The organism is Actinomadura sp. NPDC000929, from assembly GCF_040492065.1.
Taxonomy (GTDB): Bacteria; Actinomycetota; Actinomycetes; order Streptosporangiales; family Streptosporangiaceae; genus Spirillospora; species Spirillospora verrucosospora.
The window spans coordinates 1-56,298 of sequence record NZ_JBEUPA010000039.1 but is presented as its reverse complement, the minus strand read 5'-3'; the positions used below and the strand labels follow the sequence as shown (position 1 = coordinate 56,298).

The 56,298-nt window shown below is 70.4% G+C and carries 50 protein-coding genes and 8 pseudogenes; 32 read left to right on the top strand and 26 right to left on the bottom strand.

What is annotated here, in order from left to right; all coding sequences use genetic code 11:
• A partial coding sequence (locus tag ABWI04_RS16975; protein WP_353832993.1) for a hypothetical protein occupies positions 1–185 on the top strand: 185 nt, incomplete at its 5' end.
• On the opposite strand, the gene ABWI04_RS16970 is transcribed toward ABWI04_RS16975, so the two are convergent.
• The gene (locus tag ABWI04_RS16970) at positions 166–417 is read right to left on the bottom strand and encodes a hypothetical protein (RefSeq protein WP_353832992.1); all 252 of its coding nucleotides are present in this window, start codon (positions 415–417) and stop codon (positions 166–168) included. The two genes, ABWI04_RS16975 and ABWI04_RS16970, sit on opposite strands and share 20 nt — an antisense overlap.
• Positions 418–490: 73 nt before the next feature.
• On the opposite strand from ABWI04_RS16970, the gene ABWI04_RS16965 reads away from it, so the two are divergent.
• Positions 491–616 carry a hypothetical protein gene (locus ABWI04_RS16965; RefSeq protein ID WP_353832991.1) on the top strand — a complete coding sequence of 42 codons (126 nt, stop codon included), beginning with the start codon at positions 491–493 and terminating at the stop codon, positions 614–616.
• A gap of 12 nt (positions 617–628) precedes the next feature.
• On the opposite strand, the gene ABWI04_RS16960 is transcribed toward ABWI04_RS16965, so the two are convergent.
• The gene (locus ABWI04_RS16960) at positions 629–1,327 is read right to left on the bottom strand and encodes a TetR/AcrR family transcriptional regulator (protein ID WP_353832990.1); all 699 of its coding nucleotides are present in this window, start codon (positions 1,325–1,327) and stop codon (positions 629–631) included.
• A 211-nt stretch (positions 1,328–1,538) separates the two neighbouring features.
• Here ABWI04_RS16960 and ABWI04_RS16955 point away from each other — a divergent pair, with 211 nt between their 5' ends.
• The 7 genes from ABWI04_RS16955 to ABWI04_RS16925 all read left to right on the top strand — a co-directional run bounded on the left by ABWI04_RS16955 (position 1,539) and on the right by ABWI04_RS16925 (position 9,475).
• Positions 1,539–2,915 carry an MFS transporter gene (locus ABWI04_RS16955; RefSeq protein ID WP_353832989.1) on the top strand — a complete coding sequence of 459 codons (1,377 nt, stop codon included), beginning with the start codon at positions 1,539–1,541 and terminating at the stop codon, positions 2,913–2,915.
• Between the two features lie 518 nt (positions 2,916–3,433).
• Entirely contained in the window at positions 3,434–4,999 is a 1,566-nt protein-coding gene (locus ABWI04_RS16950; protein ID WP_353832988.1) for an ABC transporter substrate-binding protein, read from the top strand.
• A complete protein-coding gene (locus ABWI04_RS16945) occupies positions 4,996–6,090 on the top strand; it encodes a hypothetical protein (RefSeq protein WP_353832987.1) in 1,095 nt (364 codons plus the stop codon). The genes ABWI04_RS16950 and ABWI04_RS16945 overlap by 4 nt, the downstream gene beginning before the upstream one ends.
• Complete coding sequence (locus ABWI04_RS16940; protein WP_353832986.1) at positions 6,039–6,188, top strand: hypothetical protein; 150 nt, start codon at positions 6,039–6,041, stop codon at positions 6,186–6,188. The genes ABWI04_RS16945 and ABWI04_RS16940 overlap by 52 nt, the downstream gene beginning before the upstream one ends.
• Before the next feature lies 1 nt (position 6,189).
• The gene (locus tag ABWI04_RS16935; protein ID WP_353832985.1) at positions 6,190–7,122 is read left to right on the top strand and encodes an ABC transporter permease; all 933 of its coding nucleotides are present in this window, start codon (positions 6,190–6,192) and stop codon (positions 7,120–7,122) included.
• Positions 7,119–7,925, top strand: a complete 807-nt coding sequence (locus ABWI04_RS16930) for an ABC transporter permease (RefSeq protein ID WP_353832984.1) — start codon at positions 7,119–7,121, stop codon at positions 7,923–7,925. Before ABWI04_RS16935 ends, ABWI04_RS16930 begins: the two co-directional genes overlap by 4 nt.
• On the top strand, positions 7,922–9,475 hold the full coding sequence (locus tag ABWI04_RS16925; protein ID WP_353832983.1) for an ATP-binding cassette domain-containing protein: 1,554 nt from the start codon (positions 7,922–7,924) through the stop codon (positions 9,473–9,475). The genes ABWI04_RS16930 and ABWI04_RS16925 overlap by 4 nt, the downstream gene beginning before the upstream one ends.
• 12 nt (positions 9,476–9,487) lie before the next feature.
• On the opposite strand, the gene ABWI04_RS16920 is transcribed toward ABWI04_RS16925, so the two are convergent.
• Both ABWI04_RS16920 and ABWI04_RS16915 read right to left on the bottom strand, forming a co-directional pair.
• A complete protein-coding gene (locus ABWI04_RS16920; RefSeq protein WP_353832982.1) occupies positions 9,488–10,330 on the bottom strand; it encodes an alpha/beta hydrolase in 843 nt (280 codons plus the stop codon).
• On the bottom strand, positions 10,314–11,198 hold the full coding sequence (locus tag ABWI04_RS16915) for an alpha/beta fold hydrolase (RefSeq protein ID WP_353832981.1): 885 nt from the start codon (positions 11,196–11,198) through the stop codon (positions 10,314–10,316). The genes ABWI04_RS16920 and ABWI04_RS16915 overlap by 17 nt, the downstream gene beginning before the upstream one ends.
• Positions 11,199–11,342: 144 nt before the next feature.
• Here ABWI04_RS16915 and ABWI04_RS16910 point away from each other — a divergent pair, with 144 nt between their 5' ends.
• Genes ABWI04_RS16910 through ABWI04_RS16895 form a run of 4 tightly spaced genes read left to right on the top strand, consistent with a single transcriptional unit; the run spans position 11,343 to position 15,803 of the window.
• Positions 11,343–12,518: a CaiB/BaiF CoA transferase family protein gene (locus ABWI04_RS16910; RefSeq protein WP_353832980.1), complete on the top strand. Its 1,176-nt coding sequence runs from the start codon at positions 11,343–11,345 to the stop codon at positions 12,516–12,518.
• Complete coding sequence (locus ABWI04_RS16905) at positions 12,515–13,537, top strand: NADPH:quinone oxidoreductase family protein (RefSeq protein ID WP_353832979.1); 1,023 nt, start codon at positions 12,515–12,517, stop codon at positions 13,535–13,537. Before ABWI04_RS16910 ends, ABWI04_RS16905 begins: the two co-directional genes overlap by 4 nt.
• Positions 13,534–14,922 carry an MFS transporter gene (locus ABWI04_RS16900; RefSeq protein ID WP_353832978.1) on the top strand — a complete coding sequence of 463 codons (1,389 nt, stop codon included), beginning with the start codon at positions 13,534–13,536 and terminating at the stop codon, positions 14,920–14,922. The genes ABWI04_RS16905 and ABWI04_RS16900 overlap by 4 nt, the downstream gene beginning before the upstream one ends.
• A gap of 44 nt (positions 14,923–14,966) precedes the next feature.
• Complete coding sequence (locus ABWI04_RS16895) at positions 14,967–15,803, top strand: IclR family transcriptional regulator (RefSeq protein WP_353832977.1); 837 nt, start codon at positions 14,967–14,969, stop codon at positions 15,801–15,803.
• On the opposite strand, the gene ABWI04_RS16890 is transcribed toward ABWI04_RS16895, so the two are convergent.
• The 7 genes from ABWI04_RS16890 to ABWI04_RS16860 form a co-directional block, all read right to left on the bottom strand.
• Positions 15,775–16,794, bottom strand: coding sequence for an amidohydrolase family protein (locus ABWI04_RS16890; RefSeq protein WP_353832976.1), 1,020 nt, complete (start codon positions 16,792–16,794; stop codon positions 15,775–15,777). The two genes, ABWI04_RS16895 and ABWI04_RS16890, sit on opposite strands and share 29 nt — an antisense overlap.
• Entirely contained in the window at positions 16,791–18,257 is a 1,467-nt protein-coding gene (locus tag ABWI04_RS16885) for a class I adenylate-forming enzyme family protein (RefSeq protein ID WP_353832975.1), read from the bottom strand. Before ABWI04_RS16885 ends, ABWI04_RS16890 begins: the two co-directional genes overlap by 4 nt.
• Positions 18,254–18,775, bottom strand: a complete 522-nt coding sequence (locus ABWI04_RS16880) for a 3-hydroxyanthranilate 3,4-dioxygenase (RefSeq protein WP_353832974.1) — start codon at positions 18,773–18,775, stop codon at positions 18,254–18,256. The genes ABWI04_RS16885 and ABWI04_RS16880 overlap by 4 nt, the downstream gene beginning before the upstream one ends.
• Before the next feature lie 21 nt (positions 18,776–18,796).
• On the bottom strand, positions 18,797–20,365 hold the full coding sequence (locus tag ABWI04_RS16875; protein ID WP_353832973.1) for an amidohydrolase: 1,569 nt from the start codon (positions 20,363–20,365) through the stop codon (positions 18,797–18,799).
• Complete coding sequence (locus tag ABWI04_RS16870; protein ID WP_353832972.1) at positions 20,362–20,778, bottom strand: RidA family protein; 417 nt, start codon at positions 20,776–20,778, stop codon at positions 20,362–20,364. Before ABWI04_RS16870 ends, ABWI04_RS16875 begins: the two co-directional genes overlap by 4 nt.
• Positions 20,779–20,828: 50 nt before the next feature.
• The gene (locus tag ABWI04_RS16865) at positions 20,829–22,259 is read right to left on the bottom strand and encodes an aldehyde dehydrogenase (RefSeq protein ID WP_353832971.1); all 1,431 of its coding nucleotides are present in this window, start codon (positions 22,257–22,259) and stop codon (positions 20,829–20,831) included.
• Between the two features lie 102 nt (positions 22,260–22,361).
• Complete coding sequence (locus tag ABWI04_RS16860; protein WP_353832970.1) at positions 22,362–23,135, bottom strand: enoyl-CoA hydratase/isomerase family protein; 774 nt, start codon at positions 23,133–23,135, stop codon at positions 22,362–22,364.
• A 155-nt stretch (positions 23,136–23,290) separates the two neighbouring features.
• On the opposite strand from ABWI04_RS16860, the gene ABWI04_RS16855 reads away from it, so the two are divergent.
• Entirely contained in the window at positions 23,291–24,055 is a 765-nt protein-coding gene (locus ABWI04_RS16855) for an SDR family NAD(P)-dependent oxidoreductase (RefSeq protein ID WP_353832969.1), read from the top strand.
• A gap of 50 nt (positions 24,056–24,105) precedes the next feature.
• Here the strand turns inward: ABWI04_RS16855 and ABWI04_RS16850 are convergent, their stop codons facing one another.
• Together ABWI04_RS16850 and ABWI04_RS16845 are read right to left on the bottom strand one after the other, a co-directional pair.
• On the bottom strand, positions 24,106–24,303 hold the full coding sequence (locus tag ABWI04_RS16850) for a tautomerase family protein (RefSeq protein WP_353832968.1): 198 nt from the start codon (positions 24,301–24,303) through the stop codon (positions 24,106–24,108).
• A gap of 27 nt (positions 24,304–24,330) precedes the next feature.
• Positions 24,331–26,010 (bottom strand): MFS transporter, encoded by a 1,680-nt coding sequence (locus ABWI04_RS16845; RefSeq protein ID WP_353832967.1) that lies wholly within the window; start codon positions 26,008–26,010, stop codon positions 24,331–24,333.
• Positions 26,011–26,271: 261 nt separating this feature from the next.
• On the opposite strand from ABWI04_RS16845, the gene ABWI04_RS16840 reads away from it, so the two are divergent.
• Positions 26,272–26,973: a 2-keto-4-pentenoate hydratase gene (locus ABWI04_RS16840; protein WP_353832966.1), complete on the top strand. Its 702-nt coding sequence runs from the start codon at positions 26,272–26,274 to the stop codon at positions 26,971–26,973.
• A gap of 82 nt (positions 26,974–27,055) precedes the next feature.
• Here ABWI04_RS16840 and ABWI04_RS16835 read toward each other — a convergent pair.
• Positions 27,056–27,220: pseudogene (locus ABWI04_RS16835) on the bottom strand (SDR family oxidoreductase); the annotation flags it as partial.
• Positions 27,221–27,617: 397 nt separating this feature from the next.
• On the opposite strand from ABWI04_RS16835, the gene ABWI04_RS16830 reads away from it, so the two are divergent.
• The 4 genes and pseudogenes from ABWI04_RS16830 to ABWI04_RS16815 form a co-directional block, all read left to right on the top strand.
• Positions 27,618–28,874 carry a sensor histidine kinase gene (locus ABWI04_RS16830; protein ID WP_353832965.1) on the top strand — a complete coding sequence of 419 codons (1,257 nt, stop codon included), beginning with the start codon at positions 27,618–27,620 and terminating at the stop codon, positions 28,872–28,874.
• Positions 28,862–29,512, top strand: coding sequence for a response regulator transcription factor (locus tag ABWI04_RS16825; RefSeq protein WP_345174174.1), 651 nt, complete (start codon positions 28,862–28,864; stop codon positions 29,510–29,512). The genes ABWI04_RS16830 and ABWI04_RS16825 overlap by 13 nt, the downstream gene beginning before the upstream one ends.
• Positions 29,513–29,993: 481 nt before the next feature.
• A pseudogene (locus tag ABWI04_RS42815) lies at positions 29,994–30,056 on the top strand (hypothetical protein); the annotation flags it as partial.
• Positions 30,057–30,165: 109 nt separating this feature from the next.
• Positions 30,166–30,294, top strand: a pseudogene (locus ABWI04_RS16815) (hypothetical protein); the annotation flags it as partial.
• Positions 30,295–30,405: 111 nt separating this feature from the next.
• Here the strand turns inward: ABWI04_RS16815 and ABWI04_RS16810 are convergent.
• Positions 30,406–31,590 (bottom strand): hypothetical protein, encoded by a 1,185-nt coding sequence (locus ABWI04_RS16810; protein WP_353832964.1) that lies wholly within the window; start codon positions 31,588–31,590, stop codon positions 30,406–30,408.
• Positions 31,591–31,775: 185 nt separating this feature from the next.
• Positions 31,776–33,131 (bottom strand): MFS transporter, encoded by a 1,356-nt coding sequence (locus ABWI04_RS16805; RefSeq protein WP_353832963.1) that lies wholly within the window; start codon positions 33,129–33,131, stop codon positions 31,776–31,778.
• A gap of 62 nt (positions 33,132–33,193) precedes the next feature.
• Here ABWI04_RS16805 and ABWI04_RS16800 point away from each other — a divergent pair, with 62 nt between their 5' ends.
• Positions 33,194–33,928: a helix-turn-helix transcriptional regulator gene (locus tag ABWI04_RS16800; protein WP_345174179.1), complete on the top strand. Its 735-nt coding sequence runs from the start codon at positions 33,194–33,196 to the stop codon at positions 33,926–33,928.
• On the opposite strand, the gene ABWI04_RS16795 is transcribed toward ABWI04_RS16800, so the two are convergent.
• From ABWI04_RS16795 to ABWI04_RS16780, 4 genes and pseudogenes are all read right to left on the bottom strand, one after another.
• A complete protein-coding gene (locus tag ABWI04_RS16795; RefSeq protein WP_353832962.1) occupies positions 33,918–34,028 on the bottom strand; it encodes an IS3 family transposase in 111 nt (36 codons plus the stop codon). The two genes, ABWI04_RS16800 and ABWI04_RS16795, sit on opposite strands and share 11 nt — an antisense overlap.
• The gene (locus tag ABWI04_RS16790) at positions 34,001–34,264 is read right to left on the bottom strand and encodes a hypothetical protein (RefSeq protein WP_353832961.1); all 264 of its coding nucleotides are present in this window, start codon (positions 34,262–34,264) and stop codon (positions 34,001–34,003) included. The genes ABWI04_RS16795 and ABWI04_RS16790 overlap by 28 nt, the downstream gene beginning before the upstream one ends.
• A 2-nt stretch (positions 34,265–34,266) precedes the next feature.
• Positions 34,267–34,539: a hypothetical protein gene (locus ABWI04_RS16785; RefSeq protein WP_353832960.1), complete on the bottom strand. Its 273-nt coding sequence runs from the start codon at positions 34,537–34,539 to the stop codon at positions 34,267–34,269.
• A gap of 708 nt (positions 34,540–35,247) precedes the next feature.
• Positions 35,248–35,685, bottom strand: a pseudogene (locus ABWI04_RS16780) (transposase); the annotation flags it as partial.
• Between the two features lie 279 nt (positions 35,686–35,964).
• On the opposite strand from ABWI04_RS16780, the gene ABWI04_RS16775 reads away from it, so the two are divergent.
• On the top strand, positions 35,965–37,008 hold the full coding sequence (locus tag ABWI04_RS16775; RefSeq protein WP_353832959.1) for a CPBP family glutamic-type intramembrane protease: 1,044 nt from the start codon (positions 35,965–35,967) through the stop codon (positions 37,006–37,008).
• A gap of 671 nt (positions 37,009–37,679) precedes the next feature.
• Here ABWI04_RS16775 and ABWI04_RS16770 read toward each other — a convergent pair.
• Both ABWI04_RS16770 and ABWI04_RS16765 read right to left on the bottom strand, forming a co-directional pair.
• Positions 37,680–37,853 (bottom strand): annotated as a pseudogene (locus ABWI04_RS16770) (helix-turn-helix domain-containing protein); the annotation flags it as partial.
• A 206-nt stretch (positions 37,854–38,059) separates the two neighbouring features.
• Positions 38,060–39,001, bottom strand: a complete 942-nt coding sequence (locus ABWI04_RS16765) for a PI-PLC domain-containing protein (RefSeq protein ID WP_353832958.1) — start codon at positions 38,999–39,001, stop codon at positions 38,060–38,062.
• A gap of 434 nt (positions 39,002–39,435) precedes the next feature.
• Between ABWI04_RS16765 and ABWI04_RS16760 the strand changes: the two are divergent.
• Positions 39,436–39,731, top strand: a pseudogene (locus ABWI04_RS16760) (IS3 family transposase); the annotation flags it as partial.
• 656 nt (positions 39,732–40,387) lie between these two features.
• Here ABWI04_RS16760 and ABWI04_RS16755 read toward each other — a convergent pair.
• Positions 40,388–40,897, bottom strand: coding sequence for a hypothetical protein (locus tag ABWI04_RS16755; RefSeq protein WP_353832957.1), 510 nt, complete (start codon positions 40,895–40,897; stop codon positions 40,388–40,390).
• A 236-nt stretch (positions 40,898–41,133) separates the two neighbouring features.
• Entirely contained in the window at positions 41,134–41,634 is a 501-nt protein-coding gene (locus tag ABWI04_RS16750; RefSeq protein ID WP_353832956.1) for a hypothetical protein, read from the bottom strand.
• On the opposite strand from ABWI04_RS16750, the gene ABWI04_RS16745 reads away from it, so the two are divergent.
• The 6 genes and pseudogenes from ABWI04_RS16745 (at position 41,629) to ABWI04_RS16720 (ending at position 47,560) form a co-directional block, all read left to right on the top strand.
• Positions 41,629–42,156, top strand: coding sequence for a glycosyl hydrolase-related protein (locus tag ABWI04_RS16745; RefSeq protein ID WP_353832955.1), 528 nt, complete (start codon positions 41,629–41,631; stop codon positions 42,154–42,156). The genes ABWI04_RS16750 and ABWI04_RS16745 overlap by 6 nt on opposite strands.
• 278 nt (positions 42,157–42,434) lie before the next feature.
• Positions 42,435–43,289 carry an SDR family NAD(P)-dependent oxidoreductase gene (locus ABWI04_RS16740; RefSeq protein ID WP_353832954.1) on the top strand — a complete coding sequence of 285 codons (855 nt, stop codon included), beginning with the start codon at positions 42,435–42,437 and terminating at the stop codon, positions 43,287–43,289.
• A gap of 86 nt (positions 43,290–43,375) precedes the next feature.
• Positions 43,376–44,254 (top strand): helix-turn-helix domain-containing protein, encoded by an 879-nt coding sequence (locus ABWI04_RS16735; protein ID WP_353832953.1) that lies wholly within the window; start codon positions 43,376–43,378, stop codon positions 44,252–44,254.
• Between the two features lie 63 nt (positions 44,255–44,317).
• Positions 44,318–45,195 (top strand): annotated as a pseudogene (locus ABWI04_RS16730) (aldo/keto reductase).
• Positions 45,196–45,236: 41 nt separating this feature from the next.
• Positions 45,237–46,682: an MFS transporter gene (locus tag ABWI04_RS16725; RefSeq protein WP_353832952.1), complete on the top strand. Its 1,446-nt coding sequence runs from the start codon at positions 45,237–45,239 to the stop codon at positions 46,680–46,682.
• A gap of 500 nt (positions 46,683–47,182) precedes the next feature.
• A complete protein-coding gene (locus tag ABWI04_RS16720) occupies positions 47,183–47,560 on the top strand; it encodes a pentapeptide repeat-containing protein (RefSeq protein ID WP_353832951.1) in 378 nt (125 codons plus the stop codon).
• 598 nt (positions 47,561–48,158) lie between these two features.
• On the opposite strand, the gene ABWI04_RS16710 is transcribed toward ABWI04_RS16720, so the two are convergent.
• Positions 48,159–48,962 carry a TIGR03619 family F420-dependent LLM class oxidoreductase gene (locus tag ABWI04_RS16710; RefSeq protein ID WP_353832950.1) on the bottom strand — a complete coding sequence of 268 codons (804 nt, stop codon included), beginning with the start codon at positions 48,960–48,962 and terminating at the stop codon, positions 48,159–48,161.
• Positions 48,963–49,059: 97 nt separating this feature from the next.
• On the opposite strand from ABWI04_RS16710, the gene ABWI04_RS16705 reads away from it, so the two are divergent.
• From ABWI04_RS16705 to ABWI04_RS16695, 3 genes and pseudogenes are all read left to right on the top strand, one after another.
• The gene (locus tag ABWI04_RS16705) at positions 49,060–50,028 is read left to right on the top strand and encodes a LysR family transcriptional regulator (RefSeq protein ID WP_353832949.1); all 969 of its coding nucleotides are present in this window, start codon (positions 49,060–49,062) and stop codon (positions 50,026–50,028) included.
• Positions 50,029–51,045: 1,017 nt separating this feature from the next.
• Positions 51,046–51,246 (top strand): hypothetical protein, encoded by a 201-nt coding sequence (locus ABWI04_RS16700; protein ID WP_353832948.1) that lies wholly within the window; start codon positions 51,046–51,048, stop codon positions 51,244–51,246.
• A gap of 173 nt (positions 51,247–51,419) precedes the next feature.
• Positions 51,420–51,591 (top strand): annotated as a pseudogene (locus tag ABWI04_RS16695) (transposase); the annotation flags it as partial.
• Positions 51,592–52,264: 673 nt separating this feature from the next.
• Here the strand turns inward: ABWI04_RS16695 and ABWI04_RS16690 are convergent.
• A complete protein-coding gene (locus ABWI04_RS16690) occupies positions 52,265–52,858 on the bottom strand; it encodes a hypothetical protein (RefSeq protein WP_353832947.1) in 594 nt (197 codons plus the stop codon).
• A 637-nt stretch (positions 52,859–53,495) separates the two neighbouring features.
• On the opposite strand from ABWI04_RS16690, the gene ABWI04_RS16685 reads away from it, so the two are divergent.
• A complete protein-coding gene (locus ABWI04_RS16685) occupies positions 53,496–54,839 on the top strand; it encodes a HEAT repeat domain-containing protein (protein WP_353832946.1) in 1,344 nt (447 codons plus the stop codon).
• Positions 54,840–56,298 lie beyond the last annotated feature (1,459 nt).

Sequence of the window (56,298 nt, the reverse complement as noted above, 5' to 3'; positions counted from 1 at the left end):
GCCAGGAGGCTGGAATAGAACAGGTCGATGAACCTGCGGAGGCCTTCGTGCCCGCCGGCGTGCTCGAAAAGGGTTTCCATGATTACACCATTACTTGCTTGACGACGGTCGGGTTCGTTTATCGCAGGCGGCCGCTGGCCTGTCGAGGCCCAGTGCCGGTTGTGGTCATGGGGCCGGGTCGGTGATGTAGTCGTCCAGGCGGCTAGATCCTTCGAGCATCGCAGTGGCGCGGGCGGTCAGGTTCGCGACCACAACACCGAGTACAAGGAGCTCGCGTTGCAGGTCGGCCTCACCGTGGCCAAGGTCGACCCGATCGGCTGGTCCGACACCGACGTCCCCGACAGCACCGCCGTCGAGTACGCGCTTGAGATCGACCAGCTCACCGGCGTGATCCGGGCGCACCGCCGCTCCGAGCACACGGCCCGCATCGCCGCCGCGGGCGGCACCGGTGAGGAGCGCTGGTGGATAGATCCGAACCGGACAAGACCAGGTGATCGCCGGTGTCCTGGCCCGTCACGCCCGCGCCGCCGAGCAGCGGGAGAAGGCGGCGCCTCCACCGCCCGCGCCCGGCTGCGACCCGCAGGCGTTGGGTGTGCTGTTCGGGAGGAGCCCGTGACCGTCGACGTGCTCAGGCTGTGGCGGCGCGGTAGGCGTAGTAAGCCAGGAACATGTCGACTCCGGAGTCGATCAGTCGTTCGGTCGTGTGCGGGTCGAGCGTCGTTCCGTAGGTGCCGTGGACCAGATGCGGATAGAGCACGAGCGAATAGAGCTGGAGGATGGCGGTCTCCACGTCCGGCATGGTCAGCCGACCGGCGGCGATGAGGCGTTCGAACGCCGCCACCAGGGCAGGGCGAGCGCGGTCGGGGCCGTGATGGCGCCAGGCTTCGCCGAGTTCCGGGAATCGGCGGACTTCGCCGGCGACGAGGCGGCGCAGGGCCACCATGTTGGGGGAGGTCATGCTGTCCACCCATGCCCGGGCGGTCCATTTGAGTGCGCTCCGCAGGTCATCGGACTCTCCCAGCCGCTGCGCGGTGCCTGAGATGGCGTCGGCGAGGGCTTCCTGCAGGGCGTCGCCGATGACGGCGATGAAGAGGGTCTCCTTGCTGCCGTAGTGGTTGTAGACGGTGACCTTGGAAACACCCGCCTCGGCGGCGATGGCGTCCATCGCCGCATCGAACCCATCCCGGACGAATGCCGACCGGGCCGCCTGAATGATCATCTGTCGCTTGCGCGCCGCCCGGTCCCCGGTGAGAACGCGCGGAGACTCGCTGCGCTGAGAGGGTGCTGGCATCGTCGCTCCTTCGTCGTCGACGTCCAGCGTACCCAAATATGAACTGTACGGTTGAGTTCAACTGAACTGGTGCGTACAGTACAGGGGTTCGACCGCACCGCGTCACCACCCGTGATCGTGGGCGACCAGAGCGGACCACGGGAGTGCCGCCATGCATGACACCTGTGATCGACCACGAGTCCGCGACCGGAACGCTCGGCGTCCTGGTCGCTCCAAGACGGCTGCGCTGGCCTTGCTGTCGTTCGCGATGCTGATCGTTTCTCTCGATCAGTACATCGTCGTCGTCGCGCTGCCGGATATCGGCCGCGAGCTCGGGTACTCGGCGCAGACACTGCAGTTGGTGGTCAGCGCTTACGCCGTCGCCTCCAGCGGATTCCTGCTGCTGGGCGGGCGCGCCGCCGACCTGCTCGGCAGGCGCCGGATGCTGGCCACCGGGCTCGCGCTGTACGCGGTGGCCTCGCTGGCGGGCGGGCTCGCCACCGGTCCAGGGCCGCAGTTGGCGGCCCGAGCGGTTCAGGGGCTCGGCGGGGCACTGGTCTTCCCCAGCACGCTGGCGATCATCAATACCGCCTTCGCGGAGGGGCGCGACCGCAACCGCGCGCTGGGCGTCTGGGGCGGCTCCGGCGCAGCCGGGCTGGTAGTCGGTGTGCTGCTCGGCGGGGCGCTCACCCGCATGCTCGGGTGGGAGGCGGTGTTCTTCGTCAACGTCCCCCTGGCAGGTGGAGCGCTCATCGCGGCCTTTCGGCTTCTCGCACCGGACGGGTCGCGGACGGTGGGACGGGTGTTCGATCTGCCGGGAGCTCTGGGCTCCACCGGCGCGGTCACGCTGCTGATGTTCTCCCTGGTCCAGGGACCGGCTCTCGGCTGGGACTCGCCCTGGACCCTCGGCATGGCGGCCGCGGGGCTCCTGCTATTCGCGGTGTTCGCCGTCGTCGAGCGGCGCAGTCCCGACCCCCTTGTCCCCGTGAAGCTTCTCGCCAACCGCGTTCTGGGCGTGGCATTGGTAGTCGCTTTCATGTTCACGGCGACATTCGGAGCCCTCCTGTACTTCCTGTCCATCTACTTCCAGGACGTCCGCGGCTATGACCCTCTGCAGACCGGCGCGGCCTTCCTGCTCCCCACCGCGGTGGTGGTGGCGGGTTCGACGTTCGCCGGTCAGACGGTGACGCGCTTCGGGCTGAGGCGTACTCTCGTCGCCGCGCTCGCGATCGGTGCGGCCGGGGCGGTCGGCGTCGGCCTGGCCCTGTCGGCCGACGGCTCCTATGTCGCGCTCGTGCCGGGTCTCGTCGCGGTCAGCCTGGGGGACGGTGTCGTGTTCACCCTGATGTTCATCGCCGCCGGTACGGGGGTGGCCGACCACCGGCAGGGGGTCGCCTCCGGTATGGCCTCCACCAGTTCCGGGGTCGGCGCCGTCGTCGGCCTTGCCGCACTTGTTCTCGTCGCGAACGCCGGTACCGAGGGGCTCAGCGGTGAAGAACTGCGCGTCGCCACCGCCGAAGGCATACGCACCGCCGTTCTCGTCATCGCCGGAGGGATCGTCCTCACCCTCCTCGTCGCGCTCAACCTTCGCGACTCCTCCGACCGCCCCCACCGATCCCAGGCCGACTCCACCGCGTCGAGGTAGTCGGCATGGCGAGCCGCACGTATGCGCCCCCTGCCGCAGTCGACGCAGGCGACCGGCTCGCGGACCCCCAAATCGGGGGCCTGACGTCATTCGCTACTCCTGCCGCAGGGGTCTAAAACGGTGGTTCGCCGAGGCTCGACGGTCGGACTTGTCGGGTCGGATCCACAGCCGCGCCAACTCCGCCGCCCGTCGCACCTTGGAGGCGACCCCGGTCGGGCCGTAGGTGGTTAGGAAGCAGTGGAGGCACCTTTCGGGCAGCCCTGGATGGGGCTGAGTGCCAGCGTCCAGCACAGATTGGGGCGAGCCCATCAAGGGTGCGCTGCGGGGAGTCTGGTGTTGGCCGACCCGGTGTTGTCAGGCAGCAGGGCCAGGAGTTGATGTTCGTGGCCGGGAAGCTCACCTTCGGTGAGGCCGTTGAACCTGAACGCTCGGGTTCCATTGGGCGGAATCTCGCCCGCTTCCCGTCCAGCGGGAACGAGGATGCCGGGATCACGGCGGCGGGTTCGCAGACTGATCCCGTGCTTCGACTGACCTCTCTCCTCGCAAGCGGCACCGTCCTGCTCGCAGCCTGCGCGACGGCGGACGCCGGGCGGCCTCCGGACTCCTTCACGGCAGGGCTCGCCGCCCCGGTGAGCTGCCTCGACCCGCACCAGACCCCGCAGACGCCCAACCTGCAGGTGTCACGCCAGTTCGTGGACTCGCTCACCGACCAGGACCCGCGCACCGGAAAGATCGTGCCGTGGCTCGCGACGTCATGGAAGGTCGACAAGCGGGCCGAGCGGTTCACCTTCACCCTGCAAGAGGGGGTGACGTTCAGCGACGGCGCGCCGCTGGACGCCGCCGCGGTCGTCGCCAACCTCGACGACATCTCCAGGCTCGGCGCGCGGTCCCCACTCGGTTCGGGCTACCTCGCCGGGTACGAAGGGGCCTCCGCCCTCGACGCGAAGACCGTCGAGGTCCGGTTCGGTGCCCCGAGCGCGCAGTTCCTCCAGGCCACCTCGATGGTCACGCTGGGCATCCTTTCTCCGGGCACGCTCAAGAAGACTCCCGAGCAGCGCTGCGCGGGTGCTCTCGCCGGCTCCGGGCCGTTCGTGCTCGGCCGGGTCGCGCTCAATGAGGAGGTGCGGCTCTCCGCGCGCACCGGATACGCCTGGGCGAGCCGGCTGGCCGCGCACAAGGGCGTCCCGCGCATACGCGAGCTGACCTTCGCCATCGTCACCGACCCGAGCGCCAGGCACGGCAGCCTCTTCTCCGGGCAGCTCGACGCCGACTTGCAGGTGCTCCAGCAGGACCAGCGTTCCTTCGGCAGGAAGGGACCCCAGCTGCTGTCCGCCACCCGTCCCGGCATCGTGTTCACGCTGCTGCCGAACGAGTCGCGCCCCGCGCTGCGCGATCCCGGCGTGCGCCGGGCGATCGGCGCCGCCCTCGACCGGTCGCGGTTCGCGGCGCTGCTCGCGGCGGGTGAACGTCCGGCGACCGACGTCCTCGCCAGCACCACGCCCGGCTACGCCGACCGCTCCGCCGACCTGGCGTACGCGCCTGACGAGGCGGCCCGGCTGCTCGACGCGGCCGGTTACCGGCGCGGTCCCGGCGGCGTGCGCGCCAAGGGGTCGCAGCGGCTGTCGTTCACCCTGGTCTACTCGGCCAACGAGCCCTACGGCTCGGTGTACCAGCTCATGGCCCAGCAGCTCGCCGACGTCGGGATCGAACTGCGGCCGACACCACTCGACGACGCCACCAACAGCGCCCGGCAGTCCTCGGGCGACTACGACTTCGTCTCCTGGGCGGTGACCAGGGGCGACCCCACGGTCCTGGCCAGCGTGTACCCGGTGGAAAGCGCGAACCCGCTCCGGCGCACCCGGCCGGACCAGGTGGACGGCACGATCGCCCGGATCGCCACGGTGCTCGATCCCACCGAGCGCTCCCGCGCCGTGAAGGCCGCGGCCGAGGCGATCCTTTCCGGCGGGCATGGCATCCCGCTCTTCGAGCAGGCATCGTCAGTGGGCTTGACGGAGCGGGTGACAGGGGTCCGGCTCGACGCGTCCGGGCGGCCGATCTTCCAGGACGCGGAGGTGCGGGCATGACCTGGAACGACTTCGCCGGGGGCCGCGCGGTGGACCCCGCGACCTTCGTCGCCGCCGCGAGCACGCTGCTGGAGTCGGCGGTCGCCGCCGCGGGCGGCGCCGAGGCCGCGAGGACCGACTTCATCGCCGGGCTCGAGGCCAGCATGAGCACCTCCGGCCCCTACGCGACGCTGCGGCTGGACGCCGGACTCGCCGACCAGGGCGTCAGGGGCGAGCTGCGGGAGAACGCCGTCGCGGTGTCCGAGATGATCCTGGACCTGGTGCGGAGTACGTCCGGAACACCCGGCGTAACGGACATCCACAGCAGCTGCGTGGGTTACGCCTGGACTCCCCCGGTGGTCGAACGCCTCATCAACGGTTCCGGCCTGCACGCCGCGCGCAATCTCTACAACGAGTGGCTGTGGCAGCTCGTGCTCCTGCGGGACGCCCTCATCCCGTTCACAGATCCGTCCCAGGTGCGGGTGCTCGCCGACGCCGACGGACTGACCAGGCTCCAGGAAGCCCGCGACTGGTTCGCCGTCCAGGTGATGACCCGGCGGATCGCCCACGCGGCGATCGTGCGGTTCGCCGCCGAGGCGGTGACGGGCGGGCACGCCGAGGGGGCCTACGGGTTCCAGCACGAGGGCGCGGTGGTCCTGCCGCCGGTCGCCCTCGGCGGCGAACTGCTCGGACCGGCGTATCTGCTGAGCCGGCACGAGGGGACCCTGGTCGCCGAGGACACGGTGTACTTCGTTCAAGGACAGGAGGACGGGGAGCCGACGAACACGCTGTCCGTCCCGCCGCGAGCGGTCGGCGACGTCGAGGTGGTCGGCCTCACCGACCGGCTGGTGCCCGGACCCCCGGACCATCCGGTCCGCGCGCGACCCGCACGCTCAGCCTGGTGGTGGGCTTCGACGGCCACGAGTGGACGGCCGACCTCGGACGTGCGCTGCGCGGCCACCGCTACGCCGCCCGGCCCGCCGATCCGGGAGACTCGCGCCCCGCAGCCGCCACGGTCGACGCCTGGTCGGGATGCGCGGTGCTCCGGCAGGACGGCGAGGTGGCGGTGCCCGAAGGCGGCGTCATCCCGACCGGCGGTCAGCGCGCGCTGACCCTCGCGCTGCTCGGCAGGCTCCGGCCGGGCAACGTGGTGCTCTACACCGGCCAGGAGGTCGGCGGGCACCGCGTCCTCCTGGACATCCGGGGCTGAGATGACCCGGTTCGTGGCGCGGCGCCTCATGCAGGCGGCGGCGGTGGTGCTGGCGGCCTACACCTTCACCTTCTCGGCCTTCAACCTCATCCCCGCCGATCCCGTGCAGATCATGCTCGGTCCGGAGAACGGCGTGGACGAGGCGCGGGTGGCCGCGCTGCGCGCCGAGTACGGTCTGGACCGCCCGGCGGCGGAGCGCTATGCCGACGGGCTGCTCGGCGCCCTGCACGGCGACTTCGGCACGTCCTTCCAGACGGGGCGGGGCGTCGGCGCGATAATCGCCGAGGCCGCTCCGCGCACGCTCGCGCTCGCTGGCGGCGCGCTGCTGGTGGCGCTCCCACTCGGCTTCCTGATCGCCTGGTCGGCCGCGCACACCCGGCACGTGTGGCTGCGCCGCCTGCTCGGCGCGCTGCCCGGCCTGTCGCTGTCCGTCCCGACGTTCTGGCTCGGGCTGGTGCTGCTGCAGGCGTTCTCCTTCGGCCTGCCGCTGTTCCCCGCCAGGGGCGCGGACGGGCTCGCCGGCCTGGTACTGCCCGCCGCGACGCTGGCGGTGCCGTCATCGGCCTTCGTGGCGCAGGTGCTCACCGAACGGCTGGCGGTGGAGATGCGGCAGCCGTACATCGACACCGCGCGGGCCAAAGGCGCGTCGCGGGCGCGGGCGGTGACGGCGCACGCGCTGCGCAACGCCGCCATGCCCGCCCTGACGATGACCGCGCTGCTGGCAGGCTGGCTGTTGTCCGGGTCGGTCGTGGTGGAGACGGTCTTCGCACGCAACGGGCTCGGCCGGTTGATCGAGTCGGCCGTCACGACCCGGGATCTGCCCATGCTGCAGGGCCTGGTCGTGGTGGCCACCGCGGCCGTCACGGTGCTCACGCTCGCGGTGGACGTGGCACACCCGCTGGTGGACCCCCGGCTGCGGGAGCGTGCCGGATGAGGTTCGTGCGGCGGCTCGGGATCGTGCCGTCGGCTCTCGTGCTGCTGGCGGCCACGGGCGCGGCGTTCGCTCCCGGCCTGTTCCTCTCCGCCGACCCGCTGCGCGGCGACGTCACGGAGCGGCTGCTGCCTCCGGGGACCGGCCATCCCTTCGGCACGGACGAACTGGGCAGGGACGTGTTCGCCAGAGTCGTGCACGGCTCGGCCCCCTCGATTCAGGCGGCCGTCATCGCGGTGGGCGTCGCCGTCCTCGCCGGTTCGGCGATCGGGCTGGTGGCGGGAACCGCGCGGGGACGGCTGGACGGTCTGATCATGCGCGCGGTGGAGGTCCTGCTCGCCGTGCCGTCGTTCCTGCTCGTCCTCATGGTCCTGGCGATGCTCGGCCCCGGGACGCGCCAAGTGGCCGTCGCCGTCGGCGTGTCAGCGGCGGCGGTGTTCTCCCGGATCATGCGGACCGAGGTCATCCGGGTCCGCGGATCCGGGTACGTCGAGGCCGCCGCGGTGTGCGGGGCCGGGCGCCCGACCGTGCTGATGGCCCACGTGCTGCCCAACGCCGCGGGGCCGCTCGCCGCGCTGGCGACGCTCGAGATCGGCAATGCCATCCTCACCGTCGCCGCTGTGAGCTTCCTCGGCTTCGGGGCTCCGCCGCCGGCGCCCGAGTGGGGCTCGCTGATCGCCGCGGGGCGCCCGTTCCTCGCCTCGGCGTGGTGGCTGACGACCATGCCCGGTCTCGTCATCGTCGCCGTGGTGCTGGCGGTCAACCACCTCGGGCATGTCCTGCGCACGCGATCGGAGACACGATGACGCCTCTGCTGGCCGTACGCGGCCTGACCGTGCGGTACGGGCCGTCCGGGCGGGGCCGCCCGGCGGTGGACCGCGCCGACCTGACGGTGGAGCCCGGGCAGGTCGTGGCCGTGGTCGGCGAGTCCGGGTCGGGCAAGTCCACGCTCGCCCACGCGCTGGCCGGGCTGCTACCGGACGCGGCCCGGATGACCGGTGGCGAGGTCGCCTTCGGCGGCGAACGGGTGGACGGCATGCGGGAGCGGGCATGGCGGCGACTGCGCGGACGGCGGATCGCGCTCGTGCCCCAGGATCCGGGGACCGCCCTCAACCCGCTGATGACCGTGCGCGCCCAGCTCGCCGAAGCCCTGCGCCTGACCGGAACCGCCCGGCCCGGCGCGGCTGCCCTCGAGGACGCGCTCGGACGGGTGGGGATCCCCGACCCGGCGGCCGTGCTCGACCGCCATCCGCACCAGCTCTCCGGCGGTTTCCGGCAGCGGGTGCTGCTCGGCATGGCGCTGGCCGGACGGCCCGCGCTACTGATCGCCGACGAGCCGACCTCCGCGCTCGACACCACCGTGCAGAAGACCGTGCTCGCCCTCATTCGGGAGGTCGCGGCCAGGGACGGCACGAGCGTTCTCCTGATCACCCATGACCTCGGCGTCGCCGCGGACCGCGCGGACCGCGTGGCCGTCATGACCGAGGGCCGCGTCGTGGAGGAAGGCCCGGCGGACCGGGTGCTCGGCAGTCCGGAGGCCGCCTACACCCGGCTGCTGCTCGACTCGGTCCCGCGGCCGCTGACCGGGCCCGCGCCGTCCACGCGGGTCCCGCGCGGCGGAGAAGCGCTGCTCGCGGTCCGCGATCTGCGCAAGGTGTACCCGGGTGGCACGGTCGCGGTCGAGGGCGCCTCGTTCACGCTGGAACGGGCGGACACCCTCGGGCTGGTCGGCGCGTCGGGGTCGGGCAAGTCGACCCTCGCCCGCATGATCACCGGCCTCGTCCGGCCGACGGGCGGAAGCGTGCTCCTGGCCGGCGCGCCCGTCAGGACCGGCCGGGTGCAGTTCGTCGCGCAGAACCCGTACACGTCGCTCGACCCGCTCATGAGCGTGGGCCGGATCATCGCCGAACCGCTGCGGGCACTGCGCACGGGCACCCGGGCAGAACGCGGGGAACGGGTGCGGCACCTGCTGGAGGACGTCGGCCTGCCGACCGAGGTCGTCCGGCGGCGGCCCTCGGCGCTGTCCGGCGGGCAGCGCCAGCGCGTCGCCATCGCCCGCGCGCTGGCGTCCTCGCCCGATCTGATCGTGCTCGACGAGCCGGTGTCCGCCCTCGACGCGGTGACGCGGGCCCAGATCCTCGCGCTGCTGCGCCGCCTTCAGGACAAGCACGCGATGGCCTATCTGCTCATCTCGCACGACCTCGCCGTGGTGGCCGCCGCTGCGGGAAGGCTCGCGGTGATGCGGGACGGCAGGATCATCGAGTCCGGCCCGACCGCCGAGGTGCTCACCGCCCCGGAGGCGCCGTTCACCCGCGAGTTGCTCGCCGCCGTCCCGGGCGGCCGCCCTCCGGCGTGACCGGCTCAGTCGTCACCGTCGTGCGGGGGCACGGTGGATGATCTCGGCCACCTCGTCGGGGGCACCGGCGAAGACGGCGTGCCCCGCGTCGAGGGTCGTCCGGGCGAACGCGGTCGCGGGAGCCAGCTCGTCGGCATGCCGGATCATCACGTCCTGGAGCGCGATGGGCAGCGCGCGGTCGCGGGTGGTGCGGACGTAAGTCCTCGGCACGCTCCCCCAGCGCTCGGGCGTGGCCCCCGTCGGGGTGGTGAGGAACGACAACGGCTGGTCGGGGGTGAGGGAAGCGGCCATGGCCAGGAAGCCGGAGCGGTCGAGGTCGGAGAAGTAGGCCGCGTGCAGTTCGTCCTGGTAGGCGGCATCGGTGCTGCGCGGGTCGATCCGCACCGCGCCGAGCGCGGCGGGGTCCCCCAGGTAGAGCCCGGCGCCGAGCGCGGTCTGCGCCTCCGGCAGAGCCAGGTAGGCGCCCGCGGCACCCAGCGAGGTGGGGACGAACGCGGTTATGTACACCAGCCCTGCCACCAGCTCGGGGGCCAGTTCCGCGACCCGGGTGGCCACCGCCCCGCCCATGCTGTGCGCGGCCAGGACCGGCGGCGCGGTGAACCGGCGCAGCGTGGCCACCACGTCCGCCGCCACGTCGTCCAGGCCCAGTTCCGCCAGTGGCGACACCTCTGTGCGCAGTGCGGCGACGTCCCTGGCGAGGTAGCTCGCCGGGAAGCGGGCCCGGGTGCCGTGGCCCGCCAGGTCGAGCGCCAGGACGCGGTGGCCCCTGGCGGTCAGCGCCGCGGCGAGGGCCGCGAAGTGCCCGGCCCCGTGCCACGCCCCGTGGACCAGCACCACGTCACTCGTGTCCATCATGTGCCTCGACTTCCTGCCACGTCTCCGTCAGCAGCCGCGCCAGCTCGGCGGGGCGCTCTTCGGGCACGTAGTGCCCGCAGTCTTCCACCCAGCGCGCCGACACGTCCGTGACGGCCTCCTGGACGGTGTCCAGCCAGCCGAGTCCGACGCCGTGGCGCGCGCCCACGACCAGCGCGGGAACCCGTAGCCGCCCGGCGGCGCACAACTCCCGGTTGTCGGCGATGTCGACCGGCAGCGCCCGGTAGTAGCCCATGGTGGCCCGCACCGCTCCGGGTGCGGCCAGGGCACGCGTGTAGACGTCCATGGCCGCGTCGTCGATGGCCTCGGTGACGTACAGGCCGACCGTGTCGCGGCGGAACATGAACTCCAGATAGCCGCGCTCGCGGCCGGCCAGCAGGAACTCCGGGAGATCGGGCACCATGTTGAAGCCGAAGTGCCAGGACCCGCCGGTCAGGGGGTTCGCCGCCGCGAGGCTCTCGCCGAGCCCCGGGATGCCCGCCTCGACGAACGTCAGGCTGCGCACCGACTCCGGGCGCAGCGCTGCGAGCGGGTAGGCGACTTGGCCGCCGACGTCGTGACCGACGAGGTGGTAGCGGGTCAGCTCGAGGGCGGCCATGAGCTCGGCGAGGACACCCGCCACCGTGCGTTTGTCGTAGCCGCCGTCCGGCCGCGAACTGGCCCCGAACCCTGGCAGGTCGGGGACCACGACGGTGTACCGGTCGGCGAGCAGCGGCACCACCTCGCGCCAGGCGTGGGCGGTCTGCGGCCACCCGTGCAGAAGCAGCACCGCGGGGCCCTGGCCCGCGACGACGCAGTTGATCGCGTGCCCCGGAAGCCGGACGCGGATCGAAGAGAACCCTCGTGCCATGGTGACCATCGTGTCGGGCCGGCGGCCCGCGCGGGCATGCGCGCTTTCCATCCAGCGGGAACGCGCCGTTGGGGGCCGGAACCGTTCGTTCCTACGGTCGCACTGCCGGAGTCGCCGCTGCTGGGAGGTCACATGATCGGCTCGATGAGGGTGCTGAGTTTCTCGCACTTCGTGCAGGGGCCCGCGGCCTCGCAGTACCTGGCCGACCTCGGCGCCGACGTCGTCAAGGTCGAGCCGCCCGCCGGGTCGTGGGAGCGCAGGGTCGGCAGCGCGGGAATCAGGGTCGCCGGGCAGAGCGTGACGTTCCTCGCGGTCAACCGGAACAAGCGGTCGATCGCCATCGACCTCAAGCACCCGGACGCCCGCACCGTGCTGCGGCCGCTCATCGAGCGGGCCGATGTGCTGCTGGAGAACTACCGGGGCGGCGCCCTGGAGCGGCTCGGCCTCGGGTACGAGGCGGTGCGCGCGATCAAGCCGGACATCATCTACGCCTCGGCCAGCGGCTGGGGCTCCCGCGGCCCGATGGCCGGGCGGCCCGGGGTGGACCTGCTCGTGCAGGCGCGTACCGGGCTGGTGGACGTCACCGGCGACCGGCCCACCGCGGCCGGCGCGCCCGTCGTGGACCAGCACGGCGCGGCGCTGCTCGCGATGGGCGTGCTGGCCGCCTACGCGCGCAGGCTCACCACCGGTGAGGGCACGCGGGTCGAATCCAGCCTGCTCGGCGCGGGGCTCGACCTGCAGGCGGAGGCGCTCGCGCTGTACCGCTCCGGACGCAGAACGCGGGCGGACGTCCGCCGCCCCGCCGAACTGGCCTGCTGGTCGATCGACGCCCCCTACGGGGTGTACCGGCTCCTGGACGCGTCGATGGTGATCGCTCTGAGCGGGTCGGAGGACGACCTCGGCGACGCGCTCGGCTCCCCCGCGCTGACCGGCTACGACCAGGATGCCAGGCGTTCGCGGCGGGAGGAGTACACGGCGGCGGTGGCAGAGGTGCTCGCCGGGATGACCTACGCGGAGGCGGCCTCCCGACTGGAGCCGCGCGGGTTCTGGTTCGAGCGGGTGGCCGGTTACGACGACGTGCTCGCCGACCCCCAGGTGGCCGCCGAAGGGCTGCTCGCCGAGTTCCCGGTGGGCGAGGAGCGGGCGACCGTACTGCGGCACCCGGTCCGCTACGACGGCGAGTTGCCCGGCCTGCGCACGGCGCCTCCCGAACTCGGCGCGGACACCGGGGACGTGCTGCGCGCGGCCGGCTTCTCCGCGGACGAGGTGGACGCCTTCCTGGCGGCGGGCGTCGTGTTCGCCCCCGGAGGCGAGAAGTGAGCGGGCGCGCCCTGATCTGCACTCGTCTCGGCGGCCCGGAGGAGCTCGAGGTGGCCGACGTGCCGGAGCCCGCCCCCGGGCCGGGCGAGGTCGTGGTCGTGGTCAGCCACGTCGGGCTGAACTTCCATGACACGCTGATCATCGCGGGCACGCACGTGGTGAGGCCGGAGCCGCCGTTCTCCCCCGGCAGCGAGTACGCGGGGACGGTGGTGGCCGTCGGCGACGGAGTCACGTCCGTGGGGGCCGGCGACCGCGTGGCGGGCAACGAGGAGTACGGATGCGCCCGCGACACGGTACTGGTCCGGGCGGACCGGGTCACCGTGCTGCCCGAGCACGTCACCGACCGGCAGGCGGCGGCGATCCTGGTGGCCTACTCGACCGCCTACCACGCACTCGTCCAGCGGGCGGGGCTGCGCGCGGGCGAGACGCTCGCCGTGCTCGGCGCCGCGGGCGGGGTCGGCTCGGCCGCCGTGGACGTGGGGAACCTGCTCGGCGCCCGGGTGATCGCGGGCGCCTCCACGCCGGAGCGGGCGGAGTCGGCCCGCCGGTACGGCGCGCACGAGGTCTTCTCCTACGGGGGCACCGGCGAGGCCGGCGCAGCCGGGACCGGTGACGCCAAGGCCGCGATCAAGGAGCTGACCGGCGGTGCGGGAGCGGACGTGGTGTTCGATCCGGTGGGCGGCGCGGTCGCGGAGTCGGCGGTGCGCGCCGTCGCCTGGGGCGGCCGGTACCTCGTGGTCGGGTTCGCCTCTGGCGGCATCCCGCGAGTCGGGCTGAACATCCCGCTGGTCAAGGGCTCCTCGGTGGTCGGGGTGTTCTGGGGCGAGTTCGTGCGGCGGGAACGCGAGGCCCACGAGCGGAACCTGCGCCAGATCTTCGACTGGGCCGCGGCCGGACGGTTGCGCCACCACGTTCACGACGTGCTCCCGCTCGACCAGGGGCCGCGTGCCCTGCGTGAGTTGGCCAACGGCCGCGTCCGGGGCAAGCTGCTGCTGCGGGCCGGCGGTCCAGGGGGATGACGACCGCCGTCCGGCCGGCGCGCGGGACGAGGACGGCGCTGGCGGCGCTGCTCTGCGGCACCATGCTCGCCCCCCTCAACTCCTCGATGGTCGCGGTGGCGCTCGCACCCATCCAGCGCGACCTGGGCCGGCCGCTGGCCACGACGACGTGGGTCGTCACCGTCTTCTACCTGACCGCGTGCGTGTGCCAGCCGGTGCTCGGCCGGGTGGCGGACCGCGTCGGCCCGCGCAGGCTGTTCTCGGCCGGGCTGCTGGTGGCGGCGCTCGCCTCCGCGGGGGCGGCCATGGCCGCGTCGCTGCCGCTGCTCGTGCTGTGCCGGTCTCTGCAGGCCGCCGGCGTGTCGGCCGCGTTCCCGTGCGCGATGGTCGTCATCCGCCGGCATGGCGGCGCGGCGCGGCTGTCCGCCGTCGCGACGGTCAACACGACCGCGGGGGCCGTCGGCCCGGTGCTCGGCGGGCTTCTGGTCTCGTGGGCCGGATGGCGGGCCGTCTTCTGGGTCAACCTGCCGATCATGCTGGGGGCGCTGGCCCTGGCGTGGCGCGCGATCGGCCCCGACGAGCACCTGATCGGCTCCGGTGAGCGGCGGGCCGCGCCGGGGGTCCTGGTCCGCGCGCTCGATCCGGTGGGGATCGCCCTCTTCGCGGCGGCGGTGGTCGGGCTGCTGCATCTGATGCTCACCGTCCCGGGGGTCTCGGTTCCGGGCGCGGTCGCGGCGGTCGTCGCCGGGACCGGGTTCCTGTGGTGGGAACGACGCGCCGCCGCACCGTTCGTGGACGTCCGCGCGCTCGGCGCGGCACGCGGGCTGGTGCCGGTGCTCGGCACGTTCGTGCTGTTCAACCTGGCCTACTACGGCGCGTTCTACGGGCTGCCGCCGTGGTTGCAGACCGCGCTCGGGTTCGACGCGGCGCGGGCCGGGCTGCTGATCATGCCGATCGCGGCCACGAGCGTCCTGGCGACCGTTCTGGGCGGGCCCGTCATGCGGCGGGTCGGCGTCGGGCGGTCCCTGCTGGCAGGGGGCGGGCTCCTGCTCGCCGGCGTCGCCGCGATCACCACGTTCGGTACGTCGACGCCCGTGTGGGCCATCGTCCTCGACGGTGTGGTGCTCGGGGTGCCGTACGGACTGTGCAACCTCGGCCTGCAGAGGCTGATGTTCGAGCGCGCACCCGCCGGAATGGCCGGGGTCGTCGGCGGCGTGTTCCAGTCCGCCCGCTATGTCGGCGCGATCCTCGCGGTCGGACTGGTCGGCGCGTTCGCCCCCGGCGACCCCGGCGCGCCCACCGACCCGCGGGCGCTCGCGGTGGCCATGACCGCCGTCGCGGCGGTCGTGATCGCCGTACTCGTTCGTGACCTGCGGAGATACCGAAACGATGAGGTACCATCATGAACCGGACGGCCGATTCCACGATGACCGGGTCCGTGATTCTCGCCATGACCGCGCCTCGAGATGCCCGCAAACCCGGCCGCACAGTGTCCAGCCGGGTCTTCGCTCTGCTCGACGCGTTCTCACCGGAACGGCCGGCGCTCCGCCTCATCGAGCTGACCGCCATCACCGGGCTGCCGGTCTCGACGGTGCACCGCATCGCGGCCGAGCTGGTCGAGCTGGGGGCGCTGAAGAAGGACCGCGACGGGGTCTACCGGATCGGGCTGCGCATGTGGGAGCTGGGCTCCCTGTGCCCGCAGCCGCGCACGCTGCGCGACGTGTCGCTGCCGTTCATGCACGACCTCAACGAGACCACGGCGGAGAACGTCCACCTCGCCGTACTGGACGGCGACGAGGTCCTCTACGTCGAGCGCGTGTGGGGACGACGCTCGGTCGGCGTGGTCAGCCGCGTCGGCGGGCGCTCACCGCTGCACGCCACGGGGGTAGGCAAGATCCTTCTGGCCCACGCGCCGCGTGAGCTCCAGCAGGCCGTGCTCGCGGCCGGGCTGAGGAGGTACACGCCCCACACGATCGTCATGCCCGGCCTGCTGATGCGGTCGCTCCAGGAGGTCCGTGCGACCGGCATCGCCCGGTGCGCGGAGGAGCTGTCGCCGGGCACCGTGTCCGTCGCGGTCCCCATCCACGGGCCTGACCGCCGTGTCGTGGCCGCGCTCTCCGTCGTCTCCCACACCGTCGTCCATTCCCGGTCCCTGGCGGCGGTGGAGCCCGCGTTGCGGCTGGCGGCGAGGTCGATCTCCCGCGAGCTGGCCAACGGCTACGCGGGCGGGCCGGAGTCCGGCGACCCGCCCGGCACCGTCACTCCGTTCCGGTCAGCAGCCGAGTAGCCGTCCCCGCCCGGACGTTCACGGCGTCCCCGGGCGCGAGCCCGAGCGCCGCGACCGTGCCGAGCGGGTCGGTGTCGGCGAGTTCGAACGGGTAGTCCGTGCCGACGAGTACATGGTCCGCACCGAAGTCCTCGACGAGCCGCAGCAGCAGCGGGGTGGAGAAGGTCGCGGTGTCGTAGTAGAGGCGGCGCAGGTAGTCGCTCGGCGGGCGGGGCGTGGTGCGGGCGACCGGCTTGCGCGACCAGCCGAGGTCCAGCCTGCCGAGCAGGGACGGCAGGCATCCGCCGCCGTGCGCCAGGCACAACTTCAGGTCGTGCCGTTCCAGGACGCCGCCGAGAACGAGCCGCGAGACGGCGAGCGCGGTCTCCATCGGGAATCCCGCGAGCTGGGGCAGCCAGTAGTCGGCGAGCCGTGAGCCGCCAGGGACGCTGTTGGGGTGCAGGAAGACGAATGCCCGGCGGTCCGCGAGGAGCTCCCACAGCGGCTCGTGCACGGGATCGTCCAGCTCCGCGCCGAGGCCACGGGTGCCGATGGCGATGCCCGCGCACCCCAGCTCGTCCAGGCAGCGGCGGGCCTCGTCCGGCGCGGCCGGCGTGCCGAGCGGCACGTATCCGAGCGGGTCGAGCACCCCGCGGTGCCCGGCGAGGAGGTTGGCGAGCGCGTCGTTGCCATGGCGGACCACGGCGAGAACGTCCTTCTCGTCGGTGGCGTCGGCGCACGTCACGAACGGGGGTATCGACACGAGCTGGCGGGTGACGCCCGTACGGCGCATGTCCTCCAACCGCCTGGCGACCTCGTACTGAGCGGGGGGCAGCGGAATCGGCGCGCCCGCCGGTATCCCGGACACCAGGGGCTCGATCCTGACCACACCGTCGGCGAGGCCGGACAGGTCGGCGAGGCCGCGGCCGGAAAGCCAGGTCAGCAACGGCAGCGGCAGGGCATGGGCGTGCACGTCGATCACCGGCCCCGCCGGCGGCGGAATGTCGCTCATCCGGCCACCCCGGCGAGCCGGGCCCGGTCGAGCCGCCCCATGACGTCGCGAAGCAACCGCTCCACGGGGACGACCTCGTCGACCGTGACGGGCGCGTCGCGAAGCGCGTCGCGCACGGCTTCCTCCACCGAGCCCCCCGGCGTGACACCCTCGACGAGAACGGCGACGCTCGCCGGGCCGGTCGGGGCGACCGCCACCGGATGCCCAATGCGCTGCGACACGACGGCCTCCAGGTCGCTCGGGCATAGGTAGGCGTCCGCGATCCGCAGCGCGTCATGGACGCGGTTGACGTAGTGAAGGCGGCCGTCGGCGTCGCGCCGGCAGACATCGCCGGTGCGCAGCCACCCGTTCTCGACCGGTGTGCCCGAGGGGAAGGCGTAGGCGTGCGCGGTGGTCGCGCCCCGCACCCACAACTCCCCCGCCTGCCCCGCCGGGAGGTCGCGGCCGCCGGGAGTGCAGACGCGGACCTCGGTCCCGGGGAACGGCATGCCGAGTGAGGAGCGCGAGCGCGGGTCCAGGTGGTCGGCGGGGCAGGTCCACGCGATCGTCTTGGGCACCTCGACCTGGCCGAAGACCCCGCACAGAACCTCGCCGAACAGCGCGTGCGCGCGGCCGATCTCCTCGTCGGTGAGCGAAGCCCCGCTGTAGACCACCAGTGCCATGGACGACCAGTCCTGCCCGGCAGCGTCCGGATGGGCCAGGAGAGCGCGCAACGCGGGCGGCATGGCCATCAGCACGGTCGGATCGTGCGCCGCCGCTGCGTCCAGAAGCGCGTCAGGGCCGGAACGCTCCGAGATGATGAACGTTCCGCCCAGCATCAGCGTCGGCAGCACCATGTTGCCGAAGCCGCCGGACACCGACTCCGCGCACAGCACGCGCGGCCGCGCCGGCCACGGCAGGGTGTCGCGCAGCGCGGTCGCCACCGCGCCGAGAGCGCCGCCGGAAAGCTCGACGCCCTTGACCGGCCCGGTGGTGCCGGAGGTGAACGCCAGCCGCACCACCACACTCGCGGGCGCTTCCGCGATGTTTCCGGTCTCCCGTGCAACGGCCCCGGACTCCCGCAGGACCGTCAGGTCACGATCGGTCAGCGCGCGCACCTCCGGACGGGCTCGTAGCCACGCGTCCAGATCCGGATCGCCCGGCTCGGCGAGCACGGCATCCGGGGCGACCAGGCGCAGCCTTTCAGCCAGCGCGGGGCCGCGCAGGCCACCCGGCGGCAGCGCGGCCGAGCGGTGTCCCGCCACGTAGCAGGAGGCGTTCACCAGCCACTGCAGCGGATCGTTCGGCCGGATCTGCAGCACCGTGTCTCCCGGCCGCAGGCCGGCCTCGGCCAGCGTTTCCACCACGCCCAGGACCAGTCGCTCAGCCTCGCGATAGGTCAGCTCGGCGCTCCCCTGCCGGAACGCGACGCGGTCGGGCCACGCGCGCAGCGCGTCGAGCACCAGCCCGCCGATCGCCGTCACAGCCGCTCGTCCGGCATGACCGTGCCGCAGGACTTGCAGGTCCGCGCGGCGACGTCGCCATAGAACCGCTGGTAGGCGCCCGCCACCGGATCGGTGCGGTAGTCGCTCACGTGCACGGCCTCCTCATGCAGGAACTCATCGCAGTTCGGACAGAACCAGTGGAAGCGGTCCAGCTCGCCCGGCCGCCGCAGCCGTTCGATGACCAGCACGAAAGCGTCCGGGGCGAACCGGGGCGAATGGGCGATGCCGGTGGGCGTGAAAATGGTCCCGCCCTCGGGGATCACCGCGATGTCCGAGCCGCCCTCCGGCTTGCGGTAGTGCAGGTCCATGGAGCCCCGCACCATGAACATCACCTCGTCGCTCGGGTTGAGGTGGAACTCGCTGCGGTATTCGCGACCACGGGCGAGGAAGGCGAGCGACTCGCTCTCCTGCCACAGCACCTTGACCCGCCTGCCGCTCTCCCGCAGCTCGTCCGCCGCCTTCCGCAGTTCGACGATGGGCATCTGGCTGGGGTGCATGGTTGCCTCCTGGTGTGCTGCTCAGTCGAGCAGACCGGTGTCGTGCACGATCTGGCCGTCGACGACGGTCATCAGGACCTCGGTGGCGCGGAGCCGGTCGTCGGGCGCGGTGAGCGGGTCGGCATCGAGCACGGTCAGGTCGGCGAACGCGCCCGCGTCGAGTCGGCCCTTCACCTCCTGCTCGCCGGTGTGCGCGGCGCCGGACGTGGTGTAGAGGCGCAGAGCCTCCGACCGGGTGACCCCCTGCGCGCCGCCCACGACGTCACCGGCCGCGTCGCGCCTGGTCGTCATGGCGTAGATGTTCTGGAACGGGTCGAGGGCGTTGATCGGATAGTCGGTGCCGGCCGAGACGCCGTCGAGGCCGAGGCCGTCCACGAGGTCGCGCAGGGGGACGGCGGCCTCGGTGCGGGCGCCACCGAGGTGGCCGGCGATGGCCGCCCGGTTCCGCCACAGGAACGGCATCTGGGCGGCCACCTGGACACCCAGCGTGCGGGCGCGGGCAATCTGGTCGGGCCGGATCAGACTCGCGTGAATGAGCACGTCCGGCAGAAGGCGCCGGTTCCGGGTCGCGGCATAGACATCGAGGGCGACATCGATCGCGGCATCGCCCACCACGTGCGTTCCGACCGGCCAGCCCGCACGGTGCGCCGCGCCGACCAGCCCGGCCAATCGGTCCCGGTCGGTGACCATCTCCCCGTGGTAACCGGGACGGGTGAGGTACGGCTCGCGCATGGCCGCCGTTCCGAGCGTCATACCACCGTCCACCTGCAGCTTTATACCGCGTGTGACATAGTGCCCGCCGATGGGCGCGGGCGGGCCGCAGGCCACGAGCGCCTCCCAGTCCGCGAGCGGCACCGACGGGTTGAGCTCGCCGGTCGGCGTGACCATCGCGGCCACGCGGACGGTGGAGCGTCCGTCCTTGATCAGCCCGCGCACCGCCTCGACGTCCCCCGGCGGCAGCGCGCCCGCCACCACCGATGTGATGCCGCTCCGGTTGAGCACCCTCATGGCCGTGGTGAGCTGGGCGGCGCGCTCCTCCCGGGTCCATTCGGGGATCACCCGCGCGACGGCGTGCATGGCGCCCTCGACCAGCCTGCCGTCATGCCCGTCCGGGCGGATGCCGGCCCTTTCCAGCGCGGCGGTGCTGGCCGTCGCGGCGTGGCCCTCCGGCAGGTACACCGGCCGTCCGCCCGCCGCGCGGTCCAGCTCGCGCCGGTCGGGACCCCGGCCTTCGGCGAGCTGGAGCGCCGGGTTCCACGGCTGCCCCTGCACCCATGCGCCGGGCTCGCGGGTGGCGGCCAGCGCGGCGATCCGGTCCAGTGCCGCGTCGAGCGTGCGGACGCCCGCGAACGACACGGTGTGCCCGTCCATACCCGCGTTCTCGAAGTGGCAGTGCGAGTCGTTCAGCCCGGGGACGACGGCGCGGCCCGCGAGCCGCACCACCCTGGTGGACGGGCCGGCCAGGCGTGCGACGTCGGCGTCCGAACCGACCGCGGACACCCGGCCACCGGTCACCGCCACCGCCTCGGCGACCGTGCCGCGCGCGTCCAGCGTGTGCACCCGACCGCCGAGGAGGACCAGGTCGGTCATGACCCGCTCACGGCGGCGACGCATTCGACCTCGACCTGCACGCCGGTGCGGTGCGGGGTCGCGATGACCGTCGTCCGCGCGGGAAAGTGCGGGTTGCCCTCGAAGAATTCGCGGTAGACGGCGTTGAACACCGGGAAGTTCTCCACATCGCGCACGAAGCAGGTGCACTTGAGGATGGTCTCCCGGCTGCCGCCAGCCGCCTCGACGACCGCGAGCAGGTTGGCGAGCGTCTGCCTGGCCTGCTCGGCGAAGTCGTCGGAGACGATGGTGCGGGTCTCCGGGTCCAGCGGCCCGGTGCCCGAACAGTAGATGGTGCCGCCGTGCACGATCGCCTGGGAAAGCGGCGCGGCCGTCCCCGTGGAGAAGCCCACGGTGGGCGCGTTCCGGGTGCTGACGGCCTGGATGTCGGTCATTGTCTGCTCCTTGCGGGTCGGACGTGCCGGCGCGATGCGACTACGTTCCGTCACGAGATCTCCATGATGACGGCCTTGGGCTCGGTGAAGAACTCCCGGCTGTACGTTCCGCCCTCTCGGCCGACGCCGGAGTCCTTGGCGCCGCCGAAGGGGGCACGGAGGTCCCGGACGAAGAAGCAGTTCGCCCAGACGGTGCCGACCCGCAGCGCGCGTGCGACGCGGTGTGCGCGGGACAGGTCCTGGGTGAAGAGCATGGCGTTCAGGCCGTACGGCGTGTCGTTGGCCGCCGCCACCGCCTCCGCCTCGTCGTCGAACGGGAGCACGACCGCGACCGGTCCGAAGATCTCCTCCTGGGTGACCCGGTCGCGCTGCCCGGCACCGACCACCACCGTCGGCCGCACGGCCCATCCCTCCCCGACACCGCCGGTGTGCAGCCGCGCGCCGGCCGCGGTCGCGATGTCGAGGTAACCCGCCACCTTCGTGAAGTGTTCCCGCGAGGACAGCGGGCCGATCTGCGTCGCCGGGTCCTTGGGGTCGCCGAGCACGAGCTCGTCGGCCGCGGCGGTGAACCTGGCCAGGAACTCGTCGTAGACCTCGCGCTGCACGTACAGCCGGCTGCCCGCCAGGCAGACCTGCCCGCTGTTGCGGAACACCGCCTGGATGGACCAGCGGACCGCCTGCTCAATGTCCGCGTCGGCGAAGACGATGTTCGCGCCCTTGCCGCCCAGTTCCAGGCTCACCGGCGTCAGGTTGGCCGCAGCGGCCTTGGAGATCAGCCGGCCGGTGGCCGACTCCCCGGTGAAGGTGATCCGGTCGACCAGCGGCGACTCGGTCAGCGCCTGGCCCACCGAGTCCGGCCCGAACCCGTGGACGACGTTGAGCACGCCGGGCGGCAGTCCCGCCTCGATCGCCAGCCGGGCCAGGATGGTGGCCGAGGCGGGCGACTGCTCGGCGGGCTTGAGCACGACCGTGTTGCCCCACGCCAGCGCGGGTGCCACCTTCCAGCTCGCCATCATCAGCGGGAAGTTCCACGGCGCGATGGCCGCCACGACGCCCGCGGGGTCGTACTGGGTGTAGGCGTGGTGTCCGGCCGGCATGGGGAACGTCTCAGCAGGGGTGATCTGGGCGTGGTCGGCGAAGAACCGGAAGTTCTGTGCGGCTCGGGGGACGTCGTGGCCCGCGGTCTGGGTGATCGGTTTGCCCATGTCCGCGGTGTCGGCGGCCGCCAACTCGTCGGCGTGCTTCTCCAGCAGGTCGGCGAGGCGGCGCAGGGTCGCGCCGCGCTCGGCGAAGCTCATCCGCGGCCACGGGCCCTCGTCGAAGGCCGACCGCGCGGACCGCACGGCGCGCCCCGCCTCGTCGGCCGAGCCGAGCGCCACCGTGGCCCATGGCCTCCGCGTCCACGGGTCCACGGACTCGAACGCCGTCCCGTCGGCCGAGGCGACCTCTTCGCCCCCGATGACGTGCCCGAACGATTCCACCGCTGGTCCTCCTCTTCCTCGCTGTGCGTAAACTCTCGGCGTGCGACCAGCGCACGATCAACGGGCGGTTTCCACTCGGCGGGAAACACGGCGGAAACGCCGTCAGCGCCCGCGCACCGCGCGCGACCACTCGGCCCACCGCCGCCGGAACTCCGGCGAGCGCACCGCCCGGATCTGCTCGGCGATCTCCCGTTCGACCGACTCCGCGAACCCGCCGGCGGCCGCCGCCGCGATCAGGTGCTTGGTGGCCCGCGCCGCCTCGGGCGGCGCCGCGGCGAGCTGCTCGGCGCGGCCGAGTGCCTGCGCGAGGGGATCGGCCACGACCACGTCGAGCAGGCCGATCCGGACGGCCTCCTCCGCCGCGACCTTGCGTCCCGACACCGCCAGCTCCGTGGCCCGCGCCGCACCGACGGCCCGCGCCAGCAGCCACGAGACGCCGAAGTCGGGCACCAGCGCCATCTTGATGAAGGTGCTGGCGAACACCGCGCCGCACGACCCGATCCGCAGATCGCAGGCGAGGGCGAGGGCCATTCCGGCGCCGACGGCCGGACCGTCCACCACGGCGACGGTCGGCGCACGGAAGTCCAGCAGCAGTTCGGCGATGGAGAACTCGCGGGTCATGCGCTCCCGCGCCTCCTGCGGCGTCTCGTTCCCCAGATCGCCGATCGCGTCCAGGTCGCCGCCCGCGCAGAACGCACCGCCGCGCCCGGTCACCACCAGAGCCCGTACGGCGGCGTCGCCGTCCAACCCGGTCAGCACTCCGGGCAGCCCGTCGAGCAGCGCACGGTCCAGTGCGTTGCGGCGGTGCGGCCGGTCCAGTTCCAGCAGCGCGATCCCCTCGGCGGGGAAGGTGACCCGCAGTCCACGTACGTCCATGGCCCAAAGCCGACCGGAGGCGGGCCTCGGCCACCAGCAACGGTTCTCATTGAGCGGAAGCCCGCAGGTGGCCGGGCACCGTGCCACCACGCATGATCGGAGCTCATGACGTCGCGTGCACACCGGGTGCACATCGAGGTTCGGGAGGAAGACTGGTGAACGGGCAGCTGCGCGGCAAGACGGCGATCGTCACAGGGGCGGCGTCGGGCATCGGACGCGCGACCGCCGCGCTGTTCGCCGCCCGCGGTGCGGCGGTGCTAGCCGTGGACCGCGACGAGGAGGGCCTGCTGGAGCTGCGGGACGAGGTGGCGGCGGCGGGTGACGAGGTGGCCGTGCTGGCCGTCGACCTCACCGCCGCAGGCGCGGCGGAACGGGTCTTCGACGAGTGCGCCCAGGCCGTCGGCGCGCCTGACATGCTGGCCAACATCGCCGGCAAGGCCGGGGACCGGCCGGCGGCCGACACCACGGACGAGGACTTCGAGTTCTTCCTGCGGACCAACCTCGGCACGACGTTCGCGCTCAGCCGCCGCGCGGTGATCGCGTTCGGCGACGCGGGCGGGACGATCGTCAACACGTCGTCGACGTTCGCGCTGACCGGGGTCGCCGGGTCCGCGCCGTACTCGGCGGCCAAGGGCGCGGTCTCCAGCCTCACCCGCCAGATGGCGGCCGAGTACGGCCGGCGCGGCATCCGGGTCAACGCGGTGGCGCCGGGCCTGATCGAGACCCCGGCGACCCGCGCGAAGGTGGCCGCGGGCGTCTTCGACGACCTGGTCACCCGGTCGCGCCCCCTGGCGAGGGTCGGGCAGCCGATCGACGTCGCGCGGGTCATCGCGTTCCTGGCATCCGACGAGGCGGCGTTCGTCACCGGCCTCACCATCCCGGTGGACGGGGGTTGGAGCAGCACGCACTTCCGGGGCTGACCGAGACGTGGAAAGGCCGGGGCCGACATCGGCCCCGGCCTTCCGTGTTCCTACGAGCGCGCCCTGCGCTCCGCGATCGTCTCGCCGGCCGCGGCCCAGTGAGTGGGCGGCAGCTCGCGTACCAGGATCCGCACCGACTCGGCCGGCACCCCGAGGCTGTCCACGACCGCGTCGTGGACGGCCGAGATCATCTCGCGCACCTCGGACTCGGTGCGGCCCGTCAGCAGCGAGACATCGATGATCGGCATGAGAACTCCCTTCCGGAGGGCCGGCGGTCAGCTGCCCTGGCTTACGACGGGCTCCTCAGGGGCCGCCTCGTCGTCGGGGGCCGTGTCACCGTCCAGGCGGACCTCGGCGAGGTCCACGCCCTTGGTCTCCGGCAGGGCGAACACCAAGATCAGCAGCCCCAGCGCGATGGCGCCCACCGGATACCAAAGGGCGGTGGTGGTGCTGCCCAGCTCGGCCCCGATCGCGACCATCGTCGCCGGCAGGAGCCCGCCGAACACGCCGACGCCGAGCTGGTAGGGGATCGAGAGCGCGGTGGCCCGGATACGGGTCGGGAAGACCTCGGCCATGGCCGTCGCGGCCGGCCCTTGTGCCATCTGCGCGAACGCGACCAGCGCCAGCAGGAGCAGCCCGACGCCGATGACGCGCCCGCCGAAGACGTCGCCGATGCCGCTGATCTTGATCGTGTCGCTCGATCCCCCGACCGGGTACCCGGCCGTCCTGAGCGCCGCCAGCAGGTCCTCGCTCATCCGAGGACCGCCGGACACTTCTGTGCCGTTCACCAGGACCTTGGTGGGGCCGGCGGTGTCCTGCCGGTCGAAGGTGACAGAGTCGGTCTGGAGCGTGTTCCGCGCCCGGTCGCAGTCGGAGGTGAAGGTGGCGGTGCCCGCGGGGTTGAACTGGAAGGAGCACTCGGCCGGGTCGGCCTGGATGGTGACCGACACGTTCTTCTGCGCGCGGGCCAGATCCGGATTCGTGGTCGAGACGATGGCGCCGGTCACCGGGAACGCGAGCAGCGCGGCCAGCCCGAGCCCGATGAACAGCACCGGCCGCCGTCCGATCCGGTCGGCGACCCAGCAGGCGAGCACGCACAGGAAGAACCCGATCAGCATGACCACCATGAAGATCGCGTTGACCGTGAACGAGTCGGCCTTGAGGTAGGTCTTCATCGTGGTCACCATGTACACGGTGGACAGGTAGCCGATGAACGACTGCGTCGCGGCCATCACGAACACGATCGCCATCATGCGCACCCGCGCCCGCGAGCCGAACGCCTCGCGCAGCGGCGCCTTGCTCAGGGCGCCGCCTTCCTTCATCCGCAGGAACAGCGGGCTCTCGTTCAGCTTGGTGCGGATCCACACCGAGAGCGCGAGCGGGAAGACGGAGATGAGGAACGGCACCCGCCAGCCCCACTCCTCGAAGGCGGCCGCGCCCACGATGGCCTGCACCAGCAGCTGCACGCCCAGCGAGAGGCTGAAGGCGAGCGCCGTGGTGCCGGTCAGCCAGCCGAGGAAGAACCCGCGCTGCCGCGGCGGGGCGTACTCCGACACGTAGGTGACCGCGGCGCCGAACTCACCGCTGACCGCCATTCCCTGCAGGATGCGGCAGGTCACCAGAAGGATCGGTGCCAGGATGCCGATCTCGTCCGCGGTGGGCAGCAGACCGACGGCGACCGTCGAGACGCCCATCAGCACGAGCGTGATCAGGAACACGATCTTGCGGCCGACCCGGTCGGTGATCCGCGCGAACACCAGCGCGCCGATCGGCCGGACGACGAACCCGGCGGCGAAGGTCAGCAGCGCGAACACGGTCTGCGCCGCCGAGCCGTAGTCGCTGAAGAACTTGCTGCCGATCACGGGTACGAGCGCGCCGTACAGGAAGAAGTCGTACCACTCGAACGCCGTGCCGACGGCCGACGCGCCGACGACCTTGAGTTCCTGTCTGTTCATCGACGGTTTCCTCCAGCCTGGAAGGGTTTCCCCACCTCGGAGCCCTGCGGCGGGTTGGAGAGAACGTAGGACCGGCAGTGACGGAAGCCACCACCCGGTTTCCGGTATGCGGGAATGCCGAATGGAAGTCGTGCTCGCCCCGGTCCACGGTTGGCCACCATGACGGCGAACACATGGACGGTCGATCGGGCCGTAGAAGCGCTGCGCGCGGCGGAGACGGACCGTACCGCGCGCCATCCCCTCACTGAGGACTGGCCGGGCTTGGACCTCGAGACCGCCTACCAGGTGCAGTCGGGACTGGTGGCGGCCAGGGTCGCCGCGGGCGAGAGGATCGTCGGTGTAAAGCTCGGCCTCACCTCGCTCGCCAAGCAGCGGCGGATGGGCGTGTCCGCGCCGCTGACCGGCTGGCTCACCGACGGCATGCTGCTCGAACCCGGAGCACCCGTGCCGGTCGGACGGCTCATACACCCGCGGGTGGAGCCCGAGATCGTCTTCGCTCTCGGGCGCCGGCTGGAGGGCCCCGGGGTCACACCGTCCTCGGCGATGGCGGCGGTGCGGAGCGTGTCCGCGGGCCTGGAAGTGATCGACAGCCGTTACCGCGACTTCCGGTTCACCCTCCCCGACGTGGTCGCCGACAACGCATCGTCCGCCCTCTTCGTCCTGGGGGACAAGGAAGTGGAGCCCACCGACCTGGACCTCGCCCTCGAAACCTGCGTACTCAGCGTGGGGAGCACAGTGGTCGACACCGCGACAGGCGCGGCCGTCCAGGGCCACCCGGCACGGGCACTCGCGCTCGCCGCCAACTCCCTCGCCGAGCGAGGACTGGCCCTGGAAGAGGGCTGGATCGTCCTCACCGGCGGGATGACCGACGCCGTCCCCCTGGAACCGGATCGCCCGGTCACCGCCGAGTTCACCCACCTCGGCGTGGTGACCGTGTCCTGCGGCGAAGCTCGCCCCATGTGATCGCCTACGGGCCTGGTCAACGCCGACTGCTGCCATTCATGCACGACCCCGACTCCTGGACGACCCGCCTCCGGCCGGGTCGTCAGGTGAGGAAGAGGGGGTTGGGAGCCGGCGCAGAAGTGGAGGACGTAGTCGTCCAGCATCCGCTGAACCTGGCGCGGACGAAGCTCGGTGCGACCGCGTTGGAGCGGACTCCGATCGGGGCCAGTTCCAGGGCCAGGGACCTGGTGAGGCCGACCAGGCCGGCCTTCGAAGCGGCTTAGCCGGGATGGCCGCCCCCGAGCCAGGTGCGGGACCCGATGTTGACCAGCGAGCCCGAGCGCCGCCACGGCAGCAGGCCGAGCCCGCAGGCGACCAGCAGCCCCCGCGGCCCGCCGCATGCCCCGCGCCGGGCGCGGCTCCTCCACCTCTTCGTAGCACGGGATCATCTCGGCGCTGGCCCCTTCTTCATCGCACGACGCCAGTTGACGCATCCCCTTCCCCCGCTCCCCGTCGGCTGTCCCCTTCACGTACTCCAGCCTCCGGCGTGCACTGGGGCGCCGTCAGTCACGCCGGGTTCCGACCTGGGCTGGAGCAAAGTACACCCCCGAAGCGGGCGGCAGCGTCATGGCATGGGGACGGCCTGCGGCTTTACCGTTTGGCGCATGCAACTCACGACGTGGCTGCGGCTGGTGCTGGGCCGGCCGTTCCGCGGGACGGGACACCGGACCGCGCTCGTCGCCGCCGGCCTGCCGCTCCACCTCGCCGTGGTGCCACTGTGGCTCTGGCTGGCCGGCGCGATGGCGGGGGCGCCGGCCGTGATCGCGCTGCCCGTGCTGCTCACGCTCGTGGTGACACCCCTGCTGACCGCCGGGCAGCGGCGGCGCTACCGGGCGCTCGTCGGCGAGGACCTCCCGCGCCCCGCCGCACCCGGGCCCGGACGCAACTGGAGGTCGGCGGTACGCCGGCTGACCACGCGGGCCCTGTGGCGGCAGGTCTGCTACCACGCCGTCGCGGGGCCGCTGCTGGCCGTCCTGGACCTCGCCGTCCTCGCCGTCTGGGCCGCCGCTCTCGTGGCCGCCTCCCTCTACGTGTGGATCTGGGCGCTGCCCCCGCAATGGCGGATCACCGACCTCGGGTACACCACGCAGGCCGCGTACATCACCGCCGGCGGCCTCGCCCTTCTGTTCCTCGGGCCCCGGCTGACCAGCGCTCTGGTGCGGCTGGACACCCGGGCGGCCGAGGTCCTGCTCGGCCCCAGCCGCACGGAGAAGCTGACCCGCCGGGTCGCCGACCTCGCCGAGAGCCGGGCCGGTGTGCTCGACGCCGCCGACGCTGAGCGGCGGCGGATCGAGCGCGACCTGCACGACGGCGCGCAGCAGCGCCTCGTCTCACTCGCCGTCAACCTGGGGCTGGCCAGGGCCACCCTCGGCGACCTGCCGGCCGATGCCCGCAAGGTGATCGACGAGGCGCACCGCGAAGCGAAGGAGGCGATCGCCGAACTGAACAACCTGGTGCGCGGCCTGCATCCGGCCGTCCTTGAGGATCGCGGTCTCGACGCCGCGCTGTCCGGGATCGCCGCCCGCCTCCCGATCCCGGTGCGCGTGGCGGTGGACCTGCCGCGGCGCCCCTCACCCACGGTCGAGGCCGTCGCGTACTTCGTGGTCTCCGAAGCCCTGACGAACGTGGTCAAACACGCCCAGGCGACCCGGGCGGATGTGACCGTGGAGCGGATCGGGGAGACACTGTTGGTGGTCGTCGCGGACGACGGCGCGGGCGGCGCGGATCTCGCAGCGGCCGGCGGCGGCACCGGGCACGCCGGGCTCGCCAAGCGCGTCGCGTCCGTCGACGGCATGTTCTCCTGCCACAGCCCCGCCGGGGGCCCGACCGTCATCACCGTGGAGCTGCCGTGCGCGCCGTGATCGCCGAGGATTCCCTCTTGCTGCGCATCGGCGTGGTCAAGGTGCTGGAATCGGCCGGCTTCGAGATGTGCGCGCAGGTCACCGACGCGGAAGGGCTGCTGGCGGCCGTCGAGGAGCACCGTCCCGACATCGCCGTGGTCGACGTGCGCATGCCGCCCGGCTTCACCGACGAGGGAGTACGTGCCGCGCTGGTGATCCGCCGCCAGTATCCGCGTACCGCCGTGCTCCTGCTGTCGCAGTACGTGGAGGAGCGGTACGCCGCCGATCTGCTCGCCGCCAACACCTCGGGCGTCGGCTATCTGCTCAAGCAACGGGTCGCCGACGTCGAGGAGTTCGCCGAGGCGGTACGCCGGGTGGCGGCCGGCGGCACCGCGCTCGACCCGCAGGTCGTCGCGCAGCTGCTGGTGCGCCGGCACAGCGATCCGCTCGACCGGCTGACACCGCGCGAGCGGGAGGTGCTGGAGCTGATGGCGGGCGGCCGGTCCAACTCCGGCGTCGCGGCCGAGCTGGTGGTGAGCGAGAGCGCCGTCGCCAAGCACATCAACAGCATCTTCACCAAGCTCGACCTGCCCAAGGCCGACGCCGACCACCGCCGCGTCCTGGCGGTGTTGCGCTTCCTGGGCCTTGCGACCGCATAGTACGCGGCCCTTCCCGTATGCCGAGTCGACATCGGCGCTGATCGCCATTTGGCGGGGAATGCGGCACCTTCGGACAGTCGCTCTCCACCGGGCTTTGCCGCGCTGGGAGTCGAAGGCGGTGGCCGTCATGCGCAGGGCCAATGGCATGGGTGGGGCTCGCGCTGGTCGGTCGGCTGTTGTCCGGAGCAGGTGCGATGTCAGGGCGGTCGTCGCGTCAGCGCCTTCGTCCCGGTTCGGCGGTGCGGGGGTGGGGAGTCGGCCGGAGCCGGGAGCGGCCGAGGCCGCCTGCGAGCTGCGCTTTCGGGCGGCGAGAAGGCGCTGCTCGGTTGGGTCCGCGCTCGTGGCGGCGCTGCCCAGCATGCCGGTGGCTTCGGCCAGCGCGGTGCGAGCGGCGGTGAGGTGGGTGGCGATCCGGCTTCGGGCGAAGTCGGCGTTGGCACGCGGGTTGGCGTAGGCCAAGGTGAATTGAGAGCCAGCCACTCTGCTGGTCGGTGACTCCGGCACCGGCAAGTCCCACAAGCTGATCGCGCTGGGTACTGAGGCGGCGATGAAGGGCTACCGCGTCCGCCACACCTTCGCCACGAAACTGCTGAACGAGCCGAGGGCGTGTCGCTGGTTGGCCGGACGGGCTGCTGGCCGGGATCACCAAGACCATGCTGCAGGTCGCCCTGGTAGCCGAGATGACCAGCACCTTGGCTGTGAGCGCGGAGCGAACGCCCGGGCGGGGCGTCAACCACCGCCACGGCAGCTCGCCCAAGACGGTGCCGACCGAGGTCGAGCCGGTGCGGATCGAGGTGCCGCAAGACCGGGCGGGTGAGTTCAAGCCGCAGATCGTGCTCAAGCACGCGCCGTGTGGCGGAGTTCAACGAGTCGATCACCGCGCTGTATCTCGATCAAGCACAGCCAGCGGAAGCGATGCGGGCGGAGAACGCCGACTCCGAGCGGGCCGACAAGCTTCTCAAGGCAGCCCGTGCGGCTTTCACCGCCGGCCTCGACCGGGCCCGGACGACGCACTCGAGATGATCGGCCGCCCGCGTGAGCGCTTCGGGAATCTGCGAAGCGTAGGGATTGACTCCCCGGCTGGCTCCCGAGACTACGAAGCGGTCATCGGAACACACGAGATCAGGCCAGGCGCAACGCTCTGACCTGCGGAAACATGGGTGGGCGATACTGGGTTCGAACCAGTGGCCTCTTCGGTGTGAAGCAAAGCAGGCAAGTCGATCTAGGTCGAACGGGGAGCCTCTCACCTGCACGAACGCCCTGACCACGTCGTCGTAAGTCGATGGGAGCCTGATCGCGGTGGCTCCCGAAACTGGCTCCCCTGGCTCCATGGCTGCAGGAAAGGGCCCGTGCTCTTCCGCAAGCCGCCACCCCCGGAGACACGTGACCCACGGTGACCCCCTACCCGTAGGCTGAGCGAGCCGAAGCCCATCATGGTCCGTGGTCGAGAAGCATCCGCGGAAGGTCGGCGGGGTCGACGCCCGCCCGTTCCAGGAGCTCCCGCGCCGCCGCAGGCGTCCGCCCGAGGGCACCGGCCCGGCGACGAGACCGGCCCTGGGCGGCGCCTCGCCGCCGATCAGCCGTGACTCCGGTATGGCCGACGGCGGGACGCGGGACACCCGCCATCCCGGCCACATGGCGCAGGAACCGGCGACGGCGAGGTGGGGCCGCCGCCAGGCGATGAAGGTCCACCGGCCGTCCGCGACGGCGTGCACGACGACGGTCTCCAGGTGCCGTCCGAGGAGGGTGGTGACGCGGGCCGCGACCGGGACCGGGTTGCTGAACCTCCCGGTGACCCGGTGGATCCCGTGGTCGGATTTCAGCGTCAGTTCCTCCTCGGCGACTTCGGCGGCGATGAGGGCCACCGGATCGTCCGAGTGCGCCAGGTCGAGTAGCCGTTCCCGTCCGGAGCGGCTCAGCACGTGCGCGTGCGCCAGCCTGGGCGGGATGAGCAGCTCCGCGGCAATGTCGGTCTCCACCTCCGCGACCCGCTCCTTGACCGCCCGCCAGGTGCGAGCCGCGAGCAGGTCATGGGGAGCACCGCCTGTGAGGGAAGCCTCGCTGAGCAGCAGTCCCATGCAGACCGCGGTGACCGCCTTCACGTGCTGGATGGCCTCGTTGCGGCATGATATCGACGAGTTTCAGTAACGCTCTGAGGTGGCGGAGACCGGCGAGCGGCGAGCCCGCGGTGCGTCGGTTCCCGCCGCATCCTGACCGCGGGGAGAGCGGCGGCCTCGCCGAGGTCGTCTTGGCCGTGGAGGGGTTATCGGCGCGCTTCGGTTGCCGCCTCCATGTCGGCGGGCTGCCGCGAGCCGCCGGCCTGCGGCGGCAATAGCGCGACGATGAGCACGGCGCCGAGCGCCATGCAGACCGCGCCCGCCATGAGCCCGCTCGAGTAGCCCATGATGGCGAGCGCGGCCACTCCGACGGCTCCGCCGATCTGCTGGACGGAGGTGAACAGGGCCGAGCCGAGACCGGCGTCGTCCTCGGTGGTGCCGTCGACCGCGGCCGTGGCCATGACGGGCAGGCCCAGTCCGTTGCCCACGCTCAACATGAGCATGCCGGGCAGAACGTGGACGGGGTAGGAGTCGCCCGCCGCCAAGCCGGATAGCAGCAGCAGGCCGGCGATGTTGACCAGGAACGCCAGCAGGAGCGCCCAGCGCGTCCCGATTCTGGGGGAGATTCGGGAGGACAGCCACATGCCCGACAGGATGCCGGCGCCGTAGGGCAGGTAGGCGATGCCGGCCAGGAGCGGGCTGTACCCCAAGACGGTCTGCACCTGGATCATCAGCAGGAACGACATCGCGTACATCGCCATCGAGAACAGCAGGGTCGCGCCGTTGGCCACCGCCCGCGTCCGCGAAGCCAGGAACGCCCCCGGCACCAGCGGCGCGACCGCCCGCGACTCTGCCGCCAGGAACGCCACTGCCAAAGCGGCGGACAACACGACGACGCCACCGACGACCGGATCGGTCCAGCCGGTCTCACCCGCGCGCAGCAGCCCGTACACCAGCGTCACCGCGGCACCGGTGACCAGGACCGCGCCGGGAACGTCGAGGCGGTGCCGCCCGGGGGCGCGGGACTCGGGGACCAGGCGGGGAAGTAGCGCCAGCGCCACAGCGACGACGGGCAGGTTGATCAGGAAGATCCAGCGCCAGGACACCAGGTCGGTCAGCGCCCCGGAGATCACCAGGCCCGAGGTTGCGCCCAGGGCCGCGATGCCGCCCCAGATGCCCAGTGCCTTGGCCCGCTCTTCCGGCCCCGGATGCAGCAACGTGATCATCGACATCGCCGCCGGACCGGCCATCGCCGAGCCCGTGCCCTGCACGAACCGCCCGGCCACGAGCTGCCATGGCTGTTGCGCGAGCCCGCACGCCAGGCTGGCCGCCCCGAACAGGGCGACACCGATGAGGAAGACGCGGCGGCGGCCCAGCAGGTCCGCCATCCGGCCGCACAGCAGAAGCAGCCCGCCGAAGGCCAGGAAGTAGGCGTTGACGACCCACGGCAACCCGGACGCGCCGAAGCCCAGGTCATCGCGGATGCTGGGCAGGGCGACGTTCACGACGGTGTCGTCGAGCACGAGCATGAACTGGACAAGGCACAACACGATCATCGGCATCTGAACGACGCTATTTTCCGCCGCATTTGGCCACAATCCGCGATGGGGCCAGACTGTGTCGCATGGAGGACATGGGCGCGATCACCGTCGGTCACTTCCCGCTGGCCTCCGGAGAGTGGATCCCCCCGCACGAGCACACCTACCACCAACTCGCCTGGACCCGCCGCGGCGTCCTGAGCGTCGGTGTGGACGAGGTGTACTGGGTCCTGCCGCCCACCAGGGCGCTATGGCTGCCCGCCGGCGTCACCCACACCACCGGCGCGACCCGCGACGCGGTCCTGTGCAGCCTCTATCTGGCGCCCGACCACTGCCCGGTGGACTGGTCCGAACCGACGGCGGTCGGCGTCGACGGACTGCTGGCCGAGCTCATCGGGTATCTGGACCGCGCCGACCTCACCGACGAAGCACGGTCGCGTGCCGAGGCAGTAGTGCCCGACCTGCTGCGTCCTCTGCCCACCCGACCCATCAACGTGCCGCAACCGACCGACGAGCGCGTCCAGGTAGTCGCGGCCGCCCTGCTGGCAGACCCGGCAGACCCGCGCAGCCTGGAGGCTCACGCCCGCGCGGCGGGGGTGAGCCGGCGGACGTTGACGCGGCTGTTCGTGCGCGACACGGGCATGAGCTTCGACCATTGGCGCACGCAGGTACGGCTGCGTGCCGCCCTGCCGCTGCTGGCCGAGGGGCAGCCGGTATCGCGGGTGGCCCACAGCGTGGGGTACGCCACGGCGAGCGCGTTCCTGGCCGCCTTCCGCCGCACGGTCGGCACCACACCCAAGCGCTACCTGCTCAGAGTTTGACGTTCCGATCCAGTTGGACGGTGGTGCGGATCCTGCGGCCGCGGCGGGCACACTGCAGACCCAGCTCGCGCATCAGCCGTTCCACCGTGCAACGCGCCACGACATGGCCCTCGCGCTGAAGGTGCCGCCAGATCTTGCGAGCGCCATAGACCGGTAGCAGTCGGTGTAGATGCGGGTGATCTCGGTCTTGAGCCACTCGTCACGGATCGCCCAGGGCGAGGCCAGACGCGACTTGGCGGCAAAGTAGGTGGACAGTGCGATCTTGCTGCCGTGCGCAGACAGCACCGGGCAGTTCGGCTCGACCCCGAACACCTTGCGGAACGCGTCGATGAACACGATCAGTACCTGCGTGGCCGGTCGAGCTCGGCCGCGAAGAACCCCGCCGCCGCATTCAGGATCTCGTTCGCCCGGCGCAGCTCGGCGTTCTCCCGCTTGCGCCGCTTGGGCTCCGCCGATTCCTCGGCCGTAGTCCCCGGCCGGGCACCGGTGGCGGCCTCGGCCCGACGCACCCAGCTGCACACCGTCTCTGTCGAGGTGACTCCCAGCCTGGCCGCGACGGCCTTCGTCGCCGACCACTCACTGGGGTAGTCCGGGCGGACCTCGGCCACCATACGGACCGCGCGCCTGCGCAGCTCAGGGGGATAGAGGGGACGAACGTGCCCTCACGCGATCCTCTCAGGGAAACGAGCCTCAATCCGACCCGGGGCGCTTCACTTCGGAGCCGTACGGCGAGCAAGGCCGGGCCGGCACTAACGCTGGGCGTCGGTACTGGGACGGCGGTCCGCGTGGTCACCGCTCGGCACCGGTTCGCTCGCCACGAGCAACTCGACTGCAGGTCCTCCCGTGACTCCAGGTCAGCCGTCTTCCTTGTACAGCGAGCGCGGGCAGGCCTCGACATCAGCTCAGCCAGGCCAGCTGAGCGTCTCGGACAGTCATTGCGATCAGCGCTAAGGCCGCGGGCACTACTTGATCAGGCGAAGACAGCGGAAGCGATGCGGACGGAGAACGCCGATTCAGAGCGGGCCGACAAGGTTCTCAAAGCTCCCGTGGCTCCATGACTGCAGGAGAGGAACGCGTGCCGTTCCAAAACCGATGGTGATGAGGCTAACCGGCCGTTTCACGCTCAGCGTTGTCGGTCTGTTCCTGGCTACCTCAGCCCCGGCACGAAAAGGGCTCGCGGTTGATCGGTCAGCTCGGCGGTCAATGGAGATCCGGGACGCCGGATGCGCGGGGTTGCCCATGAGATCGGTCGGGGTCGAGCCCTTGCTGATTCTGCCGCGCAGGGAATCCAGTGCGTGTCAGAGTTCGGCGTTCGATGTCCGGTTCTGCCATTCGGCCATGCCCACCATCACCTTTGTCGGTGATGGTGGAGATAGTCTGCTTGGACACACTCGCGCCATAGACCTCGGCCAGGTGCGCGCTGATCTCCGCATGCGTCAGGCCCTTCGCCGGACAGCGACAGCACCATCTCATGCCACCCCGGTCAACTGGCGCTGCCGCTTGCGGACCAGTTGTGGCTCGAACCTGCCGGCGATGTCCCGGGGCACTTTGACCTCGACCAGGCGACGTCGGTGAGCACGGTCCTGGCTGGCGTCCCGTTATGGCTGTTGTCGCTCCCCCGGCCGGCAGCGTCGTGCTTGTCGTAGCCGACGTGGCCGTGATCTCGCCTCCAGCGCGGACTCCAGCACCCGCTTGGTCAGCCGCTGCAACAACCCGCCCCCACCGGTCGACTGCAGCCCCCTGGGGCCGAGCACGATCCCCCAGCATCGCGATCAGCTGCTCGTCCGGCACCACACCCTGCGGCGTCTGGACCGGCTGCTCAGCGGACTCCTCTTCGACGCCGATGTCAGTCACCGGGCGTCTCCTTGATCATCGGATCCGCCGTTCATAGACACTCCCCGGTTCCGCGGCCTGCGCATCCGCTGGGAGATCCGCGACGACATCCAATGTTCTCGCTCGGGCCGAGTGGTACATCGAAGGATGTACGAGTGATTCATCAGTCGCGACGACGCCGGCGGCGGACCGGCGGCATGAGGATGGAGCACGAGGTGCCGGTGTTCTGGTCGCCTCGCCTTTCCAAGCGTGCAGTTGCTCGATTATTCGAGGATACTCAATTGGCCGATGCTCCTTTTTCTTTCGCGCGTGTCCTTGGGCGGCCTCTGTTCGGCGGGCTCGTCATGGCGACGGCGCTCGGCGTCGGTACCACCGTCGGGTCGGCGCTCACCGACAGCGCCGGGCTCGACGGTTTCCCGGGGCGGCTCGTTCCGGCCGCGCTCGTCAGCGCCATCGCCGTACCGCTCGTCGCCTTCGCTGCTCGCCGCGATCATCGTCGCGCGGAGTGGCTGGGGTACGGCGGCGCGAGAGCGAGCGCGCGGGCGTTGCTGACCGGTGTCGCCGTGACCGCGACGGCGGCGGCCCTCGTCCTGAGCGCGGGGACGGCGGCGGGGATGATGCGCTGGTCGTCGCCCGACATCGTCACTCTCGGCTGGTTCCTCGTCTCCAACGCGGTGGTGGCGTTCCTGCTCGAAGCGTGGCCGGAAGAGACGACGCTGCGCGGCTACACCTGGGCGTCCTTGCGCGGACAGCTGGGAGGCGCGGGCGCGGCGTTCGGCACCACAATGGTGTTCCTCCTGGTCCCGGGCGCCTCGACCGTGGCCGGATCAGCGACAGCGCATCTGATCGGCGTCAAGGCCGACCCGATCGGCATCGCGCCGAACGGGCAGAACCCCGCAGACTACGCGATCTTGCTGGTGGTGTTCGGGCTGACCTTGGTCGCGGCCCGGACAGCGCTGCGCCAGGCCTCTTTGTGGACCTCCATCGGCACGCACGTCACGTTCCTGACCGCCAGCCGGATCCTGCTGGACGGCGACCGACGCGACACCGGCTGGCCGGTGGACGCGACACCGAGCGCCTCCCTGCTCGTTCCCGCGTTCCTGCTGCTCGCACTGGCCGGTTTCACCGTGTGCCGACGGGTGGGCCGGCGCGGCCCCGGCCCCCGCCTTGACGTCGCCCAGCCAGACAGAACGGGCTTTGCCCCACTTCACGGGAGAGAGCCGTCGGATGGTGACGGTCGATTGTGAAGGATCATGGTGCAAAGCAGGTCGTGGTCGGCAGCCAGACTGCACGCCACCGAATTCAGGCGAGTAGGGCGGCGATGCCGCCGGTGATCAGGCCGACGATGCAGGACGCGACTCCGCTACTTCGCCTCGCAAGAACGGCCTCCACCTGGCCGAGCCCCTGGCGCCCGCCATCGTCGCCCGGTGAGGCAATCGTGGTGGCCGGTAAGGGTGACAGCGTCCCGTGACGAGTTCCGAAACGATCAGCGCCGCCACCACCGAGGCTCTGAGACGGTCAACCGTGTCGGTTTCGGCGGGATCTGGCTCAGGGGCAGCGCAAGTCAAGTCAGGTGCACAGCAACTCGCGCAGACTGAGCCCCGAGCCCAAACAACACCACGACAATTGAGAAGAAGGCAACAATTGCAAACCTTCGTCGCCAAGGCTCATCGAAGCAAAATCTCCCCAGCATTTTCAGTTCCACAGTAAAAATATACTCCAATGCCGCGATCACACGAAGAGGGTCTCCTGTGACACTATTTACTCGAGCAGCCCATCTCTCATAGAGTTGCCAAGCATCCGCTTCATTGGAATGAATTCGATGAGCGGCGTCGGCGTAGCAGGCGATCGCCCAGCTGGTGAGCGCGTCGATGACGCCGTGCGTGCGGGCGGCGGTGAGATCGTGCGTCGAGCCCGGCAGCACCGCGAAGGTCTCGTTGCAGCGCAGGTGCACCAGCACCAGCAGCGCCTGGCGACCGGGGTTCAATGCACGCCAGCGCTAGCCGATCCGGTCGCGGTGGCCGGCGATCAGCTCGGCCACGAAGACACGGGTAGCGGGCGACAGATCCAGCGCAGCACGGTAGAACAACATCAGAGGCTCCTGGCAGGGGCGGTTGTTTTGGTCGACTTCGCTCCTACCAGGGGCCTCGCCGCGTCACCGGCCACCTCAGCCCACCGCATCCACCTTGTGACCAGCACGATCAAGCTGGAAAGCGCTCACCTGAGATCGGCGAGTATCCGTCCCAGCGCAGCGGCTCGCCGGAAAGATCTTTCTGGACGGAGGCCGTCTCTTCCGGATCACTTCTTCTTGGGAGATCCGCAGTGCGTCAGCCAGTCGGCGCCGGTCCCGAGGTGGTTGGTCACCAGGTAGTCGGCACCGGCCGCTATCTGCAGGTTCCACCAGTCGTGCCGCTGATCGTTGTTGCAGGCCACGATGGCGCACTGGAAGAACTTCCCCGATGACAGCCCGCGCTTCGAACCGTCCGGGCCCTCATAGAGGCGCACCTTGAGGCCCGCGGCATGCGCACGATCAACCAGTTCCTGGTACTTGCGCTTCTCGTCCTCGGTGAGGGAGCCGTTCGAGGAGACGCAGTCGCTGAAACTGCCGTTGAGCACGGTGACGTGCTCCGCGTACGCGGTGAGGTGGGGATCCTTGGGAGTCACGGGGTCGAGTTGGTCCGGGACCTTGCACCTCTCGCCGTTCTCACATCCCCGCTCGGCGGTCGACGTGCACGCCGTGAACCCCTGCGAGAACGTGATGTGCGGCGGCGGATTCTCCACCGGGTTCTGGCCGGGAAGGCCCACGATGAGACTCACCGGAAGGACGACCTCCACGCTGTCGGGAAGGTCCTTCACCGCCTTGACGATCTTCTCGTAGGCTTCTTTGCGCTGCTTCACGCCATTCTTGGACTTGACCTCCACGAAGAGCTGGAACTTCCCGTTCTGCCCCGGATAGATCTGCCCGCCGTTCTTCTTCGCCCGGTCGATGAGCGGCTTGACGTACGTGGCGCGGAACTCCCTCCCCTCGGGATCGCCGATCGCCTCATGGGTCACCATGAGGCGGCCGGAGGGATCGAACGCCAGATCCACCTCCACACTCGTGGCCCCGTTGCTCAGCGCGCTCTTGAGCGGCCGGCGGTTCTGGTAGTCGTTGTGCGCGTTGAGCCCGTCGACCCACTTCGCGCCAGGGTTCGGCGCGCACACCCGCGGCGGGATCGGAGCCTTGGCCGTCAGCGGCACCCCCGGCACCGCATCCCGCGCCGCCCCGGCCCTCGGAGCACGGGGCGCCATCAAGGGACGCGGGGACGCTCCACCGGCGCTCCCGCTCACGGTCCGCGGCCTTCCGCAGTCCCCGCCGAACATCCGGCACAGCGCCGCCTGACATGCCCGGGCGGGCCTCTCGCCGACCGTTTCGACAAGGCCGGTGACGGCCACGGCGGCAACCAGAAGAAGCGCGCCGTACTCGATCGCCGACGCCCCCGAATCCCGAGAGATCATGCTTCTGAGGATGAGACCGCCCGCTCCCGGCGTCCAGGGCCCACCGGCCCAACCTCCCACCCGCCCGAGAGCCCGGCCCCAGCGCCAGGGAGCCGGGCCCCAGGGTTCGCGGGTCCAACGACTCCGGCACCGGATGCTTCTCACGTGCGCCCGCGAACCCCCTCCGAGGAAGCGAGCTCAAGCGGGAGAACGCCGAGCTGCGGCGGGCGAACGAGATCCTGAGGGCCGCTGCGGGTTTCTTCGCGGCCGAGCTCGACCGGCCACACACGTACTGATCGCGTTCATCGACGCGTTCCGCAAGGTGTTCGGGGTCGAGCGGATCTGCCGGGTGCTGTCTGCGCACGGCACCAAGATCGCACCGTCCACCTATTACGCCGCCAAGTCGCGTCCGGCCTCGGCCCGGGCGATCCGTGACGAGTGGCTCAAGACCGAGATCACGCGCAGCTACACCGACAACTACCGGGTCTATGGCGCGTGGCAGCTAGGGCACCCCATGACGGTCATCCGTGTCGGCCAGCCCAGGCTGCGAGTACCGCTCAACCAGGACGACGCGGGCCGCAACAACGTCTGCCCGGTCTGCTGGGCGGCGCCGGGCAAGCCCTGCACGGTCTCCCGGCTCTGCGCCGGAAAAGTCTGCCCGGCGGCGGGGAGGCGGCTACGATCGCCGCGTTCATGTCTGATCATGTTCGGGAGCGGCACATGGTGGGGATCCGGCCCTTGGCTCTTTGTCTGCTGATGGTGCCCGTGCTCGGCCTAGCGGCCTGCTCGGGCGGCGACAGACTTCATCGAGCAGTTCAGAAACAACGACCACGTCCTGGACGGCGACCCCTTCTACATCACCATCACACCCTGACCCCTCAAACCGTCGACGGAACACAGCCGAGAGCTGTCGCGCCGGGCGATGCGTAAGTTCCGGCCGACCGCACACCGGGCTAAATTCGTGGCGGGGGTAGAGCCGGTTCTCATCGGTGTCCTCGTCTCCGGTGATCGGCTCTACGGCCAGCGCACCGGCACGTGGAGCGCTTCAGCTAGAGCAAGGACCTCGGCCAGCGGGGCCTCGGACAGGCTGCGACATCGGTAGGCCGGTACGGTTCAGACCGATTGCGGGCCGACCGGCTGGCCGGCGGTTCAGTCGGCGAGACCGGCTCGTCGTAGCAGTTTCAGCCAGTCGTCGTACTCCACCAACTCGTCGTCGATCGCCGTAAGGCGTGCGTATTCCGGAGTGGCCAACCGCTCCAGGAAGAACGCCTCCAGCCCGGGCGCGAGCCGCTCGAAGCGCTCCGCGTCGACCCACTCCCAGTGCTCGTCCGGGATACCGAGGATGCCGCGGCCCGCGCGGTCGAGGAAGATCGGTGTGTCGCCGATCAACCCGACGCAGAACAGCTTCTCCGGGGACAGATCCAGCGGGGAGTCGACCACCGGCCCGCAGTAGAACTGGTGCTCCTCGGCCTCCTCCAAGCCGAAGAGCTGCACGGACGGCCCGCAGCTCGCACCGTCCAGCACCCGGCAGAAGTCCAGGAACTCCCGGGGCACCCCGTCGGCCTCCGCGGCGGCCGCCGTCTCCTCGTCGACGGTCCCGCCGAGCGTGGACCGGAGCAGGTCCGTGCTCTCCGCCAGCGCCGTACGCAGGGCGTCCACCGTTGCGATCAGACGGGACGATCCCGGGCTCGCGCTAGTCATCTGACCACCCGCCAGTTGCTGACGTTCTCGGCGGCGTTATTGCCATAGACCTCAATGTTCGCACGCATGGTGTGACCTCTTCTTGGTGTCGCCCGGGTGGCCTCGACGCTGACGGGGCCGACCGTATTACCGATGCAGGACCGCTGGGCAGAGGTCTGGAGCGCGCGGTGGTCACGCAAGCGCCGACAGGCTCACTATCGTGACGGACCGATGCTCATCGTTCGTTTGTCGTCGCAGCGTGTGCCCGTCGCCCCGCCCCAGATCAATCGTCTCGGCGAGCTCCACGAAGTTGGCCGGCCTGTCGCCCACCGTAGGAAGATCTCGATCGCTTCGGCGTGCAGCTCCGCGTGGACCTGGTCACCGAGTACGGCGGGGCCCACCTGCCAGATGACGGCGATCAAGTCGACGGCTTCTCTTGATCCGGGCCGCCCGGCCGTCAGCGGGTCGCGTTCGATCAGCCCCTCGGCCGATGCCGCGCCGCCGGCGGGAATCCGCGACGGCTGGGTCGCCGCGATGCGCTGCTCGACGGCGTACAGTGCGGCGGCGATCGTGCCGAGAGCGAGCCGGCCCGCGTCGCGCACCAGCTCCTGCAGCCGCTCGACGTCCGCGGCGTCCGGGGCCACGACCGGCCGCACCGGCCCGTACCGCTCCTCAACCTCGGCGAGCGGCAGGGCCTGCCGGGTGTGGCCGTGCACGTACACCACAACAACGGCCCCCAGCGGCGGGTACCGCCGCTGGGGCGGGTCCGGCTCGGCCGCGCGCTGCCGATCCACCTCGGCACGCCAGGCGGCCGTGCACCGAAGTACCCCGATCCGGAAGCCGATCAGGGAATGCACGTCCTTCGCACCGTCCTCGGTGTCGCCGGCGGCGTCATCGACGCCGCGTCCGCCGGATACCGTACGAATCTGCCGGTGCGAACTCTGAAGGACGCCCACCGGGGTGTGGAGCCCATCGTGACGGTCTCGGCAGCCTCCGTCTTCGTGGAAGCGGTCAAACTTGCCGAGGACCGTTCCGGCGACGTCGTCATCCGCGTCTACGAAGCGTCCGGAGCACGCCCCCGCACGACGGTGCGGCTCGACTTCGCCTTCGAAGCGGCGTGGTTGGCCGACCTGCTGGAACGCGCCCTCGGCCAGGGGACGGGGCACGCGCAAGAGACGATCGAACTCGATCTGCGCCCCTTCGAGATCGCCACATTGCGCGGCAGCAGGCGCCGCTAGGCGCCACCGCCGAGGCCCTGAGTGGACCGGGGATATTGTGCCGGGCCGGATCGGTGCGGTACACGGAAGGAGACCCGCAGGGCCGGGACCGGGGCTACCGGAGCGCTCCGGCCCCGACCCGCCCAGGGACGGTACGGAGCCGGGCCGCCTCGCCGGTGCGCCCACGGCGGCACAGCCGCACCTGGGCTCGGCGCTCGGTCGTCGCAGCGCTGCCGTAGCCCCCCGGGTGGGGGCAACGCTCCCTCCCACACCGGTCGAAGCGCCCCTGGCGTCGGCTCATGAGCACTCATTCGCACCACCCGGATTCGATCCACACACGTCCACGTCCCACGGCGGACGAGGACGCGACCCCAGGTTGGGCCGCGGTCGGTGGCCGCCCCCTCTCCGGCACGGTCGCCCTAGTAACCGGAGCCAGTAGCGGAATCGGCGAGGGCACCGCGCTCACCCTGGCCGCCCTCGGCGCACGTGTGACCGTCGTGGCCCGTCGCGCGGACCGTCTCGAGGCACTCGTCGAGAAGATCGAGAGCGCCGGGGGCCAGGCCCTGGCCGTGGGCGCCGACATCACCGACGAAGAGCAGGCCCACGCCGCCGTCGCCCGCGCCGTCGACACATACGGCCGCCTCGACACCGTCGTGGCCAACGCGGGCGTCATGATCCTCGGACCGATCACGGGCACCGACACCACCGACTGGCGCCGGATGATCGGGCTCAACACCCTCGGACTCATGTACACCGCCCACGCAGCCGCTCCGCACCTGCTCGAAGCGGCCTCCGACGGCCCCCGCGGAGTCAGCGACATCATCCTGGTCAGCAGCACCGCGGGCCGAACGGTCCGCGGCGGGGGTGGTGTCTACAACGCGAGCAAGTATGCCGTGACCGCCTTCGGTGAAGCCTTCCGCAAGGAGGTCGCACAGCGCCACCTGCGGGTCTCGCTCGTAGAGCCTGGCGCGGTGGAGACCGAGCTGCCCCTCCAAAACCGTCCCGACGTCCGGGACCGGATGTACGAGCGCTACACCGTGATGGAGTGCCTGCGTCCCACGGATGTGGCGGACACCATCGCCTTCATCGTCACCAGGCGGCGCCACGTCGCGGTGAACGAGATCCTGGTCCGGCCGACGGAGCAGCAGGAATGATGGGCGGGACGCCGCAGCGTCGGCTCGGCCAGAGTGGGTGCAGGGCACCCACGCCAGGGGACTCGGTCCGCATTACTGTCGGCAGGGTGGACAGTGAGAACAAGCTCGGTGAGTACCTCAGGGCCCGACGAGCACTGGTCCGGCCGCAGGACGTCGGTTTGCTCGACGACGGTCCTCGGCGGGTGCCGGGCCTTCGGCGCGACGAGGTGGCCCTGCTCGCCGGAGTGAGCACGGACTACTACATCCGGCTGGAGCAGGGCCGGGAACGGCATCCCTCCGATCAGGTGCTGCGGTCGATCGCCGGCGCCCTGCGACTGGACGACGACGCCGCCGTGCATCTGTTCCGGCTAGGCCTGCCGGTGTTCGGGGCGCGGGCGGCCGCGTCGCCGACCGCCGCTCCGGAGCTGGTCCGGCTGATGGACGGCATGCCGGACGTGCCGGCCTTCCTGGTCGGTGCGGCGCAGGACATCCTGGGCGCGAACGCGATGGCGCGCGAGCTCTACCGCGGGTTCGCCCGGTACGACAACCTGCTGCGCATGATCTTCCTGGACCCGTATGCGAAGTCGTTCTACGGTGATTGGGACGCCGCGTCGCGTCTCGCGGTGAGCAATTTGCGGGCGTCGTCCTCACAGTTCCCCGCGGACGAGCGCATCCAGCGGGTCGTCGGTGAGCTGACATTGCATAGCCCGGCGTTCTCGAACCTGTGGGCTCGCTACGAGGTGCGTCCGCGGACCCGTGAGAAGAAGCACTTCGTGCACCCGCGTGTAGGGGAGCTGTGGCTGCACTTCGAGACCTTCGCGGTCGCCAGTGCCCCTGGACAGCACCTGTCCGTCTACAGCGCCGAACCCAGCAGCGCCAGTCACGACGGCCTGGTCCTCCTGCGACGTCTGGCCGACCAGGCGGCAGTCGATGCGGAGGACGCCGACGAGGACACGACTCTGGAAAAGGGTGACACCCGATCATGAACACCTCCCTCGCCGACCGCGCGGGCACCTACGAGATCGCCGGGAAGAAGACGCTTCGGTGCCATGCGGCTGACCGGACTCGGCATCTGGGGCGAGCCCGAGGACCGCGCCGAGTGTGTGCGTATCGTGCGGCGTGCCGTCGAACTCGGCGTGCAGCTCATCGACACCGCCAATTCTTACGGGCCCTACATCAGCGAGGAGATCATCCGGGAGGCCATCCATCCTTACCCGGACGACGCACTGATCGCGACCAAGGCGGGCCTGACGCGCAACGGCCCGGACGTCATCAAGCAGGGAAACGAGCTGGTGCGTCTCGGGCCCAAGGCCTGGCCGCCGGCCGGTCGCCCGAAGTACCTCCGCCAGGAGGCGCTGATGAGCCTGCGCCGGCTCGGCCTCGACCAGATCGACCTGTTCCAGCTCCATCGCGTCGACCCCAAGGTTCCGCTTGAGGAGCAGGTCGGAGAGTTGAAGAACCTTCAGGACGAGGGCAGATCGTCGCGATCGGATTGTCGCAGGTAACGGTCGATCAGATCGAGCAGGCGCGACGGATCGCGGACATCTCCACGGTGCAGAACCGGTACAACCTGGCTGACGGTAGCTCCGCCGATGTCTTGGACTACCGCACCCAGAACGGCATCGGTTTCATCCCCTGGGCGCCCGTGGATGCAGGCCAGTTGGCCCGCCCCGAGGGACCGGTCGATCACATCGCTGCGGCGCACGACTCCACCCGTCCAAGGTGGCACTGTCCTGGCTGCTGCACCGTTCTGACGTCATCCTGCCCATTCCCGGCACGTCCAATGTGGCCCATCTTCCTCATGGCATCTCAACTCAGGCACGCGACGGCGTGCCCGCCGAAACGATGCAGCATTCAGCCGACGCCCTTCTGGCCCTATGGGGGGAAGCAGGCCGAGACGGTCATTGCCGGGAATAGGGGCACGTAATGACTTCAACATCAAGGACTTCCGCCCGGACCTGGGTGGGCGTGGTCACACTGCTGGCCGGCACGCTGCTGCCGCCACTCGACTTCTTCATCGTCAATCTCGCCATCCCCTCGATTCAGGACGACCTCGGCGGCGGCGCCATTCTCGGCCAGCAGATCGTGGCCAGTTACGCTGCCACCTATGCCGTGATGCTCACTCTCGGTGGCCGTCTGGGCGATCTGTACGGGCGGCGGCGAGTGTTTCTCGTCGGCCTCGTCGGGTTCGCCCTTGCCTCATTGCTGTGCGGTTTGGCCGGCGAGCCCTGGCTGCTGGTCATCGGGCGCATCCTGCAAGGTGTCACCGCCGCGCTGGTGGCGCCGCAGTCGCTGGCCCTCATCCGTGCGAGCCTCGACGGCCGGGACCAGACGATCGCCCTCGGCTTCCACGGCGCGACCCTCGGACTCGCCGCGGTCATCGGCCAGTCCTTGGGCGGACTCCTCGTCACCGCTGACATCTGGGGCCTAGGCTGGCGGTCGATTTTCTTCATCAACTTGCCAGTCGCGGCCTTGGGCCTTCTGGGCAGCCTGTTCCTGCACGACCCGCCCACCCGAGGTGTAGAAAAGCTTGACGCGATCGGCGCCGTCCTCCTCTTCACCGGTCTTGTCGGGATTGTCATCCCGCTGCTCGAGGGGCAGGCCCTGGGCTGGCCCTGGTGGTGCTTCGTTCTGTTCGTCGTCGCGGCCGGCGTGCTGCACAGGTTCTGGCGCTACGAGTCCACCTTCGACGGCAACCGGTCCCGCGGACGACACGTCATGCCATTGGTGCCGCCCCGGGCCGTCACCGCGCCGGGCGTACGGATCTCCTTGGTGGCGGTCGCCCTGTTCTACTCGATCGCTGCCTTCTTCCTCATCTTTTCCGAACACGAGCAGGCCGTCGGCCGCACTCCGCTCGAGGCGAGCCTGGACATCCTGCCCCTGGGCATCGGCTTCCTCGTCGGACCACTGACCGTTCCGCACCTCATGCGGATCATGCCGCGCCGGATCGCGGCCCTCGGCCTGTGCCTGGAGACCATCGGCTTCCTCGCCTTCGCCGGACTCGTCGCCGCATTCGACCAGACCTCGTGGGCCGCCGCACCCCTGGCGCTCATCGGCTTCGGTCAGGGGCTCGCCCTGCCTTCGCTGATCCGCATCACGGTGACACACATTCCGCGTGCGTTCGCCGGCCTGGCCAGCGGTCTGGTCGCCGCGACTCTTCAGATCAGCGCTGGCCTGTCAGTCGCGATCATCGGTGGCATTTTCTCCACGGCCGCCGACGCGTACGGGTCAACCCCAGCCATCACCACAGTGTCGATCCTCATCGCCGTGCTGCTGTTCGTCTCCTCTCTGCTGTCGCTACGGGCTGAGCGCGTCCCCTCCCTGGAGACCCCGTCGAAGATCGTTGACGCACATGGTTCCCAGTCGCCTGAAACCAAGGAGGAACAGGCCCTCTCCCAGATGCAAGATCAGTAAATGCTCACTTTCCATGGGAGAGGTGCGCAGCGTTCCAGGGAGCGAACAGATGCATGGCCGATGCCGCAGATCCTCGGCCGCGACGATCGAAGCAGCGGCGCCGGCTCGTGCTCTGGCGCCCGGGCTGCATCTCACCTCATCCGCCTGCCATCGCCGAGGCCGGGCAGAGCGCAGGCCGACTGCCATGCCTACCGAACGGCCGATCAACGCCGCGGTCGGACGCACCGACCACGCCAAGGTCGTCCACTGCCCTGTGTCGGTCTTGGCGGAACACGGCGTCAGTCCGGCAGGCTGGCTACGGCTTCAGAAGTTGGGAGCATGCCGCGGCCCTTGTGGCTTTACGCCGTATTCGCGGGCGTCGTCGTTGTACTGGCGGTGGGTGCGGTGCTGGTGCCGTCGGTGGCGCGGCACCTGGCCAGGAAGACATTGAAGCGAAGCAGTGGAATTGCCTGTCGGAGGACAAGCAGGTCGACGGTGTCTACAAGGCGCGGAAGGCACTCATGCAGTTGGTGACCGGGGTGGCGTCGGTCGGGACTGTGGTGTTCACCGCGGCCGGGCTGAGGTACACCGCGCGCACCTTGGCTGTCACCCGGCAAGAGCAGATCACCGACCGCTACACCAAGGCCATCGAGCAGCTCGGCTCCCACAAGCCCGAGGTACGGATGGGCGCCATCTACGCGCTGCAGCGGCTGATGGACGACTCTGACCGCGACCGCGGCACCATCCTCGCGGACCTGACCAATGCCGACCTGACCGGCAGAGCGGACCTGACCGGCGCGAACTTGAGCGGCGCGAGACAAGGCGTACTCGTCTCGGGCGATCCGCGCTCACCTGAGCCGCCGCGGTATCGCGGCCACGATCCCGGTCCCGGCCGATAAGGCCGGGCACCGGTCGCGGCGGGGCAGCCGCGGCGGTCGTCCACCCGCCTTCGACCTGGCCGACTACCGGGGCCGCCATGCTGTGGAGTGCGGCATCAACCGCCTCAAGCGCCACCGGGCCGTGGCCACTCGCTACGACAAGCTCGCAGTCCGCAACCAGGCGATTCTTGAGATCACCTCCATCAACGAATGGCTCCGCCTACTTCGAACACTGCTTAGACGGGCCAGCGCCTCGGTCTCCCCCACTCCTCTGACGAAGGTCAGACAGAAGATCTCACCGAGCGACTCGCCCCACTCGACGTCCTCGTCCGTCATCTTGAGCTTGGCTCCTCCGGAGCCGGTCGCGCTCGTCCACCGTGACCTGGCCCGCCCCGTCGTTGAGCGACCCGTCGAGCGTCCCGACCCGCTCGATGGCCGGTCGCATCGTGTTCCGGTACCGGAGCTGGCGGGGGTCGGCATCGGCCGAAGAAGCAGAAAGGGATTGCGTGACACGTGTGCGGGCGGAGGACACCGGGCCGCTCGGCGAAACGCCCCCGTCACCTTCACCCCCCGGGCCTGGCGGATCCCCGTGCGCGGCGCCAGCGGCAGTTCTGCTGATTCAAGCTTCCAACGAGTTGGCGCCGGCGCGCACCGTGGCCTCCATCTCGTCGTCCGGCGGCTGGATCGTCAGCCGGTGCACGCCCATCGCGGCGTAGCGCTGGGCGCTGTCTCGATCGACGGGCCCCGGAGGGGGTGTAATGGTGATTTCCAGTGGGCCCAGGCTCGCGGGCCTGCTATGGAGCTTGGCCGCGTCCTGGAGGTCGGACAGCGCGCGAGCCGCCTCCTCCGGTGTCAGGTAGACGCCGTACCAGCCGTCGGCCGACTGAACCGCTCGGCGCATGGCCGCCCGTGAGTGTCCGCCGACGACGATCGGTGGGCGCCGTCGCGGGCGCGGGCGTTGAACGACGTCCGCGAAGCTCACGAACTCTCCGGCGAACGGCTGATCGTCCCAGAGGGCGTGCATGGCGGCTAGATACTCGTCTGTACGGGCGCCGCGGCTGTCCGGCGAGACGCCCATGGCGGCCAGTTCCCGTTCCACATACCCTGCGCCGATGCCGACGATCAGGCGGCCCCGCGACAGCAGGTCGAGAGAGGTCAGCTGCTTGGCCAGCAGCACCGGCTGGCGCTGGGGCAGCACCAGAACGCCGAAGCCGAGCTTGATTGTCCTGGTCAGGGCCGCCAGGTGGGCCAGAGCGACCACGGCCTCCAGGCGGCCCTGCTCGTCCGAGGACGGTGGCATCGCGATGTGATCACCGACCCAGATCGACTCGAAGCCCGTCTCCTCGGCCAGCCGCGCCCGCGTGGCCAGCACATCCGGATCGACATTCTCGCCGCGGTGCAGCCCGTAAAGTCCGATCTCCATGGCCGATCACTGTAGGTATCCGGCGCCCATGTGACCAACGAATACTCGGCATCGCTACGATGCGACCTCCGCATATCGAATTCCCTGGGGAAGTGCCATGGATGTCTCCTGGCTGGAAGTGTTCGTCGAAGTGGCCGCCAGGAAGACCTTCACGGCGGCGGGGGAGGCCCTCGGCTACACCCAGTCCGCCGTGTCACGGCAGATCGCTTCCCTGGAAGGCGAGCTCGGCGTCGCGTTGTTCGATCGTCATCCGCGCGGCGTGGAACTCTCCGAGGAGGGCCGCCGCCTGCTGGAGCACGCGATCGCGATTCTGGCCAGGCTGGCGGCGGCAAGGCACGATCTGCACGAGGTGGGCCAGTTGCGCGTCGGAGCGTTCGACACCGCCGACGCGGATCTTGTCCCGCGCGCCATCGCCGCGTTCGGGCGGACGCACCCCAGAGTGCTTCTGTCACTGGTGGAGAGCACCACCGCCCCGTTGCTGGCCCGCCTCAGAACCGGTGACATCGACCTGGCGGTGGTGAGCGCCTACCCGGACAGGCCGCTGGAGTCGGATCGGTTCTCCCTGCACCACCTTCTGGACGACCCGCTGCTGGTGGCCCTGCCCGCGGGGCACCGTCTGGCGGGCAGGGCAAGTCTTCGCCTGGACGAGTTGAAGGAGGAGTCCTGGATCGAGGGCTTCCCCGAAGGCTCGGAAACCTTGATCGCTCTGCACCGGCGCACGGGCTCGCGGCCCCGCATCGCCTTCGCGGCCAGGGAGTGGACGGCAAAGCAGGGCTTCGTCGCGGCAGGGTTGGGGCTGGCGCTCGTACCGTCCATCGCGGCGGGTGCCGTCCGTCCCGACATCATGCTGGCGCCTCTGGAAGACGAGCCGGTCAGAACCGTCTACGCGGCCACCAGGAAGAGCGTGGCGCCGCTCCAGTCGGAGTTCGTCCGCTGCCTGCGAGAGACCGTCGCCGCCGGATGGTCACCCACATCCCGCCAGGTGCCTCGCCGCGGTGACACTAACCTTCTCGGAGCACCTCAGGGGCCAAGCGGCGCTGTCGCCCCGGGCGATCGCCCGCGCTGACGCCCCAGCATGCTGCATCGTCCCGGCAGGCGCCCAACGGACAAACACGACGCGTTTCCCGCTGCCGCTCCGGCTCCACGTCGACGCCGAGGACGTCCTGCGGGCGCGGGCGGCTGTAGCAGACACGCTGTGCAGCCACCACACGCGCAGGGACGTGCCCGACTCGGCCAGGGCGCTATGTGGCCATGTGACATGGATGCACGGTGACCCCCCGCGAGCCATCATCACCCTCGGCTCCATGGCTGGGACCTCCGATGTCTGGCCAGCAGGAGCCGCGCCACCAGCCTCGCGCCCTCCTGGCCGTGCATCAGCAGGTCGAGTGTGTCGACTAGCAGGACGGGCGCCAGCCCCGTGGCGGTACAACAGCGCACCGCCTCGACGATCTCCTTAACAGTCGGCGCGGTGGGCAGGATTGCCACGTTCTGCCGTAGGGCGTCGAGGAGCGGGTGTTGGGCTCGAGCACCGCGGCGTCCGCGACGGGCTGGTCGCTGAGCCCGCGCAGCCGCCCCAGAATGGCGATCCCGGGCGCCCGAGCCAGTCTCCGCAGGGTTTCGAGGTGCTCCTCATCCAACTGCCGGAATCGGGCCACCCGCTCGGCCGCCTACTCCCGCTCCCGCTTGACGGCCAGCGCGCGAAGTTTTCTGACAACCCTCTAAAAGGATGCAAGGTCCTTGGGGTCACCCTCGCCGCTCTTCCAGTCCCCGAACGTGGATTTGCTGGCTACAGAGGAGTATGGCGGTTCGCCAGCCAGCTCCCACAGCGACATCAACGCGGCAGCAAAGTTCTCCACATGGCGGCCTCCTCTATGACGAGGTCGGCCTCCTCCCCCGTACGCGCCTCTTCGTACCGCATCGTCGGCGCGCGTCCCGGATCCGGCGGGAAAACTCGCGCTATGTGTCTGGCCTGCGTTTCTATCTCCCCGGTGGCTGTCATCTCCACCGGCCGGCGCCGGACGTGCTCGCAATGGCCTGGACGCGCCCGTGGCCGGCTGACGGTTCACGGGGAGGGAACCCCGCCGTGTTCGATCTCATGATCCGTCCAGTGATGATGGATGCCTGCGTACCACCGGTGCCGATGCAGTGGCTGCTCGACGTGCTGCGATGGATCTGCGGCGTGCTGCTCGTCAGCCTCGCTGCCGGCTTTGTCATCACTTGCCTCAGCCTCTGCGCCGGAGACAATTTCTGGAAGGCGATCCGCCACGGGTCACGGCTGCCGTGACGTCCGCGGGCCCCCACGATGATGATTTTCCTGTTTACCCTGCTCGATCCCTGTCACTGACCGCCGAGCTGGAGAAAGGCTGATCGGCGCGGGAGGGGGGCGGCAGTCCGACCGGTTGCCCCAGCGATTAGCAGGCGCCCGCTCATGACGCTGACTTCACCACCGTCAAGTAGCGGCTGCTCAACCGTGCTCGCTGGGACGTCGATCAGGTGTGGGACACACTGCGTGCGCAAGTGGCCGAGCGGCTCGGCGACGCTGGCGCGGTGCTGGTGGTCGACGAGACCGGGTTTGAGAGAAAGGGCCGCCGCAGGTGTGCAGCGCCAGTACACCGGCACTCGACGGCGTTTTAATCGACAGCGCTGAGGTGTTCAACGACAAGTTCCACGTGTGGGACTACTACAACTACGATCGATCGTACGGTGGCCACAACCCTACGAACGCCTCAAGTAGAAGACCCAAGGCCCAGCCTTAAATGATCAGAGCCGCTGATGAGCGAGCGAGCGCGGTCGGAGATGACCACTATGGGCGAGGCGGCCGACGCGGCTTCCTTGGTTGCGAAGGAATTCAAGGGAACACCATCTGAGCCCTTGACGGCCTCTGGGAACGAGCAGCCGGAATCAGGACGCCGGCGGCAGCCGGACCTCCAACGTCACCACAATAAGGTGATGGACCGCTGTTCGGCCCGCCAATGGCAACTTCAGAGATGGGGCAAGGCCAGAATACGCCGGAGGGGATCATCGCCCAGGTCAGCGGCGCCGGGGGGGCTCCGGGGTAAGGACCGCTTATCAGGGAGCCGCCATGGCGTCCGGTCCGCCGCGGGCGCGGCGCTGCTGGCGGTGTGGGTCTCGGTGCTGTCGACCGTGACCGGCTACGCACCAACCGACGACTAGCTGTGCATCTGCCGGAGGGGGAGGCGGTGCTGGTCGCCGGGGTCCAAAAGGGTGGGGCGGCTCAGGGACCAGGCGGTGACTTGGCAAACCGTCGGCAGACGTGGAGTGGCAAGTACGCGGCGGCAAGGCTAATCGCCCAACGTGTCGCGAGAGGGCAAGTGCTGTATTTGAGCGATCAGTCGTGCCTGTTCGAGCTTCAGCGACTCGAAAGAACTCCGCAGGTAGGCGTCCAACCTCTCACGTGGGAAATCACCAGCGATCGACACGTGGTCATCCAACTGGAGGGAGTCGAACCCGTCTTCCTGCCAGCGCGCGACGACGGGCTCATAGCAGGCCACGTGCGCGCACAGCTCTTTCAAGGGCTCGGGGATGGTGTCCTCGCGCAGGAGGTCGGCATGGGAGACGATCGTCTCGACCATGCGTCGATTGAGCGGCATGAAGACCGTTGACATCCACAGCCGCCAAGTAGCGGCCTGCTCCGCGGTGGCTGGGACCGGAGATGCCCACACGCTCCCGTGCCGGGCCACGAACTTCCGCCAAGCCCGGTTCACGGCCTCCGACTGCGCATAAAGCGGACCATAGAGATCGCCGAGCTGGCGGTTGACCCGATCCAGATGATCCTTACGGCGCGCCAGACGCAGATTCGTCAGGTAGGTCGCTCCGTAGCCGGTGCCCGCCACGACCACAGTGACCACTAAGGAGACCACGACATTCCACTGCACGGGTTACGACGTTACCTATGGCTGAGGTTCCGGGATAGCTAGGTTCGAGGATAAGGGCCACTACCCAGGATCCTCTCGCATCCCCGAAGCCCAACGCCCGGTGTGCTCCGAGGGCTCGTTCGGCGAAACAGTGCGGTCTTCCTCATCCTCCACGGCGAGCGCTCGGGAGAGGTCCGCCTTCTCAGCGGCGTGCAGTCGCCCTCTGCTGCTCGCTGTCGCCGAGAGCTCGGCCGGGCTCGTGATCGCGCTGATGGGTTGTCATGCCCTCGACGGTGACCGCCGCCGGCTACGCCTCCGCACGGAAAACGTTCTCAGGGCCCGCGATGACCCAAACCAGCCGTTGACGGGTTTCAGCTGGGCAGGTCGTCTACCTGCCAGATAAATCATCACCAGCAGGTCGAGAGCGGTCGGCAGCGAGCTCCCGCCCGATTCGACCTTGGCCAGTGCACTATCCAGTCCGGCAACGGCACGTTCCTGCCGAGGGCCGACAGCCCTGCGACCACCCACTCCTCCGAAGAACGGGGGTTTCAACCGGCCAGATACAGGCGCCAACAAGAACGGTCTGCTGGCCGCGGACTCCAAACGTGACCCGAACGGGCAGTGCCCAGTGGCCCTTCAACTCGTACGCTTGCCGACCATGGCGATCTTCTTCTTCGGTGACCCCACGCCCCCGCCCGAAGGATGGATCGAAGGGCTCTCCGGCAATCCCGCCGCCCCCGATGACGTTGTTCTGCGGCTGTTGTCCGTCGGCGCCATCGACTTCTACACCAGGAAGGAATGGAGCGACAGAGTCGCCGGGGCGGCGTTGAACCACGCCGACCCGAAGGTGCGGCGGAACTTCGCGGCCTACGGCGGAGACCAGCGGTTCCGCCTGGCCACAGACCCGGACGTGCAAGTTCGCCGATCGCTCGCGGGCTGCTGGGAGCGCGGAAGGCGGCTGCCGGAGGAGGTTCTGGAAATCCTCGCGGACGACCCGGACGATTATGTCCGCTGGGAGGTCGTGAGCCACTCGAACGTGCCGATGCAGAGCCTGATCAAGCTTCTGTCAGATCCCATGCCCGACATCCGCGCCGAGGCCCGCGAGCGCATCGCGGAAACGCCCGCGGGACCGCCCGGCGGCTGGACGCCGATGACCCCGGAGGAAGCCGACGCGCTGGTGACGTCCGGGGACGCCGCGGCGCGGGAACGAGCCGCCCAGAATCCGCTGCTGTCCGTCGACGTGGTGCGGAGGCTGACGCGCGCACCGGAGTCCCGGGTGCGGCTGGCGGCATCGTCCCATCCGGCGCTCACCGAGAACGAGCGCGCAGCCATCGATGTCGAGATCGACCCGGAGATCAGGTACCACCTGCCCCAGTGGACGCTGCTGCTCCCGCTCGATGCTGTCGAGGTGCGCCGCCACGCGACGTCCGCGCACGTGCTGATCCGACGCGGGCTGGCCAGACGCAAAGACCTCCCGAAAGACGTGAAGGCGCGGTTCGCCACCGACGAGGACTTCGCGGTGCGTCTGCTCCTCGCTGAGAACAGCCACGATGTGCCCGTCGAGCTGCTCTTGGAGATCTGGCGCGAGTGGGCGGGGCTGTCGCAATGGCAGATCAAAGAACGCATCCCGCATGAAGGACTGCGCCGGTTCGCCGACGATCCGCACCCCCGGATGCGGGCGCTGGCCCTGGACGACCCGCAGACACCGCCTGAGCTCGTCGACGGGCTGAGCCGCGACGAAGACCCATGGGTGCGCTGGTGCGCCCTGCGTGACCCCCGGCTCTCACCTCAACGGGTCACCGAACTGCTAGAAGACGACAACCCGAACCTGCACCGAGGCGCGGCAGCCGACCCCAGGCTCCCGCTGCCACGACTGCTGGAGTCCTTGGAGGAAACGCGGCTGGCAGTTGCAGTCGCGCGTAATCCGGCGCTTCCCCCGCACGTCATGCACGAATTGCTGGACCGAGCAGGCGTACCCGGACAGCTGAGCCTCAGCTCCTAGGAAGGGTCGCTCGATAGCGCTTCCGAAAACCCGTGATGCTCCGAAGCAGGGTTGGTGGCTTCTGAGGTTCCGACTAGTGAGCAGCCTGGCGGCTGAGTGGTCGGGCTGGCCGGGGCATGCGCGCTCATAGTGGCTGAACGGGTGGGCATGGCCACGTGCAGGCCCACAAGGACACGTTGCTCTCCCACCCCGGAAGCCCGATGGGATGCGGAACGGCGTTCGCGGTCCATCAAGCGCTGGACCAGACAGGCGCATTCGCGGGACTGCGGCTGGCCGCGGCAGCCGTCGCCTGGCACGCGCACGGACTCGGCTTCGCAATCCTGGCAGTCCCCGGCATCGCAGTCCTAGCCGATCTCCTCTGGCTGGCCCACCGCGTCCCAACCCACGGGTCTACGACGACGGCACCGAGCCGATACCGGTCCTGGGCTTCTACGACGGGCCCCCGGCGCTGTGCGGGCATGGCTGGGCCGGGTCTTCTGGCGCTACGCGGCGTTCTCCGCCATGACGGTGGCGGGAATCGCCACTTTCGGGCTGGCCGCGCTGCCCATGACCATCATCACGCTCCTCGGTCAAGCGCTGGCAGCTGAAGAAGTTGCGCACCCGAGAACCCTCGCTCTCCAGACGGCCAACGAGGTTTCAAGAAGGTCAGTGGAGCTACCGTGGCCGAACTCGGCCGACCAGGACGACGCGGTCACAATGATCGACCGTATGGGTGAGCGCTTCGGGAATCTGCGAAGCGTATGGTGGCTCCCGAAACTGGCTCCCGAGACTACGAAGCGCTCATTGGAACACACGAGATCGCGCCGTTGGCGACGCTCTGACCTGCGGAAACTTGGGGTGGGCGATACTGGGTTCGAACCAGTTGCCTCTTCGGTGTGAACACAATCGATCAAGCCCGAGGGAAGCCGCCTCTCGGGAAATCCGTAGGTCAGACAGCATTTTTCGCTCCACCACAGCGCACTTCAGTGAAGATCAAGGACGTTGCGATCTCCCACAATTAACACCCCCGCCACCACGATCTCACTAACCCACGGTAACCGAAGGTGCCCCGGCCGTCCGGACTCTCTGAGAAGCCTCTCCGGCCTTGCTCATCGGCATGCCACTCCCCTGGTGCATCCCAGCCTGCCGCCTCCAGCGGCAGCGGCACCACCGCCACCGGCACCAGCAAAGTCCGGCCCAGCGGCGTGCCGACGCTCTACCTCGGCGTCGTAACTCCTGCTGCTGGTCTTCGTCCGGATCGAGGTGCGGACGAAGGCGGCGGGGCGCGGGGCCGCGGAGAAACACGGTGTCTCTAGCGTCAACCTGGCATGCGGTCACGATAACCGGGCGTGTGCCGGATGCCCGTGGCCGCCGGGTGTCAGGGGGTGGGCCAGTCCCAGCGGGGGACCTCGCGCAGCGGGTGCAGTTCGTCGTCGGTACGGGCGTGGGAGTTGCGCATGGCGACCTCGGTGCCGAACTC

What these genes read in the sequence shown, in the direction of transcription:
- ABWI04_RS16955 (WP_353832989.1), top strand. Translation starts at nt 1,539, where the DNA reads ATGCTGATCGTTTCTCTCGATCAGTACATCGTCGTCGTCGCGCTGCCG.
- ABWI04_RS16945 (WP_353832987.1), top strand. Translation starts at nt 4,996, where the DNA reads ATGACCTGGAACGACTTCGCCGGGGGCCGCGCGGTGGACCCCGCGACC.
- ABWI04_RS16935 (WP_353832985.1), top strand. Translation starts at nt 6,190, where the DNA reads ATGACCCGGTTCGTGGCGCGGCGCCTCATGCAGGCGGCGGCGGTGGTG.
- ABWI04_RS16930 (WP_353832984.1), top strand. Translation starts at nt 7,119, where the DNA reads ATGAGGTTCGTGCGGCGGCTCGGGATCGTGCCGTCGGCTCTCGTGCTG.
- ABWI04_RS16925 (WP_353832983.1), top strand. Translation starts at nt 7,922, where the DNA reads ATGACGCCTCTGCTGGCCGTACGCGGCCTGACCGTGCGGTACGGGCCG.
- ABWI04_RS16920 (WP_353832982.1), bottom strand. Translation starts at nt 10,330, where the DNA reads ATGATGGACACGAGTGACGTGGTGCTGGTCCACGGGGCGTGGCACGGG.
- ABWI04_RS16915 (WP_353832981.1), bottom strand. Translation starts at nt 11,198, where the DNA reads ATGGCACGAGGGTTCTCTTCGATCCGCGTCCGGCTTCCGGGGCACGCG.
- ABWI04_RS16910 (WP_353832980.1), top strand. Translation starts at nt 11,343, where the DNA reads ATGAGGGTGCTGAGTTTCTCGCACTTCGTGCAGGGGCCCGCGGCCTCG.
- ABWI04_RS16900 (WP_353832978.1), top strand. Translation starts at nt 13,534, where the DNA reads ATGACGACCGCCGTCCGGCCGGCGCGCGGGACGAGGACGGCGCTGGCG.
- ABWI04_RS16895 (WP_353832977.1), top strand. Translation starts at nt 14,967, where the DNA reads ATGACCGCGCCTCGAGATGCCCGCAAACCCGGCCGCACAGTGTCCAGC.
- ABWI04_RS16890 (WP_353832976.1), bottom strand. Translation starts at nt 16,794, where the DNA reads ATGAGCGACATTCCGCCGCCGGCGGGGCCGGTGATCGACGTGCACGCC.
- ABWI04_RS16880 (WP_353832974.1), bottom strand. Translation starts at nt 18,775, where the DNA reads ATGCACCCCAGCCAGATGCCCATCGTCGAACTGCGGAAGGCGGCGGAC.
- ABWI04_RS16875 (WP_353832973.1), bottom strand. Translation starts at nt 20,365, where the DNA reads ATGACCGACCTGGTCCTCCTCGGCGGTCGGGTGCACACGCTGGACGCG.
- ABWI04_RS16870 (WP_353832972.1), bottom strand. Translation starts at nt 20,778, where the DNA reads ATGACCGACATCCAGGCCGTCAGCACCCGGAACGCGCCCACCGTGGGC.
- ABWI04_RS16860 (WP_353832970.1), bottom strand. Translation starts at nt 23,135, where the DNA reads ATGGACGTACGTGGACTGCGGGTCACCTTCCCCGCCGAGGGGATCGCG.
- ABWI04_RS16850 (WP_353832968.1), bottom strand. Translation starts at nt 24,303, where the DNA reads ATGCCGATCATCGATGTCTCGCTGCTGACGGGCCGCACCGAGTCCGAG.
- ABWI04_RS16845 (WP_353832967.1), bottom strand. Translation starts at nt 26,010, where the DNA reads ATGAACAGACAGGAACTCAAGGTCGTCGGCGCGTCGGCCGTCGGCACG.
- ABWI04_RS16830 (WP_353832965.1), top strand. Translation starts at nt 27,618, where the DNA reads ATGCAACTCACGACGTGGCTGCGGCTGGTGCTGGGCCGGCCGTTCCGC.
- ABWI04_RS16810 (WP_353832964.1), bottom strand. Translation starts at nt 31,590, where the DNA reads ATGGGACTGCTGCTCAGCGAGGCTTCCCTCACAGGCGGTGCTCCCCAT.
- ABWI04_RS16805 (WP_353832963.1), bottom strand. Translation starts at nt 33,131, where the DNA reads ATGCCGATGATCGTGTTGTGCCTTGTCCAGTTCATGCTCGTGCTCGAC.
- ABWI04_RS16800 (WP_345174179.1), top strand. Translation starts at nt 33,194, where the DNA reads ATGGAGGACATGGGCGCGATCACCGTCGGTCACTTCCCGCTGGCCTCC.
- ABWI04_RS16785 (WP_353832960.1), bottom strand. Translation starts at nt 34,539, where the DNA reads ATGGTGGCCGAGGTCCGCCCGGACTACCCCAGTGAGTGGTCGGCGACG.
- ABWI04_RS16775 (WP_353832959.1), top strand. Translation starts at nt 35,965, where the DNA reads ATGGAGCACGAGGTGCCGGTGTTCTGGTCGCCTCGCCTTTCCAAGCGT.
- ABWI04_RS16740 (WP_353832954.1), top strand. Translation starts at nt 42,435, where the DNA reads ATGAGCACTCATTCGCACCACCCGGATTCGATCCACACACGTCCACGT.
- ABWI04_RS16720 (WP_353832951.1), top strand. Translation starts at nt 47,183, where the DNA reads ATGCAGTTGGTGACCGGGGTGGCGTCGGTCGGGACTGTGGTGTTCACC.
- ABWI04_RS16710 (WP_353832950.1), bottom strand. Translation starts at nt 48,962, where the DNA reads ATGGAGATCGGACTTTACGGGCTGCACCGCGGCGAGAATGTCGATCCG.
- ABWI04_RS16705 (WP_353832949.1), top strand. Translation starts at nt 49,060, where the DNA reads ATGGATGTCTCCTGGCTGGAAGTGTTCGTCGAAGTGGCCGCCAGGAAG.
- ABWI04_RS16685 (WP_353832946.1), top strand. Translation starts at nt 53,496, where the DNA reads ATGGCGATCTTCTTCTTCGGTGACCCCACGCCCCCGCCCGAAGGATGG.